The following is a 56,840-nucleotide window of genomic DNA, read 5'->3' on the forward strand; positions in this document are numbered from 1 at the left end:
GGTTGGGTTGAAAGCTGGCCTTGTCGCCCCTACCTCCATCCCTATAATGGCCCGTTTATCGTCGCGGGGGCTCCTTGAGCCCCCGCGTCCTGTTAACTGACAGAGCATAACTATGTTAAACAAGTACCCGCTGTGGAAGTACCTGATCGTGGTCTTCGTACTCGCGATCGGGCTGTTCTACGCAGCGCCCAACCTCTACGCGCCGGACCCGGCGCTCCAGATTACCGGTGAGAGCAGCGCCCAGGTCATCGACGACGCGATTCTCAAGCGCGCCACCGATGCCCTGGAGGAAGCCGGCATCGCTCACTTTGGCGAAACCATCGACCCGGACGGCCGCAACGCCCTGGTGCGCCTGCGCGACAGCGAGCAGCAGCTCACCGCCCAGGCCCGGGTCCATCGCGCCCTCGGCGACGGCTTCATTGTCGCCCTGAACCTGGCCGAGACCACCCCGGACTGGCTGTCCGGCCTGGGTGGCCAGCCCATGAAGCTGGGCCTGGACCTGTCCGGCGGGGTGCACTTCAAGCTGGAAGTGGATATCGATGCCGCCACCGAGCGCCGCCAGGAGTACTACCTCAACGCCGTCAAGCGCGCCCTGCGGGAAGACCGGGTGCGCGGCTTTGTCAGCCTGGATGAGCAGGGCAACGTGGTCAGCCAGTTCCGCACCGAGCAACTGCGCGAGCAGGCCCGGGCCATCATCGCCGAAAATCACCCCGAGCTTTACCTTGACCGGGTCGAGGAAGCTGACACCTTCCGCATCGTCGCCAGCATGACCGAGCAGACCCTGCGGGAAATTGCCGAGTACGCGGTAAGCCAGAACCTCACCACCATTCGCAACCGGGTCAACGAACTGGGTGTGTCCGAGCCGCTGGTCCAGCGCCAGGGCAAAAACCGCATCGTGGTGGAGCTGCCGGGTATTCAGGACACCGCCGAGGCCAAGCGGATTCTCGGCAAGGTGGCCAACCTGGAGTTTCGCCTGGTGGCCAACATGGACGCCCCGGCCGCCGACAAGCAACAGTTTGACTACCGCAGCGCCGACCGTGCCGGCATGAGCGAGTGGCTGGAGCGCGACGTGATCATCACCGGTGAGCACGTGTCCAACGCCGCTGCCAGCTTCGACCAGAACGGCCGCCCCAATGTGCAGATCAGCCTCGACAGCGAGGGCGGCAGCCTGATGTCCCGGGCCACCCGCCACAACGTCAAGCGCCGCATGGGCGTGCTGTTTATCGAGCGCAAGTACCGCACCCGCTACGAAATGAACGAGGCGGGCGAGGAAGTCGCCATTCAGATTCCCTACGACGAGAAAAAACTGCTGACCGCCCCGGTCATCCAGTCGGCGCTGGGCGCCCAGTTCCAGATCACCGGCCTGGACAGCCCGCTGGAGTCCTCCGAGCTGGCATTGATGCTGCGCGCCGGCGCCCTGGCGGCGCCCATCAGCTTCGTCGAGGAGCGCACCATCGGCCCGTCCCTCGGGGCGGAGAATATCCGCCTGGGGGTCAAGTCCGTGCAGTACGGCCTCGCCCTGGTGGTGCTGTTCATGGTGGTCTACTACCGGGTGTTTGGTGTGTTCGCGGTGGTTGCCCTGAGCTTCAACCTGGTGATGCTGGTGGCCATGATGTCCATTCTGGGAGCCACCCTGACCCTGCCGGGTATCGCCGGTATCGTGTTGACGGTGGGTATGGCGGTGGACGCCAACGTGCTGATCTTCTCGCGAATACGGGAGGAGCTGAACGGCGGGCGATCGCCGCAGATGGCCATCCACGCCGGTTATGACGCGGCCCTCTCCACCATTCTCGACGCCAACATCACCACCCTGATTGTGGCCGTGATCCTGTACGCGGTGGGCACCGGGCCGGTGAAAGGCTTCGCCGTGACCCTGAGCGTGGGTATCCTCACCTCCATGTTCACCGCCATCATCGTCACCCGTGCCATGGTCAACCTGACCTATGGCGGCCGCAAGTTGAAATCCCTGCCGATCGGGGGAGTGAATAAAGCATGAAGATCATCAATTTCATGGGCCAGCGCAAGCTGGCCGTCGTGTTCTCCACCGTCCTGCTGATTGCGGCCATCGCCTCGCTGGCTACCCGCCAGCTCAACTGGGGCCTGGACTTTACCGGCGGTACCCTGGTGGAGGTCTACTACAGCGACAGCGCCAACTTGAACACCATCCGCGACACCCTGGGCCAGGGTGGTTACGAAGGCGCTGCGGTGATGAGTTTCGGCACCGAGCAGGACGTGCTGATCCGCCTGCCCCAGGGCCATTCCGACAAGGAGGGCTCGGCGCTGGTGAGCCTGTTACAGGACAATTACGACGGTAATGTGGAGTTGCGCCGTATCGAGTTTGTCGGGCCCCAGGTGGGTGATGAACTGCGCGAGCAGGGCGGCCTGGCCATGCTGCTGGCACTGGGCCTTGTGATGCTCTACATCGCCTTCCGTTTCCAGTTCAAGTTTGCGGTGGGTGCGGTAGTGGCCCTGATCCACGACGTGATCATCACCCTGGGCTTCTTCTCGATCACCGGGATGGAGTTCGACCTGACGGTGCTGGCGGCACTGCTGGCGGTGATCGGTTACTCCCTGAACGACACCATCGTGGTGTCGGACCGGATTCGGGAGAATTTCCGCAAGCTGCGCCGTTCTGACCCGATCGAGGTGATCAATATCTCCCTGACGGAGACGCTGGGGCGTACGTTGGTAACCTCGTTGACGACCTTGCTGGTGCTGCTGGCGCTGGCCCTGTTCGGCGGTGAGATGATCAACGCCTTTGCGATCGCGCTGATTGTGGGTGTGGGTATTGGTACTTACTCTTCTATCTATGTGGCGGCGAATACACTGATCATGATGGGGGTGAGCAAGGAAGACCTGATTATTCCGGTGAAGGAAGGGGCGGATCAGGAGGATCTGACGCCCTGAGGCTCTTACACCTGAGACCAAGAAAGCGCCTTCGTGGCGCTTTTTTTGTGTTTGGCTTATCCCGGACTGCGGCACCTCGAATCCGCGAGCACGGTACCCGGAGCCTTTCCGGGACACGCTGTGAATACGTCCCTGTACGCTTCTATTCGGCATCCATGCCTCATAGAGTCCCGGAAAGGCTCCGGGTACCGTGCTCGCTCCCTCACAGATTCCCCTTACTCATTACTTCTGATCAGGCTGACCGGAATCTCGCTCGGAACGAGGGTGTGAACTGGGGGTGTGCTTCCCCGGACCTTCAGCGGCCATGGATGGCCGCTGAGGAGCGCGACATGGACGTCATGCTTTTAGCGTGTCCGGGGAAGCACACCCCCAGGTCGCACCCGGCCTACGGAGTCCTTACTCTGACGGTGTTTGGGCTCCGGCTACCGTGCACGGGGTCAAGGTGCCACAGATCAGACGCCCGGTTCCGTCCACGCACAAAAAAAGCGCCAGAAGGCGCTTTTCGTTAGCGATTGAGCGTCAGGTCAACCCAGCAGCGGCTTGGTCACCTGCAGCACCGCCTTGAAGCACTTCGGATTACCGCAGACCACATCGCCATTCTCCAGGTGCTTGTCCGCACCGTTGAAGTCAGAGATCAGGCCGCCCGCCTCACGCACCAGTAGCGCGCCGGCGGCGATATCCCAGATCGCCAGGCCCTTCTCCCAGAACGCATCCAGGCGGCCGGCCGCCACATAGGCCAGGTCCAGAGAGGCCGCGCCCGCACGGCGGATGCCCGCGCACTGGCCCGCCAGTACCTCGATCGACTTGCTGTAGGGGCCCAGAACATCGTCGCAGTGATTGCGGAAGGGAATACCCGTGCCCAGCAGAGCGCCTTCCAGCGAGGGGCGTGAGCTGACCCGGATGCGACGGCCGTTGAGGGCGGCGCCGCGGCCGCGGGAGGCGGTGAATTCTTCCCGGCGCACCGGGTCCACGATCACCGCGTGCTCCACCTTGCCCTTGTACAGGCAGGCGATGGACACCGCGTAGTGGGGGATGCCGCGGAGGAAATTGGTGGTGCCGTCCAGCGGGTCGATGACCCAGCGGTAGTCGGCGTCTTCGTCGCCCTGCAGGCCACCTTCCTCGCCGAGGATGGCGTGGTCGGGGTAGGCCTTCTTGAGCTGGTAGGCAATCTCGTTCTCGGCGGCGCGGTCCACCTCGGAAACGAAGTCATTACGGCCCTTGGTCGTAACTTCGATGCGATCGAGATCGTCAGAGGCGCGCACGATCTGTTCGCCGGCCTTGCGGGCGGCACGCAGCGCGATGTTGACCATCGGTTCCATAATCTGTCTTTCCGGGTGAGTTTTGTGGGCGGCGGATTATAGCAGCGAACCGGTCCCTGATTACAGGGTAAATCTGCTACACTGGCGCGCCTTTGAATCGCGCCTCCGGGCCCCCGAAATCGGCATGAATCTCGAGAATATCCGCATCGTACTGGTCAACACATCCCACCCGGGCAATATCGGCGGGGTGGCCCGCGCCATGAAGAACATGGGTCTGACGCGCCTGTACCTGGTGGAGCCGCGCCAGTACCCGGACGAGCGAGCCACCTGGCGCGCTACCTCAGCCACCGATGTGCTGGACAACGCGGTGATCACCTCGACCCTCGAGGAGGCCATTGGCGACTGCCAGTTCGTGGTGGGCACCAGTGCCCGTAGCCGCCGTATTCCCTGGCCCCTGCTGGATCCGAGGGCCTGTGCCGGGCGCATGGCGGAAGTGTCCGACCGGGAGCAGGTAGCGGTGTTGTTCGGGCGTGAGGACCGGGGCCTGACCAACGACGAGCTCAAGGTCTGCAACCTGCACCTGAATATTCCCACCTCCGAGGAATACAGCTCCCTCAACCTCGCCATGGCGGTGCAGATTGTGTGCTACGAGCTGCGCATGCTGCTGGACGCGGAGAAACTGCCCGCCACTGAAGACGATCAGTGGGATACGCCTTTCGCCACCCGCGAGAATATGGAGCGCTTCTATACCCACCTGGAGGAGACCCTGGTGGACATCGGCTTTCTCGACCCCGCCGCGCCGCGCCAGCTGATGGCCCGCCTGCGCCGGCTCTACAGCCGGGTGCGGCTGGACGAGATGGAGCTGAATATTCTCCGCGGCATGCTCACTGAAACCCAGAAATTCCTGCCGCGGGACGAGGCCGGCAAGGTCATCGACCCGCAGGCGAAGTAGGGGCCCGGCGCCCCGGAGACCGGCTATGCAAACTCCCATCTACCTCGACTACCTCGCCACGACCCCGGTGGACCCGCGGGTGGCGGAGAAGATGTGCCAGTGCCTGACCATGGAAGGCAATTACGGTAACCCGGCCTCCCGCTCGCACATGATCGGCTGGCGCGCCGAGGCCGCTGTCGAAGAAGCCCGCAGGGAGGTGGCCGACCTGCTGGGGGCGGACCCGCGGGAGATCGTGTGGACCTCGGGTGCCACCGAGTCCGACAACCTGGCGCTGAAGGGGGTGGCCCACTTCCACCGCGATCGCGGCAAGCACATCATTACGTCCAGTATCGAGCATAAAGCGGTGCTGGATACCTGCGAGTTCCTCGAGTCCGAGGGCTTCGAGGTGACCCGGCTGGCGCCCACCGCCCAGGGGCGGGTCACCCCGGAATCGGTGCGGGAAGCCCTGCGCGAGGACACCATCCTGGTGAGTATCATGCACGCCAACAACGAAGTCGGCTCGGTGAACGATATCGCGGCCATCGGCGCCCTGTGCCGGGAGGCGGGAGTCCTGTTCCACGTCGACGCGGCCCAGAGCGCCGGCAAGATACCCATCGATGTGCAGGCCATGCAGGTGGACCTGATGTCCCTGTCGGCCCACAAACTGTACGGCCCCAAGGGCATGGGAGCCCTCTACGTACGGCGCCAGCCCCCGGTGCGCCTGGAAGCCCAGATTCACGGCGGCGGCCATGAGCGGGGGATGCGCTCCGGCACTCTGGCCACCCACCAGATTGTCGGCATGGGTGAGGCGGCGCGCATTGCCCGGGAAGAAATGGCATCCGATGCCCAGCGAATCGCCGCCCTGCGAGACCGCTTCCTGGCCGCTGTCAGCGATCTACCCGGTGTGCAGGTCAACGGCGACCCGGCCACCGGCTTGCCCGGCGCCCTCAACCTGGCCTTTGCCGGCATCGATGGCGAAATCCTGCTGATGGCCCTGAAAGACCTGGCTATCTCCAGCGGTAGCGCCTGCACCTCGGCCAGTGTGGAGCCCTCCTACGTGCTCAAGGCCCTGGGCCTGGGGGATGAGCTGGCCCACGCCTCCCTGCGTTTCAGCTTTGGCCGTTTCACCACGGAAGAGGAGGTCGATGCAGCAGCGCAGCGGGTTTGCGAGGCCGTTCAGCGCCTGCAGTGACCCCGGTTTTGGTGCTGTTTTGGCGCTCGCTGGCGCCCTGTTCATGCGTGAAAACTGCGCTTTTCCCCAGGGTGGCGCTAAGCTACTGATTTACAACAAAAAGAAACTTCCTCCTGCGGTTTGTTTCGGGTGAAAAACCCGGCCAAAGTCCGTATAATTGCGCGCGCTTAAATCGCGTCCCCGAGGGAACCCCTCTGTTACTCCCTGGCCCTGCAAGGTATTGCCTGTGCAGGCGGGGCGCCCGCAAATACAATCTGGAGACAGTTTCATGGCAGTAGAACGCACCCTTTCCATCGTCAAGCCCGACGCCGTAGGCAAGAACGTCATCGGCAAGATCTATTCCCGCTTCGAAGAGGCCGGCCTGCAGATCGTCGCCTCCAAAATGCTGCGCCTGAGCGAGGAAGTCGCCGGTGGTTTCTACGCGGAACACCGCGAGCGCCCCTTCTTCCCGGCCCTGATCGAATTCATGACCTCCGGCCCGGTGGTTGTACAGGTACTGGAAGGCGAAGACGCCATTGCCCTGAACCGCCAGCTGATGGGCGCTACCAACCCGCAGGAAGCCGAAGCCGGCACCATCCGCGCTGATTTCGCCGAGTCTATCGACGCCAACGCGGTCCACGGTTCCGACTCCCCGGCCTCTGCCGCGCGCGAAATCGCCTACTTCTTCGCCGCCAGCGAGATCTGCGAGCGCGCCTGAGGCGTGTGAGCTGACCGAGGCAGATACCGGCATGACGGCCACCACTGTTGCTACCACCATCGCCACCAGCGCGACGCCTGACAGGGTCAACCTGCTCGGGCTCACCAAGGCGCAACTGGAGCAATTCTTCGTCGATCACGGGGAGAAGAAGTTCCGCGCCCAGCAGGTGCTGAAGTGGATCCACCATGCCGGTGTTACCGACTTTGCCGAGATGTCCAATCTCGGCAAAGCCCTGCGGGAAAAGCTCGAGCACATCGCCGAGGTACGCCCGCCGGAGATCGTCAGCCAGCACGATTCGGCTGATGGCACCCGCAAATGGGCCATCCGCGTGGACGGCGGCGGCCTGGTGGAAGCGGTTTTGATACCGGACCGCGACCGGGCCACTCTCTGTGTTTCCTCCCAGGTGGGTTGCAGCCTCGACTGTTCCTTCTGTTCCACCGGCAAGCAGGGTTTCATGCGCGACCTGAGCGCCGCGGAAATCATTGGCCAGGTATGGCTGGCCATCAAGTCTTTCGATGCCTTCCAGTCCGGCAAGGGTCGGGTCGTCACCAACGTGGTGATGATGGGTATGGGCGAGCCCCTGCTCAACTTCGACAACGTGGTGTCGGCCATGAATCTGATGATGGAAGACCTGGCCTACGGGATATCCAAGCGCCGGGTGACCCTGAGCACCTCCGGAGTGGTGCCGGCGCTGGACAAGCTGGCGGAAGTCAGTGAGGCCTCGCTGGCGATCTCACTGCACGCCCCCAACGATGCCCTGCGCAACGAACTGGTGCCGATCAATCGCAAGTACCCGATTGCGCGCCTGCTCGAGAGCAGCCGCAACTACATCGCCGCCCAGAGCGACAACAAGCGCGTGGTGACGGTGGAGTACACCCTGATTGCCGGGGTCAACGACCAGCCGGATCAGGCCCGCGAGCTGGCCGAATTGCTGCGGGATTTCCCCTGCAAGATCAATCTCATTCCCTTCAATCCCTTCCCCCAGTCGGACTATCAACGCCCAAGTGGCAATGCCGTGTCACGGTTCTGGCAAGTACTGGTGGATGCGGGATATATTGTCACCGTCAGGACCACCCGTGGCGACGACATCGACGCGGCCTGTGGCCAGTTGGTGGGCCAGGTGGTTGATCGCACCCGCCGCAGCGAGCGTTATCGCAACGCGGGGCAGAACCAGGTGACAGAAGCGGGGTAACAGGTTTGGCATTGTCCAGTTTTTTCCGGTACGGCACTCGTTGGCGCAGCGCCGCGCTGCTGCTTGCGTTGGCCCTTGGCGGCTGTGTCACCCAGACCGAGACGGTGTTCACCGACCCGCCGGAGCCGGAGAAGGCCCTCCAGCAGCGCGTCGAACTGGCGCGCAAGTACATTGGCGAGGGCGACTGGGAAAACGCCAAGCGCAACCTGAAACAGGCCGCCAAAATTGACCCTGATAATGCCGAAGTGCACGAGGCCTTTGCCCTGGTGTACCAGAGCACCGGGGAGACCGAGCTGGCGGAGGAAAACTTCAAAAAGGCGATCCGCATCGATCGCAGTTTCTCCCGCGCCCGCAACAACTACGCCGCGTTTCTCTACTCCCAGGGGGAGTACAAAGCCGCCGAGGAGCAGCTGCAGGAAGTGGTCAAGGACTCCCTGTACAACGCTCGCCCCCAGGCCTTTGTGAACCTGGGCCTGTGTCGGCTGCAGCTGGAGGATACTGCCGGGGCCCAGCAGGCCTTCGAGCGCGCCCTGACCATGGATCGCACCAACCGGGTGGCGCTGCTGGAAGTGGCGGAACTGCGCTTCCAGGCGGGTGACGTGGACGGCGCGGAAAGATACTACGGAGTGTACCGCACCGCGGTGCGCCAGCAATCGGCCCGGGGTTTGTGGCTGGGTGTGCGCCTGGCCCAGGCGCGCGGTGACCTGAACGCGGAGGGCAGCTATTCCATGGCCCTGCGCAACCTGTACCCCGAGTCGGCGGAATACAAGGCCTACGAGCAGGCCCAGCGAGGTAGCTGAGGCGTCCGCCGGGCAGGTTGACGCCCGGGAATCGAATCACACGGTGAAGGTATGAATACAGCATCTCCCATCAAGCGCCGCGTCAGCCGACAGATTTATGTCGGCAATGTCGCTGTGGGTGGCGACGCGCCGATCAGCGTCCAGAGCATGACCAACACCGAGACCTGTGACGTGGATGCCACCGTGGCCCAGGTGCAGGCGATTGCCGACGCCGGCGCCGATATCGTGCGGGTCTCGGTTCCCAGCATGGAGGCGGCGGAGGCCTTCAAGGCGATCCGCGCCAGGGTCGAGGTGCCGCTGGTCGCCGATATCCACTTCGACCACAAGATTGCCCTCAAGGTGGCCGAGTACGGCGTGGACTGCCTGCGCATCAACCCCGGCAATATCGGCCGTGACGACAAAGTGCGCGAGGTGATCAACTCCGCCCGCGACAAGGGCATTCCGATTCGCATCGGGGTCAACGCCGGCTCTCTCGGCAAGGACTTGCAGCGCAAATACGGCGAGCCCACCGCCGAGGCGCTGGTGGAGTCCGCCATGCGTCACGTGGACATCCTCGACAAGCACAACTACTACGACTTCAAGGTCAGCGTGAAGGCCTCCGAGGTCTTCATGGCCGTAGAGGCCTACCGCCTGCTGGCGAAAGAAATCGACCAGCCCCTGCACCTGGGCATTACCGAGGCAGGCGGCCTGCGCGGCGGCACCGTGAAATCTGCCGTGGGTCTCGGCATGCTGCTGATGGATGGGATCGGCGATACCATTCGTATTTCCCTGGCGGCGGACCCGGTGGAAGAGGTCAAAGTCGGCTTCGAGATTCTCAAGAGCCTGAAGTTGCGCACCAATGGCATCAACTTCATCGCCTGCCCATCCTGCTCGCGGCAGAACTTCGACGTGATCGGCACCATGAATACCCTGGAGCAGCGCCTCGAGGACATCCGCACGCCGATGGATGTGGCGGTGATCGGCTGTATCGTCAATGGCCCCGGTGAAGCCCGGGAAGCCGACGTCGGCCTCACCGGCGCCACCCCGAGCAACCTGATCTACGTGAACGGCGAGCCGGATCACAAGGTCAGCAACCAGTCCTTCATCGATCACCTGGAACAGGTGATCCGCCAGCGCGCCGCCGATCTCGAGGCAGAGCGCGCCCGCGAGGACGCCAATCTCATACTGAAAACCAGCGCCTGAAACGGCCATCGATCTGGAGTTACGGTGACGAAACTACGCGCCATCCGGGGCATGAATGACATACTCCCGGAGGAGACCCCTTATTGGCAGTCCCTGGAAAGGACTGTGCGCGCCCTGCTACACAGTTACGGCTACGGCGAGATTCGCCTGCCCATCGTCGAACATACCGAGTTGTTCAAGCGCTCCATTGGCGAGGTGACCGACATCGTCGAGAAGGAGATGTACACCTTCGACGACCGCAACGGCGAGAGCATGACCCTGCGTCCGGAAGGGACGGCGAGCTGCGTGCGCGCCGCCATCCAGAACGGGCTGCTGGCGGTGCCCCAGCGCCTCTGGTATGCCGGCCCCATGTTCCGCTACGAACGACCCCAGAAAGGCCGCCAGCGCCAGTTTCACCAGGTGGGCGTGGAAGTATTCGGTATTGCCACCCCGGATATCGACGCAGAACTGATCCTGCTGTCGGCACGCCTGTGGCGCCAACTCGGCATTGCCGACGATGTGACCCTGGAGCTCAATTCCATTGGCAGCAATGAAGCGCGCAAGGCCTACCGCGCGGCACTGGTGGAGTACCTGTCGGCTCGTCGCGAGCAGCTGGATGAAGACAGCCAGCGCCGTCTGGAGAGCAATCCCCTGCGGATTCTCGATTCCAAGAACCCGGACACCCAGGCGCTGCTGAACGACGCCCCGGCGCTGGCGGACTACCTGGATGACGAGGCGAAGGCGGACTTCGCCCGCCTGCAGGCCCTGCTGGATGCCGCCGGGCAGCCCTACCGGGTCAACCCGCGCCTGGTGCGGGGGCTGGATTACTACAACAAGACCGTGTTTGAGTGGGTCACCGACCGTCTCGGTGCCCAGGGCACCGTTTGCGCCGGTGGCCGCTACGACGGCCTGGTGGAACAACTTGGCGGCAAGGCGACCCCGGGCATCGGTTTTGCCATGGGCATGGAACGTCTGGTGCTGCTGTTGTCTGAAACCGGGCAGGCGCTGCCCGTCGAGCAGGCGGCAGACCTCTACCTGGTGTCGATGGGCGAGGCGGCGGAGACCGAGGCCATGGCTCGCGCTGAAGCGCTGCGCGACGTGTTTCCGGAGCACCGGATCGTCCTGCACACGGGCGGGGGCAGCTTCAAGAGCCAGATGAAAAAGGCCGACAGGAGCGGTGCCAGGCTGGCACTGATCTGGGGCGAGGACGAGGTGAACGCCGGTACCTGCGCGGTCAAGGACCTGCGTGAAGACGGCGGCCAGGAAACGGTAGCGGCGGCGGAATTGCCGCAATACCTGCGCGCCGCACTGGCGTAATCGAACAAAGTAATAAGGAAAGAAAGTGGAAGAATATCGCAGCGAAGAAGAACAGGTAGAAGCCCTCAAAAAGTGGTGGGACGAGAATGGTCGCTCCACGCTCACGGGTATTGCCCTGGCGCTGGTCGCGGCCTTTGGCTGGCAGGGCTGGCAGGAGTATCGCGAGGGGCAGCGGGAAGCCGCCTCGGACCTCTACCAGCAGTTGCTGGAGGCGGTTGCCGGCGCCGAACAGGCCCCCGCCCAGCAGGGCGTGGCCGAGCGCCTGGCTGCGCAGCTGAAAACCGATTTCAGTGGCACCACCTACGCCCAGTTTGCGAGCCTGCAGGTGGCCCGCATGGCCGTGGCCGACGATGACCTGGACGCTGCCGAGCAGGAATTGCGCTGGGTACTTGCCCAGGCTGACAGCGGCAGTGATACCGCGCTGGTTACCCAGCAGCGTCTGGCTCGCGTGGTGGCAGCCAAGGGCGATACCGAGGGGGCATTGGCCCTGCTGGACTCCTCCGGCGTCAACCCCTACCAGGCGACCTACGCCCTGGCGCGTGGCGACATCCTGCTGGCAGCAGGTCGCAGTGAGGAGGCCCTGACGGCCTACCAACTGGCCCGCCAGACTGCTGCCGATGACGCCGGTCAGGTGTCGCTGGCTGCGCTGGAGCAGAAGATTGCCAGCCTGCAACCCGCCGAGCCGCGCGCCATCGAGGCGGCGCCGCTGGCGCTGGACGCTGTCGGCGACGCCGCGCAGCCCGATGAGGCAGAAGCGGCCTCAGTGGATGGGGAGGAAGAACAATGATGCGCCCGGCACTGCGTACCCTGGCTGTCCTGTCACTGTCCCTGTCGGTCGGTGCCTGCTCGACGGTCAAGGGCTGGTTCGAAATCGATGACGACGAGGACCCCACCCAGCCCTTCGAACTCCAGGACATCACCGAGACCGTTAAAATCAAGCGGCTGTGGTCCGAGGGCGTTGGCGATGGCCAGGGCGATGGCCTTTACCACATCCAGCCAGTGCTGTCGGGTGATCGCATCTACGCCGCCTCCGCCGATGGCGAGGTGGTGGCCTTGGACCGCATGAAGGGTAAAACCCTGTGGGACGTAGAGCTCGATACCCAGTTGTCCGGCGGCGTGGGCGCCTACGAAGACAGCCTGTTTGTCGGTGGCAGCGACGGTTCCGTGATGCGTCTCGATGCTGGCGACGGCAGTGTGCTGTGGAAGTCCAAAGTGACCGGTGAAGTACTGGCGCCGCCCCAGGGCGATGGCCGCCACGTGGTGGCCCAGACCTACGACGGCAAGCTGTTTGGCCTGGACTACGCCAGCGGTGAAAAGAAGTGGACCTACGACAGCAACGTGCCGGTACTGACCCTGCGTGGCACCAGCACCCCGATTCTCCGGGATGGCCGGGTCTATGCCGCCTTCGCCAACGGACGTGTAATGGCTCTGGAAGCCGATAGTGGCGATATCGCCTGGGAAGTCCGGGTGGCCATCTCCCAGGGGCGCTCCGAGATCGAGCGTATTGTCGATATCGATGGCAGCATGGCCCTGGCGGGTAACGAGCTTTACGCCGCGAGCTACCAGGGACGTATCGCCGCGATCGAAGTGACCAGCGGTCGCAAGCTGTGGCAGCAGAACGTGTCGTCCTTCTCCGGTGTCTCCACCGGCTTTGGTAACGTCTACGTGGCTGACGCCGACGGGACCCTGACGGCCTACCTTCGCGGCGGGCAGGGTGTGCGCTGGACCCAGAGTGACCTGGGCTATCGCGAACTGTCGCGGCCCACTCCGGTCAACAGCTATGTCGCCGTGGCAGACTTTGAGGGCGTAGTGCACCTGATTTCCCAGGTGGATGGCAGCTTTGCTGGCCGGGTCGAGGTGGACAGTGACGGCGCCCGCGCCGACATGGTCGCCGACGGCAATATACTCTACGTTTACGATAATGGCGGCACCTTGTCCGCTTTTGAAATTACCCCGCTCGACAAATAGCGTCGGCGCAGGAGACTGACTTGATTCCGGTTATCGCCCTTGTGGGCCGCCCCAATGTGGGCAAGTCCACGCTGTTCAACCAGCTCACCCGCTCACGGGACGCGCTGGTGGCAGACTTTGCCGGGCTGACCCGGGATCGCAAGTACGGGGAGGCTCGCCTCGGCTCCCGGCCTTACGTGGTCATCGATACCGGTGGTATCAGTGGCGACGAGGAGGGCATCGATACGCAGATGGCCGGCCAGTCCCTGCAGGCCATCGAGGAAGCCGACGCGGTGATGTTCCTGGTGGATGCCCGTGAGGGGCTGAACGCGGCCGACGAAGCTTTGGCCCGTCACCTGCGCCAGCGCAACAAGTCCTTCTATCTGGTAGTCAACAAGATCGACGGCGTGGACGCCGAGGTCGCCACCAGCGACTTCTACTCCCTGGGGGTGGAAAACATGTTCGCCATCGCCGCCAGCCACGGCCGCGGTGTGACCAGCATGATCGAAGAGGTGTTGGCGCAGTTCCCGGAACCCGAGGCGCCGGCCGAGGAAGAGGACCCCTACGCCAGCATCCGGGTGGCGGTGGTGGGGCGCCCCAATGTGGGCAAGTCCACCCTGGTCAACCGCCTGCTGGGTGAGGAGCGGGTGGTGGTCTACGATCAGCCCGGCACCACCCGCGACAGTATCTATATCGACTACGAGCGCGACGACCAGCTTTATACGTTGATCGATACGGCCGGGGTGCGGCGGCGCAAGAATGTGAAAATGGTGGTGGAGAAGTTCTCCATCGTCAAAACCCTGAAAGCCATCGACGACGCCCACGTGGTGCTGCTGGTCATGGATGCCCACGAGGGCCTGGTGGAGCAGGACATGCACCTGCTGGGCCACTGTATCGAGGCCGGCCGCGGCCTGGTGCTGGTGGTCAACAAGTGGGACGGCATCGAAAGCCACCAGCGCGAGTGGATGAAGACCGAACTACAGCGCCGCCTGCAGTTCGCAGAGTACGCCGACACCCACTTCATCTCCGCCCTGCACGGGACCGGGGTGGGGCACCTGTACAAGTCGATCAACGCCGCCCATCGCAGCGCGACGAAGAAACTCAGCACCAACGCCCTGACCCGTATCCTGGAAGGCGCGGTGTTCGATCACCCGCCGCCGCTGGTCAACGGCCGCCGCATCAAACTGCGTTACGCCCACGCCGGTGGCCAGAATCCGCCGCTGATCGTGATCCACGGCAACCAGACCGGCAAGGTGCCGGCGAGCTACCAGCGCTACCTGGAAAAGCTCTACCGCCGCAAGCTGGACCTGACCGGTACACCGGTACGCATCGAATTCCGCACGGGTGAAAACCCCTATGCCGACAAGCGCAACAAGCTGACCCAGCGCCAGGTGCAGCGCAAGCGGCGCATGATGGCCCACGTCAAGAAGAGCAAAAGCAAGAAAAAGCGCTGACCATGTCCCCCGTCGAGTGGAATCCCGCGGCGGAGAGTGCCAACACCGCCAAACCCGATCTCGACAGCCGCGAGCACATCGAGGAGTTTGTCCGCCTGTTCTACGCGCGGATGTTGAAGGACGAGATACTGGCGCCGATCTTTGTCGATGTGGCCCGAATAGACCTCGACGTCCACCTGCCACATATCATCGACTACTGGTGCAAGCTGCTACTGGGTGAGCAGGACTATCAGCGTCACACCATGAATATCCACCGGCGTCTGCATGCGCGGCGAGAACTGGAGCCGGGGGATTTCGCCCGTTGGCTGGAGTTCTTTACCACGACCGCCGACTACCACTTCGCGGGTGAGCGCACCGAGCGCGCCAAGCGGGTGGCGGCTTCCATAGCCGGGAATATGGAACGCAGCCTGCTCTAGGCGCGTGTCTGCCCTGCCGTAGTCCCCCGTTGGCGTGAACCTGCCACGGTTTTTTTCACCGACGCCTTGCGTGCGCGGGGTTTGCGTTGCACTTTTTGACGGCCACGAAAAGCTTCGGTCTTTGGCGCGGTCGCCAGCCAGTGGGCTTCATTCAGGTCAAACTGGTGCAGAATCGAGTCGAGTGTCCTGCCAATCCGGGTGGTGGTGCGAATGGCCGGGATCACCGGCCAGGTGCCGCGCTCGCCACTGAGTACGATGTCGCGCATTTCCTCCTCGGACAACACCTTCAACAGCTGGCTCAGGCGGCCCAGGCCGTAGTTCGGGAATATGTTGATGTCGCCACTGAACTGCTGGTCAATCAGGCCGTTGAAGAGATTCAACATACTGCCGGTACGCGGACCCACCCTGGTGTAGCGCTGTGCCGCGTCGAGACTGCCGCGCACAAACACTTTTGTCGCCGCACTGACTGCGTCGGACAGGATGTGGTACAGCTCCGGGCGGCGGGCGTCCCGGCGCCCGACCACAGGCATCACCTGGCTGACCAGGAAGTGATTGACGCCGTAGAGCCGCGCCAGTCGCTTCGCCGGCAGGTCCTGGGAAAAGGAGCCGTCGATCCAGCGCAGGTTGGGTAAATAGGGACAAATCTCACCGCTATCGTCGCGGGCTTCCAGCATCACTGGTGGGAATACACCGGGAAGGGCAGCGCTGGCGAGGACCGCGGAACGGATGGTCACGTTGGGTGAGGCAATGTGATTGAGCAAACGTGATTCCTGCTTCGGCTCCGACGGCGAAATGGTGATATTGATACAGCGCCCGGTTTTTTCGTAAGCCTCCTGGAATGTCATGTCGGGAATCATGCGGGCCATTTCCCTGCGTACAGCGGGAACGTCGACCTCTTTATCCATACGCAGGCCGAGCTTCAGGTTGTCCCGGTTCTCGGTCATGGTCCTTACCAGGAAGTCATCCTTGAACAGGGCCAGGTACTCGCTGTCGGTACGGGTACCCACCACAGCGGCGACAAAAGATCCCGCGCTGGCGCCGGAAATCACCACAGGGCAGAGGGATTGTTCAATCAGCGCTTTCAGCACGCCGAAGTGGAAGTAACCGAGGGTGCCGCCGCCGCTGAGCATGAGGGCAGAGCGGCCATAGCAGTGACTGGCGCGGCGGAAGAATTCCAGGCGTTGCTGCAGGGTGAGGCCAGTGTGGTCGCCCGCCAGGTGCAGCAGCGAATCATTGATCGCTTCAACATAGTCCTCGATGAGGTGTTTGGTACCGCAGAGCGCACGAGTGTAGAGATTGGCGTTGCCCATCCCGGCCATGTTGCCATGGATACCTTCGTTCAGCGCGAACAGCAAGCCCGCGTCATGGCCCTCGGTGCGCAGTTTAAGCAAGCGGTCGAGACGTCGGCGGATACTGGCATGATTATAGCGCCGAGAAGCTTCGCGCCGGCGCCAGAGGTCAGCGCCGGTAAGCGCATCCAGCTTTTCAGCTGCGGCATGCCACTCTTCGAAACTGGTGGCTTTCTCCAACTCGGCTTCCAGGGACTGTTCCCGCCCCCATCTCAGGGGATTGTAGTGCTTAAACAGACTGCTCATGGTGTGCTTCCGTTAGCTTGGGGCCGGTGGGCCCGGGTGTTGCGGCGGGGGGCTTTGGCCTTGTTTGTCAGCAGGGCCTCCGCAATCTCGTCGTGGGCCTCCTGCAGGCAGCGGGCATAGCGCTCAGGGTCGGGTAGCATCTGCCGGCAGGCCGTGAAGGACAGGGTGATGGTGCCGCGCTTGTTTTGCACGGTGGAGTAAATGACGTGGAACAGGCCGATGTTAGGCAGCAGAGGACCGAGACTGAAGTTACTCAGCATTTCCGCGCCGCAGAAGTACTGTGCCCAGGGGGGGCCTGGTACATTGGTGACAACGGTATTCATGAACACGCTGGATTCTGTGAGGCCGGTCAGGGCAGCGGTGTGAATCGCCAGCGCCAGGATGTTGCCGGGAATCAGGTCGGTGATTTCCACCGCGAGCCGGGGCCCGAGGGCCTGGGCGTAAGCTTTGGCTTCACTGGACTTCTGATGAATCGCCTGCAAGCGCTCCCTGGGGTTGGCAATATCGGTGCACAGGGCCAGCGCCATGAACCCGACCATGTTGCCGGCATTGCCCTCGCCGCCGCTGCGCACGTCGATCGGGCAGCCGGTGACCAGGGAGTGATCGGGCAATTCGTCCAGCGGCTCCAGATAGCGACGTAGCCCGCCTGCCACGATGTTGAGCATGGCGTCATTGATGGTGGCCCCGGGCACCGCCTGTTTCATGGCGCGGATGGTGGCGAAATCAAATACCCGGGCATCGACCACCCGGTGGGGGGAGATTCTGCCCTGGAAGCGGGTGCGCGGAATCTCGCCCAGGTGCTCGAATTTGTGTTCTGCGTAGCCGTGTCGGAGGCGCCGATAGGTGGGCAGGGCGTCCCACAGCATGCCCATGGCCTTGAAAGGCACGCGCCAGGCATCCATGTACGCGCGCGCCAGCATGAGCGGGTAGGACACCGGCGTGGGTTGTGGTGCCGGCGCCTGCTCGGGGATCTCCACCTCCGGGCTGCGGTCGTGCATCAGGGTAATGAAATGGGCGCCGGTAGCCCCGTCCATGGCGCAGTGGTGGACCTTGAGCAGCATGGCAAAACAGCCGGCGGGCAGCCCCTCGACATTGTCCAGCCCCTCGATGATGTAGATTTCCCACAGGGGTTTTTCCCGGTCCAGCGGGATGGCGTGGATTCGTGCCGCCTGGATGCAAAGCTGGCGCCAGTCCCCGGGGGCAGGCAGGGCGATGTGGCGTACGTGATACTCCAGCTCGAAATTGGGATCTTCCACCCAGTAGGGCTGTCCCAGGCCGAGTGGAACGGTCGCCAGTTTGCGGCGAAAGATGGGGGAGAGGTGCAGGCGGGAACGCAGCATTGCCAGGATATCCTTGAAGCGCACCCGCCCGCCTTTCGCAGTGGCGGGATTGTAGATGGCTATGCCGCCGATATGCTGGGGTAGTCCCTTCATCTCGGTGTGCAGGAACATGGCGTCCTGGCCGGTGAGTTGTTGCATGCGCACGCCTCCCCTGAGGGTAGTGACCACCACCATACTCCCGGCACGGGGATGGTGGTAGTCACATATCAGGTCGGGGTGCGAGGGGAGAGCCTATTCTTGCGAACTGATCGACAAACTCTGACTTCCGCCCTCTGGTTCAGCCGAGTAACAGGGTCCCGTTATCCACGGTGAAGCTTTGCCCGGCGTCCACATCCACCGTGTACTCGGCGCTCTTGATGGTATCGACATAGACCCACTCTGCGGTCACCGACTCGGCCTCGAAGCGGGCGACCACGTAGCCGCGCTGACTGAAGTTGGCGTAGCGCAGGTCGTCGATCAGGGTAACCGCTGCTCCGGAGAACAGGGCGGCATTGTCGGCTCCACCCAGCAGGCCTTCAAATCCGGGTGAGGACACCGAGGCGCAGGCGAATTCCACGCCGGCCAGCGAGCCGTCGGCAGTGGTGAGTTGGGAAGCCCAGCCGTTGTGGGTGTCGCCGGCAAGCACTACCAGCCTCGACTGCAACTGGCGCGCGTGTTCCAGCAGGTCATCCCGTTCGAAGCCGTAGCCGTCCCAGGCATCCAGGTTGAAGGGAATGGCGGAATCCAGCAGGGCCTGCTGTTCCGGCGTACGCTGGTCCTCAGGCGTGGACTTGGCCTGTAAAGCGGCAATGACGGCGGGGGTCAGGGAGTCCAGGTCGGGATTGCCGGTCGCCGTGGCCGCGGCAATGCTGCGCATCACGGGCTCTGGCAATGTCTGCCGGGCCATCAGCACCTGCTGACCCAATACCTGCCAGCGGGCCTCGCTGTTGGTGAGGGCGCCTTTCAGCCAATCCAGTTGCTCTGCGCCCAGCAGGGTGCGAGTGCTGTCACCGGTGGCCGCACGGATGGCAGCGACATCGATCATCTCGCCACTGATGAAGTCCGCGTAGTCCAGTTGCTGGTCGCGCCCCACCTGGCGGGTATCCAGCATGAACAGGTCCACCAGGTCGCCGTAGGACAGCTGCCGGTAGATGACGTCGCTGACGTCCGACGGCGGCCGTACCGGCAGCCACTCGAACCAGGCCTGGATAGCGGCGGCGCGGCGCTCACTGAATTCGCCCTCGGTGTCCGGTTGATGGTTCTGGGCACCGTTGCGATAGGTGTCGTTGGCGACCTCGTGGTCATCCCACACGATGATAAAGGGATGGCGGGCGTGGCAGTCCTGCAGGTCTCTGTCGCCGTGATATTGGGCGTAGCGAACCCGATAATCATCCAGCGAGATTAGCTCGTCGGCGGGTACCGATACCCGTCCCAGGGCCTCGGCGTCCTCACTGGCGTAACCATTGGCGCCGTACTCGTAGATATAGTCGCCGAGGTGCAGCACGGCATCCACGTCGCGGTCGGCAATTTCCCGGTACACGTGGAAGAAACCGGCGGGGTAGTTGGAGCAGGAGACCACCGCAAAACTGGCGGTAGCCAGGCTGCCCGTGGGAGCGGTGCGGGTACGGCCGACTGGTGAGGTGTTGTCGCCGGTAGTGAAGCGGTAGTAGTAATCGCTGCCGGCATTCAGGCCGGTAACATCCACCTTCACCGTGTAATCCACGTCTGCCGTCGTCGAGCCGTCGCCACTGGCCACGATATCGGAGAAGGCCTCGTCGCTGGCGATCTCCCATGCCACCACCACGTTGCCTTCGCGTTCGGGACTCACCCGGGTCCACAGAATGACCCGGTCTTCCAGCGGGTCACCCGAGGCTACGCCGTGCTCGAAGGTGGCGGGCACGCTCTCGATGGGCGGTTCGGGAATCGACGGCTCCGGGGGCGGAGGCGAGTCCGAACTGTCGGAACAGCCGATCAGGTTGGCAGACAGCAGGGGCAGCAGGGCGCTGGCGCCCATGCCCTTGAGCAGGGTGCGCCGGCGGAAGCGGTTCGGGGGTTGGTTCATCGTGCAGGTCCTCTACGCGTAACGCTCAAGTATAGGCTGCCTTTGTTGCCGGGGTGTGAAAATCTGGACTTAATCGGCCGGGTGTACCGGCGGGTTTTCCCCGGCGAAGAAACGCCGCGGATTGTCCACCAGCATGGTGTCGATCTGCGCCTGGCTGACGCCCGCCTCCAGCAGGCGCGGAACGATCCGGCGGTGGAAGTGGGTCGGGTCCATCAGCACCTCCGGGTCCATCATGTCGAGCATGACCTGGGGGAAGGGCTCCCCCCGGGTGCACCAGACACCGTCGTGGGAGACCACGATTTGCGACTCTCGCTGTTTTTTCAGCAGCTTGACCAGGGCTTCCACGCGCTGGGTATCAGGCACCAGGATGTCGAGGCCAAAGCGGTCGAAACCGAGATAGGAGCCCTGGTCGAGGATGCCGGTGTGGTAGTCGTGGTCGGCACTGCCGCAGCTGTGGCCGATGATGATGCGGTGAGCCGGTACGCCCTTGTCGACCAGAAACTGTTGCTGGACGTCACCCATCGTACCCTGGTCGGTATGGGTGGTGATGGGGGCGCCGGTTTCCAGGGCGGCCATGGCAGCTGCCTCGAGCACGCTGTATTCGTAGTCAGTGATCTGGCCGACGCCGGTAGCCACCTTGATAATGCCGGCCTTGACCCCGGTATCGCCGATGCCCCGGGTCAACTCGTGGACGAACAGTTCCGCCATCTGCTCGATGGCGGTGCCGACCTGCCTCCTGAAGTGCCAGTGGGCATAGCCGCCCTCGTCTTCCTTGTACAGGCCGGTGGCGCAGATGATGTTGAATCCGGTGCGCTCGGCTACCTCCTTCGCCAGGCTGACATCGCGCCCCAGGTCGTTGGGGCAGGGGTCCAGCATGCTGCGCACACCGATGGCCTGCAGGGCCTCGATTTTTCCGACACAGGTGGCGACCATCTCGTCCCGGGAGGGCCCCGGGCGCAGGGTGTCGGCCTCCCAGCCGGGGTAGCCGATGAGCAGGTGTTCGTGCATCAGGGTAGGGCCGAGTTGATCGACATCGATGGGGCCGGTGACGGTATTCACTGTCCGGGGCATGGGACCTCGCAGGGATGTTGTTATTTCGGGTCACGGTAGCATAGTACGGCACACCGGTGCCGTCCCCTGACAGTTCTGACTGGTGCCCCCGGTGTTTGTGACGCGTTCTCGACAAGGCGAGCCCAGGCCGGGACGAACTGCGGCAGGGCGCATTGTACGGGCGTTTGAGGGTGATATAGTTACCTATAACACCATGATGATGAGGTGGCGCCCATGCCCCGTTATTCTGATAACCCGAGGCCGCGCTGGAAAGGCGGTCCCATGCTGACCGGCGGCCTGGCCTTCCTGGCCGCGGCCCTGGCCAGCGTTTTGTTCAGCCTTCCTGCCCACGCTGAAACCTGGCAGGTAGAGGGGCTGAAATTCGACGCAGTGATCGTGCTTGGCGATGTCGACGTGGAGATTTCCCAGGGGGACGACGCCGAACTGCTGCTGCGCGGCGACCAGCGCGACATCGACCTCCATCCCTTTATCCTGGACGGTGACACCCTGGTGCTGGGCAGCAGCCGGGAGGCACGCAGCAGGGACTTCAGCGGTGTGAAATTCCGCCTGATCACCCCAAAGCTCGAGCACCTGGAACTGAAGGGCAGCGGTGACGTATACGTCAAACCCTTCGAGAGCGAGAGCCTGTTTGTTTCCGCAGCGGGCTCCGGCACCGTGCGTCTGTTCGAGATCAAGTCGGATGACACCACCTTGCAACTCAGTGGTTCCGGCACCATCCAGCTCGCCAAGCTGCTCACCCGGGAGCTGGCCGTGTCCCTGTCCGGATCGGGCGATATCCAGCTGGGTGATGTCGACGCTGACATCGCCGAGGTTGCCGTGCGTGGCTCCGGCGATATCACCCTGGAGTCCGGTTACCGCGTCGACGAGGTCGAGATCAGTATCGTCGGCTCCGGCGACGTGGATTTTCGTCACATGGATGCCGGCCACGCCGAGATCAATATCGTCGGCTCCGGGGATGTCCGCATCGGCGAGATCGAGGTGCTGGAAGTGAATATCCTCGGCAGCGGTGACGTGGTGTACCGGGGCGATCCTGAAATTGACCAGGACGTACTGATCGGCTCTGGCGACCTGCGTCGCGAGCGCTAGGGCCTGGCTCGGACGGAGTGCCGGACGATGGAATGGAACGATAAACAGCCGATCTACCGGCAACTGAGGGACCAGGTGGTGGAACGCATTATGGACGGAAGCTTTGCCGAAGGAGAGGCCATTCCCTCGGTGAGACAGGTGGCGGCAGATTACCAGATCAATCATCTCACCGTGGGCAAGGCCTACCAGGAACTGGTGGACCTGGGTCTGCTGGAGAAACGCCGCGGCCTCGGCATGTACGTGACCAGCGGCGCTCGCCGCATGCTGACCAGCGATGAGCAGGCGCGGTTCCTGAGTGAGGAACTGCCTGCCTTCGCCGAGCGGGTGCAGTTGTTGGGATTGGAAATGGATGATGTGATTCACCGCCTGCGGGCGGCAGGGGGGCACGCATGAGCCGGGTCATAGAGGCGCGGGGACTGAGTCGCCGCTTCAAACAGGTACAGGCTGTGGACGGGGTCGACCTCGCCCTGGACGCCGGTACCGTCATGGGGCTGATCGGCCCTAACGGGGCGGGCAAGACCACCCTGCTGCGCTCACTGCTGGGCCTGACCCACTGTGACGGGGACGTGTCCGTGCTGGGGCTGGACCCGCGCCGGGAGCATGCCCGCCTGATGGAGCAGGTCTGTTTTATCGCCGATACCGCGGTGTTACCGCGCTGGATGACGGTGTTGCAACTGCTGGACTATGTGTCCGGCATTCACCCGCGCTTCGATCGCGGGCAGGCCGAGCGCTTTCTCGCCAGCACCGAGGTCAGCGAGCGGCGCAAGGTCAGCGAACTGTCCAAGGGCATGACCGTACAGTTGCACCTGGCCCTGGTCATGGCCATCGACGCCCGGGTACTGATTCTCGACGAGCCTACCCTGGGCCTGGATATCCTGTTCCGCAAGCGCTTCTACGAGCAGTTGCTGAACGACTACTTCGACGACGAGCGCACCATCATCATCTCCACCCACCAGGTGGAGGAAGTGCAGAACATTCTGACGGAAGTGGTCTTCATGAACCGCGGGCGGACCATCTTGCAGAAGAACATGGGTAGCTTCGAGACCGAGTTCAGCGAATTGCACGTGGTAGGAGAGGCCACCGCCAGGGCGGAGGCGATTCCCCACATTGGATCGCGGCCGATCCTCGGTGGCCGCGCCATTATCTACGAAGGGGTCGAACGCTCCCTGCTGGAGCCGCTGGGGGAGGTGCGAACACCCTCGGTATCCGATCTCTTCGTCGCCAAGATCGCGGGGGAGACACAACATGTCCAACGGTAAGTCGTCACGCTGGTTCACGCTCATCCAGCGCGAACTGCAGGAATACCGGGTGTCCCTGGTGTGGACGCCGGTATGTGCTGCGCTGCTGCTGTGTGCGCTGGTCCTCACCAGCGTGCTGGTGGCCAATCGCATTTCGGTGGTGGGCCAGGCCTTTATGGAGGTGGTCACCCAGGACGAAAACATCTCCAGCATGAACATCACCATTCACATCGATGACGACGCAGAGGGCGATGTGAATTACAAAGTGGAGCGCACCGAAACCCCGGCGGATGAGGAGGACTGGAACTTCTCCCGCAAGTGGAGCTTCAAGCCCAAGGTGGGCGACTCTCCCGCGCCCCCCAGTGAACTGGTGGCCGCGGGAGAGGACTACGCCTTCAACGCGGTGCTGGGGGTGATCAACGTGCTGATGGTGGTGATCCTGATGATCGTTACGGTGAACTACCTGCTGGGTAGTCTCTACGACGACCGGCGCGATCGCTCGATCCTGTTCTGGAAATCCATGCCGGTATCCGAGTGGGAGGTGGTGCTGAGCAAGCTGGCGGTGGCCCTGCTGGTGGCGCCGGCGATCTATCTCGCCGTCGCCCTGCTGACCCAGCTGGTGTGCACGGGGCTGTCCATGCTGATGGTGTGGCGTATGGACATGGATCCCTTCGAACAGATTCTCGGCAACGTGAACTTCCCCCACCTGGTGTTCATGCAGGTAGCCGGCTGGGTGCTCACCGCCCTGTGGATCGCCCCGGTCTACGCCTGGATGCTCATGGCCAGCGCCGCAGCGCGGCGCTCGCCCTTCCTGACCGCGGCGGTACCGGTGGTGGTGCTGATCCTGGCGGAAGAACTGTTCTTCGGCAGCGAATACCTGCGGCGTGCCATCGGGCGCCATATCCCGGAACAGGTGGTGGGCGCCGGCCTGCCGGTGCCCGCCGAGATGTCCAGCCTGCTGCTGGGCCTGGTCTGCGCGGCCCTGTTCCTGGCGGCCACGGTGTGGCTGCGGCGGCATCGCTGGGAGATATGAAGAATCGGGCGCCTGCGGGCGCCCGACTATAGTTACAGTACTCTTCGGCTGTCTGGTGCCCGACTGCCACCGCAAGACCACGTGAATATATAATTCACGAGCTGAATAGCAGCAATCCTTTCTATTTATTTCAATTATGTAGAGCCCCTGACTAAGATACCCGTCACTTGAGCAGTGAACGCGGTGTTCCAGTTCCCACCGCCGTTTGCTTACAACCACAAGAGCAAGAGGTACGCCCCATGGCCACTTACCAGCAGACCACCGAATCCTTTGCTGCACTGCGCGATGCGCAGGGCGGTACCTGGGACCACATCAACCCCGAATACGCTGCGCGTATGGCCCTGCAGAACCGCTTCCGCACCGGCCTGGATATCGCTCGCTACACCGCGGGAATCATGCGCAAGGACATGGCCGAGTACGACGCCGACTCCGGCTCCTACACCCAGTCCCTGGGTTGCTGGCACGGCTTCATTGGCCAGCAGAAGCTGATTGCCATCAAGAAGCACCACGGCACCACCAACAAGCGCTACCTCTACCTGTCTGGCTGGATGATCGCCGCCCTGCGCAGCAAGTTCGGCCCGCTGCCCGACCAGTCCATGCACGAGAAAACCTCCGTGCCCGAGCTGATCGCCGAGCTGTACACCTTCCTGCGCCAGGCCGATGCCCGTGAGCTGAACCACCTGTACCGCGACCTCGACGACGCCCGCAAAGCCGGTGACCAGGTCAAGGAAAAAGCGGCCCTGAACGCCATCGACAACTTCGAGACCCACGTGGTGCCAATCATCGCCGACATCGATGCCGGCTTCGGTAACGAAGAGGCCACCTACCTGCTGGCCAAGCAGATGATCGAGGCGGGCGCCTGCGCCATCCAGATCGAGAACCAGGTCTCCGACGCCAAGCAGTGCGGCCACCAGGACGGTAAAGTGACCGTTCCCCACGAGGACTTCCTGGCCAAGATCAACGCGGTTCGCTACGCCTTCCTGGAGCTGGGCGTTGAAGACGGTGTGATCGTTGCCCGTACCGACTCCCTCGGCGCCGGCCTGACCCAGAAGATCCCGGTATCCCGTGACGCCGGCGACCTGGCCCACAAATACAACGCCTTCCTGGAAACTGAGGAAGTGCACGACGCCTCCGACGTTCGTGAAGGCGACGTGGTCATCAAGCAGGACGGCAAGCTGGTACGCCCGGTGCGCCTGCCCAACGGCCTGTACCGCTTCAAGTCCGGCACTGGCGAAGAGCGCTGCATCCTGGACTGTGTGACCAGCCTGCAGAACGGCGCCGACCTGCTGTGGATCGAGACCGAGAAGCCACACGTTGGCCAGATCGGCGCGATGGTAGACGAGATTCGCAAGCAGGTACCCAACGCCAAGCTGGTGTACAACAACTCGCCGTCCTTCAACTGGACCCTGAACTTCCGCCAGCAGGTTTTCGATGCCTGGAGCGAAGCGGGCAAGGATGTTACCGGCTATGCGCGGGACCAGCTGATGAGCGCAGAGTACGACGACAGCGAACTGGCGGCCGAGGCCGATGCGAAGATCCAGTCCTTCCAGGCGGATGCTTCACGCGAGGCGGGCATTTTCCACCACCTTATTACCCTGCCGACTTACCACACCGCGGCCCTGTCCACCGACAACCTGGCCAAGGGCTACTTCGGCGAAGAAGGCATGCTGGCCTACGTGGCTGGTGTCCAGCGCAAGGAAATCCGCCAGGGTATTGCCTGCGTCAAGCACCAGGACATGGCGGGCTCCAACATCGGCGACGATCACAAGGAGTACTTTGCCGGTGAAGGCGCGCTGAAGGCGGGTGGCAAAGACAACACCATGAATCAGTTCGGCTAAGCAGCCGACACGTCCCCCGGGCCCGTTTTGGCGGGCCCACTTTCCCAGCCGGGGAGGCAGCAGCGCTGCCTCCCCGGTTTTTTTGCCCGGGTTTGGACGTAAGTCGGCTGTTTTAGACCTAAGTCGACTAGTCGTTCTGGCGCCGTGACGCTATTCTGATAGTTTTCAAGCGGTTGGAGTAGTCGGGTATGGGGTCGAAAATCAAGGTCAAGCAGCCACTGGTGGTGTTGCACGGGGACGAAATGGCCCAGGTGGCTTTTGAGCGTATCCTGGAAATGTTCGTCACCGACCCCCTGGATATCCAACTGGTTGAGGTGGACCTGTCCGCTGAAAACCGGCTGGCGACCAATGGCCAGGTGGTTCGCGACGCTATCGAGGCCCTGAAAATCCACGGCGTGGGCATCAAGAATGCCGGCATGACGGTGAACCGGGCCCAGCTCGACGAATTGCTCGTCACCTATTCCCGGCTGAAGGAGCACGAGCTCGACAAGCTCGCTACCAAGTCGCCCAACGGCGCCATTCGCAAGGGGATTGGCGGCAATATCACCCGCGAGGATATTCCCTTCCGCAACCTGCAGGTGCGCCACCCCGACTGGGTGGGGCGCGACATTGAAGTCTCCACCATGGAAGACGGTGGCATCAAGCACAGCGCCAATGCGTTGACCCACACTACGGGCGTTGCCAAGGTGATCTTCATCGGCTCCAGTGGTGACCCGGTCGAACTGCACCGCCGGGTGCTGCGCAAGGGTGACCCCTGGCTGCTGGCCACGGTGTGCCTGGAAGATGTCAAAGCCTGGTCCCATGCCTTTTTCCAGCGCGCGCTGGACGAGAAGCGCGATGTCTACCTCGGCCTGAAGGACACGGTAATCGCCGGTTACGACGGCGTCATGCGCGCCGCCATCGAGGAAATCTACCGCAACGACTACCGCGACAAGCTGGCCGAGGCCGGCCTCGCCTATCACTACGAACTGATCGACGCCCAGGCCGCCCGCATTGTCTCCAATCCGCCCCAGCGAGCTTTGTGGGGCGTGCCCGACAACACCACCGGCCGCAAACTGTACAAGCTGGTGGAGGAACTGAAACAGTACGGCATCCCCGCCCGCAAATCCCATGTCTCCCTGTCGCGCATGAGTGCCGGCGGTGGCGACCAGTACGGCAGCTTCAATATGCCGCTGCCGGAGGACGGAATCCTCAAGGTGATTATCGACGGTGAGGAAATGCATGCCCGTGACGTGCAGCAGGGCGACCCGCTGCTGTTCATGTCCAATGACCGCCAGGCCATCAAGGACTGGGTCGCGCAGGTGTTCCGCGATGCCTCCCACAATGACAAGGAGGTCTACTTCGGCCTCAAGCGCGAGTACATGGAATACGACGAGGTCTTCAGTAAAGTGCTGCTGGAGGTGCGTCATGAACTGGCCGCAACGGGCACTCGGCCACCGTCCTTCATGATCATGCGCCCGTCCAGCCAGCTCAAGAAGATGATCTGTGACCCGCCGCGCAACGCCCTGTACCCGGCCCAGAACCTCGACGGCGATATCTTCTCGGATATCTCCGCCGCACTCGGGGGCAGCCTCGCCACCGCCAGCTCCATTATCGAGAGTACCGACGGCACCATGCTGTTCGAGGCGCCTCACGGTACCGCCCACGACCTGTACCTGCGCTTTGCCGAGACCAATGGCAGGGAGGCTAATTTCAACTCATCCGCCCTGATCTACGCGGTGGCCAATGCCCTGGAAGTGATGGCCAATCGGGAAGACAACGAGGCTCTGGGCACCTACGCCAACAGCCTCAAGCAGGCCCTCATCGATACCGTCGACCAGGGCACCATTACCGGTGATCTCAAGGGCAAGACGATGGACCCCGAGGCGGAGACCATCGTTGATATGCAGGGCTTCCTCAACGCCGTTGCCGGCAACCTGGCCGCCTGAGCGAGCGTCGCTCGGCGGCAGTCGGTAGCGGGTCAATCGCCCCCGGCGTCAGCCGAAGGGGCGGTCGATAGAAGGTGAGGGCTCGGTAAACCAGCGCGGCCCGTCTTCGCTCATGTAGAAGTGGTCTTCCAGGCGGACACCAAACTCGCCGGGTACGCAGATCATGGGCTCGTTGGAAAAGCACATGCCGGTGGCCAGTGGGGTCCCGGTGCCGCGCACCAGGTAGGGCCACTCGTGGATATCGAGACCGATGCCGTGGCCGGTGCGGTGGGGGGTGCCGGGCAGCTGGTAGTCGGGCCCGAGACCGTGGGCCACCAGCACTTCGCGGGCGGCGTCGTCCACCTGGCCACAGGGCACACCGATTTGTGCCGCAGCGAAGGCTGCCGCCTGGGCGGCCTTCTCGATGTCCCAGATCTCCCGCTGGCGCGGGGTCGGTTCGCCGAACACGTAGCTGCGGGTAATGTCGGAAATGTAGCTCTGGATCTCGCAGCCGGTATCGATGAGCACCATGTCGCCCTGTTCCAGGGTTTTGGGTTTGGCCACCCCGTGGGGGAAGGCGGTGTCCTCACCAAACAGCACGATGCAGAAGTAGTTGCCCTTGGCGGCGCCGACCGCCCGGTGGGCGCGATCGATGAACTCGGTGACCTCGGCGGTGGAGATGCCCTCCCGCAGGATACTGGCGGCGGCCTTGTGCACCTCCAGCGTCATATCCTTGGCCCGCTGCATCAGCGCCAGCTCGGCGGGGGATTTCTGCATGCGGCAGCCGGCGGTCACGGCCGTCGCGCTGACATAGTCGTGCTCGGGGGCCGCCTGGCGCAGGCCGTCGAAAATGAAGAAGGGGGCCGATTCGTCAATACCGATGCGGCCTTCGCGAATGCCCAGTTGCTGGAGCAGGTCGCCGCAGAGGGTGTAGGGGCTCTCGTGCTCCTCCCAGCAGTGGACCTCGCCAGGGATGCGGATGAAGCCCTGCAGGGTGCCCAGCTCGAAGGCCGGGGCGATGTAGTGGGGGGCGCCGTCCGCCGTCAGCAGGGCCCCGACCATACGTTCAGTGGAGCCAAACGGCGTGCCGGTGAAGTAGTACAGATTGGTGCCGGCGTTGAGGTAGATCGCATCGAGCCCCTCCCTGCGCATCAGTTCCCTGGCCCGGGCCAGGCGGGCCTCGAATTCGGCATCGGCGATGGGTGCGATGCCGGCGGTCATGTCGCTGAGGCGGCCGAGGGCCTGTTCAGCGGTGCTGCCGCCTATACCGTTGTTCATGGGTTCACCTTGAATAGAAGAGAATTTTTCCAAGGGGTGGATTTTACCGTATCAGAGGCAATAATTGGCGGTTGTTATCAGGCCGTGGGAGACAAGGATGCGTTGGACGGAAATTGACCGGCAGACCTGCTCGGTGGCGCGGGCGCTGTCCGTGGTGGGGGAGCGCTGGACGCTGCTGATTCTGAGGGACGCCTTTCTCGGAACCCGGCGCTTCGACCAGTTCCAGCACAACCTGGGCATCACCCGGCACCGGCTGTCAGAGCGCCTGGGCAAGCTGGTAGAGCAGGGGGTGCTGGTCAAGGTGCCTTACCAGGACCGGCCGGTGCGTCATGAATATCGCCTGACCCGCAAGGGCCTGGCGCTCTACCCGGTGTTGATGAGCCTGGCTCGCTGGGGTGACGAGTGGATGGATGCCGATAACGGGCCGCCCCTCGAGTACACCCACCGCGGCTGCGGCAAGAAGACCCAGCCGGTGCTGGCCTGCAGCGAATGCGGCGAGCCCCTGCGGCCGGAGTCCGTCACCACCGAAATCGGCCCCGGCCTCAGCGCCCTGGCGATCCAGATCGAAAACGAGGAGTCCAGCCTGCCACCGATTCCGGAAATCATCCGCCGCTCGGTAGATGACACCCCTTAACATTTGTTAAGGCGTTGCGCCCCGCTTGTTCCCCATACTTACTCCTGATCCCGCAATTTACGTTTGAGGCGGGACAGGGATACGGCATCGACTCCCAGGTAGGAAGCGATGTGGTGCTGGGGCACGCGGTCCTGTAATTCCGGCTCGTGCTGCAACAGCCAGCGATAGCGCTGCTCGGCGTTACAGGTCAGCAGCATTGCCTCCCGCTGTTCATTGCGCACGAAGGCAAGTGACAGCAGGCGAATGTTGAGCTGGGCCACCTCCGGGTGGGCTGCACTGGCCTCGGTGAAGGTGGGGTAGGGCAGCAGCAGGACCTCGGCAGGTTCCAGCGCCTGGATACTGAAGGGGGCCGGACCGTCGCTGAGGGCGGCGCTGACCGGACCCACCAGGTGCCCAGCAGTGTAAAAGGCCTTGTTGCGTTCCTTGCCTTCGGGCGACACGTAGAACAGGCGCAGCAGCCCACTGTCGATAAAGCACAGGAAGTGGTGTTGCTCGCCGGCCTGGAGCAGGTACTCGTCGCGCGCCAGCTGGCGAGGGCGGGCCTGATCCAGCCAGTGGTCCAACAGCGCCGGGTTCGACAATCCCTGTTCCAGCAGCCACTGCTGCAGGTGTTCAGTGCGGGGCGAGACAGTACTCATGGCCGTTTCATACAGATAAAAGACAGGAGTTTTCCCATGGCAGAAGCAGCTAACACTATCATAATGAACCAGGATGCCGGCACCGCGATGCCCCCCCGGGACCAGTCGGTGGAAGAACTGCGTGCTGAACGCAAGCTCAAGCTGGCGGCAGCCCTGCGGGTGTTTGGCAAATTCGGTTTCGACGAGGGCGTGGCGGGGCATATCACCGTGCGCGACCCGGAGCACCTGGACCATTTCTGGGTGAATCCGATGGGCCGCTCCTTCAAGCAGATGCGGGTCTCCGACCTGCTGTGCGTCGATCATGAAGGCAAGGTCGTGGAAGGCAAGGGCCTGCTCAACGGTGCCGCGTACACAATTCATTCACAGATCCACATGGCCCTGCCGCATGTGGTCTCCGCGGCCCACTCCCACTCGCTGTATGGCAAGGCTTTCTCGTCACTCGGCCGCCTGCTGGACCCGCTGACCCAGGATGCCTGCGCCTTTTACGACGACCATGTGCTGTTCGATGATTTCAACGGTCCGGTGCTGGATATGAGCGAGGGCGAGCGCATCGCCGCCGCCCTGGGCCACAAGAAGGCTGCCATCCTCCAGAATCACGGCCTGCTGACCGTGGGTGAGACCGTGGATGAAGCTGCCTGGTGGTTTATCACCATGGAGCGCAGCTGTCAGGCCCAGTTGCTGGCCGAGGCGGCCGGTACACCGCGGGTCATTCCCCGAGAGCACGCCCTGGGTACCCGTGAGATCGTCGGTAGTCACCAGGCCGGCTGGTTCCAGTTCCAGCCCATCTTTGACGTGATCATGGCGGAGCAGCCTGATCTGAAGGGCTGATACTATCCTCCACCGGCCGTTTTCACGGCCGGTTTATCCTGTTTCGGCAGCGATTATTGCCGGTACAACTATCAGTATAAGTAATAGCTTGTGCTGCTGGGCGGCGCTGGGTACGGTCGAGCATCTCGAAAAGCCGGCCGATCCCGGCGCAACTGTCGATGATAAAGGAAGACGTTTGTATGAAGACGCGTATTACCGAAATGCTGGACATTGAATACCCCATCGTGCAGGGCGGCATGATGTGGGTCGGGCGGGCCGAGCTGGCCTCTGCCGTGTCCAACGCTGGCGGCCTGGGTATCCTCACCGCGCTCACCCAGCCGAGCCCCGAGGATCTGGTCAAGGAGATCGCCCGCTGCCGCGAGATGACTGACAAGCCCTTCGGCGTCAACCTCACTATCCTGCCCAGCATCAATCCCCCGCCCTATGAAGAGTTTCTGCGGGCCGCGGTGGAAAGCGGTATCAAGGTGATCGAGACCGCCGGCAGCAACCCGGAACCCTTCCTGCCCTACCTCAAGGAAAACGGGGTGAAGGTCATCCACAAGTGCACCAGTGTTCGCCACTCCCTGAAGGCGGAGAGGGTCGGCGTGGACGCCGTGAGTGTGGACGGTTTCGAGTGTGCGGGTCACCCGGGGGAGGATGACGTTCCCAATCTGATCCTGCTGGCCGCAGCCAGTGAAAAGCTGTCGATTCCCATGCTGGCCTCGGGTGGCATTGGCAACGGTTACCAGATGGCGGCCGCCATGGCCCTGGGTGCTGATGGCATCAACATGGGTACCCGCTTCGTGGCGACCAAAGAGGCGCCGGTGCACGAGAACATGAAGCAGGCCATGGTGGAGGCCGACGAGCGCGCCACTACGCTGATTTTCCGCACCCTGCGTAATACTGCCCGGGTATTCAGGAACCAGGTGGCGCAGGAGGTGGTAGCCATCGAAGCGAAGCCCGGCCATACCGATTTCGCCGACCTGCGCGACCTGGTGGCCGGTGCCCGCGGGCGCGAGCGCTGTGTGGAAGCGGGTGACCTTGAAGACGGCATCTGGACTGCCGGTATGGTGGTCGGCCTGATCCACGATATTCCCAGCTGTGAGGAACTGATCCAGCGCATTGTGGCCGAGGCCCGCGAGTCCTACGCCAGCCGCCTGGCCTGCCTGGCAGGCTGACCTCCCGTTAGCCCAGGTCGGCCAGTAACTGCTCCAGCAAGTGGCGCCGCCCCCCCAGCCACTGGTGGCGGGCGGCATAGGCCGACTCTATAGCGGCGCGCTCGGCCTCGCTGAGATCGGGGTGGTGGGTTTCAAAAATCAGCACCACCCGGTCACTGTCCGAGCGATTCCATGCTTCGTGCTCGAAGCTGTCATCAAAGGCGATAATCACACCTTGCTGCCAATGGTGGGTTTCGCTGCCCACGCGTATCGCGCAGTTGTCCGGCACTACCAGGGGCAGGTGCGTGGTCAGCCGGGTATTGGTCAGGCCGAAGTGGGGCGGGATGTGGGCCCCCGGTGTCAGGCGCGAAAAGAAAATCTCCATGGGTGCGCCATTGACCCGCACCAGGTCGGCCTGTTCCAGCGCCGCGAGGGTGCGAGGGAAGGCGTCGGCGTGTGCTGTGCGCTGACCTTCCCGGTACAGGTGGATTGCCGACCAGTCGAGGGTGCCCCGCAGCGTCTGCCAGCGCGGATCCCGGGTGGCTTCCGGCACGTAGGGGGCGAGGTTGATCTGTGCCGACATCGCCCTCTGGTATTCCTCCAGGATTTCCCCCCACGCGGCTGCCACCGGCTGTGCCCAATGCAATTGTGCGTTGGGGGTGACCGGCAGCGCCGGCAGGTCGGGCAGATAGAAAATCACCGGTTGCTGCAGTTCGGTCTGCCACTCGAAAGGCGCGTCATGGGTCATGGGCCAGATGGCGTCACCGACACGCTGGACGGCAGCGTGACTATCTCCCTGAAATTCGTCGACAGCCTGCCGGTGCAGCGCAGTGAAAAACTCCCGGCAGGCCCGGTCGGCCCGGTCGGAAACCTCCCGTGCCTGTTCCGGCGCGTTGGCGACCTGCGACAGGCGGCGAACTCGCGGGTCGGCATCGTCCGCCAGTGACCACAGGGCGACCGCCGCCTCGGAATGGCCGTCACGGTACAGGGCCTCCCCGGCGAACAGCCCGAGGCGGGGATCCTGCGGCTGGGCGAGAAAGGCTTGCAACAGTTGTCGGGTGGAGGGTGCCTGGTTCAAATCCTGTTTTCCGTGCGTTGTATGGTGGGCCCAGCGGGGTGCCGCCCAGGCGGATGCGCCCCAGCGGAATGCCGCCCAGGCGGATGCGCCCCAGCGGAATGCCGCCCAGGCGGATGCGCCCCAGCGGAATGCCGCCCAGTATAAACAAGCGGGGGGCGTATTTCCCGCGCTCTACGGCGCCGCCAGCGACTGCAGCCAGTCGCTGAACAGCGCCACGGTCGGTGAGTGACGGGCCTGGGGCAGCAACAGGTTGTAGTGTTGCTCACTGGTCAGGCGCAGGTCGCTGATCTCGACCAGCGAGCCGTTTCCGAGTGCCTCGGTCACAAAATAGGTGGGCAGGAAGGCAATGCCCAGCCCCTGTTGGGCGCACTGCTGCACCAGGCTGAAGGTTTCCATGCGCGGGCCCGGCAACTGGCGGATCTCCCGCTCATTGAGCCCCGCCCGGGTCAGCCAGGATGCGCTGGTGGAGTAGGGGCCGGTGTGATGGATGATCGGGTACTGCAGGACATCGGCAAAGTCCCGAACCGCGGGGCCGCTCTTCAGCAATTCCGGGCTGGCAACGGCCACCAGGTGTTCCCGCATCAGCGGCAGGCAGGCCTGCCCGCCCTCATCCGGCTCTCCATACACAATGGCCAGGTCCCACTGAGTGCTGGCGGCGTGCAGCTTTTCCATGTCAGTCATCAGTTCTACGCTGATATGGGGGTGTGCGCGACTGAAGCCCCTGAGTTGCGGTATCAGCCAGGCGCTGGCCAGGGCGGGCTCGATCCCCACACACAGGTGACCACTGGCCGCACGGCGAGCCCGTTGGGTGGCGTTGCGCAGCTGGTCCAGGGCCGGTGTCACGCTGTCCAGGTAGGCGGCGCCGTTGGCATTCAGGCGCAGGCGCTGGCGCGAGCGCTCGAACAGGTGGACGCCCAGCAGGTCCTCCAGGCTGCGCAGCTGCCGGCTTACCGCGCTCTGGGTCATGTTGAGCTGTTCGCTGGCACGGGTCACGCTGCCACAACGGGCGACCGCCTCAAAACATTGCAGGGCCTGGGTAGAGGGTAGATGTCGGCTCATTCGCGGTGTTCGTCGTGTAAGTTAATGAGTTTTCCGCATGAAGTATGCCGGAATACTCGATATGTCGACACTGCGGCCTTGGCTAGTATTAGTCGATGATGACGACAGCGAGGACAGCCAGTGAATTGCGGTGAACTATTGATGAGGATGCTGGAGGCCCATGGGATCGACACGGCCTTCGGGATTCCCGGTACCCATACCATCGAGCTCTATCGCGGTCTCCCTGCAACGCGTATTCGCCACGTGACCCCGCGTCACGAACAGGGCGCCGGCTTCATGGCGGACGGTTACGCCCGGGTAACCGGCAAGCCCGCGGTGTGCCTGACGGTCTCCGGCCCCGGTGCCCTGAATATCGCCACTGCCATGGGCCAGGCCCTGCAGGACTCGGTCCCCATGCTGGTGATCTCCGCCGACAACCGCACCCATGAACGGGGCCTGGGGGAGGGCCGCTTGCATGAAACCCGCAACCTGCAGGCGGCCATGGCCGAGAGCAGTGTGTGGAGTCATACCCTGATGCGGGCCGACGAACTGCCCCGGGTGCTGGCCCGGGCCTTTGCCATCTTCGCCGGTGAGCGTCCCGGGCCGGTGCACCTGAGCCTGCCCCTCGATGTGATTCTGTCCACGGCAGACCACGTTGCGGCAACGCCCTGGCCCGTGCCGGGGCGCAGTGCCGCCGACCCCGCGCTATTGGCCGAGGCTGCCCGCCGGCTGAACCGGGCCCGGCGGCCGGTTATCGCCCTGGGCGGCGGCGCGGCCGATGCCGCCGGGCTCTGTGCAGCCCTGGCTGAAACCCTCGATGCGCCGGTCACGGTGACCCACAACGCCCGCGGCATACTGCCTTCCGACCATCCTTTGCTGGTGGCCAGCAGTCCGTCATTTGCGGGCGTGCGCGAGTTGTACCGGGAGGCCGACCTGGTGCTGGCGGTGGGCACGGAACTCAGCGAAACAGATTACGACTTCTTCTTCGATGGCGGCTTTCGCATCGGCGGGGAGTTGCTTCGCATCGATATCGATGCCGCCCAGCTCTGTCGCAACGCCCGCCCTGACCTGGCCATCAAGGCCGACAGCGCTTTGGCCCTGGCTGAACTGCTGCCGCAGTTGCAACCGCAATCGAGGGAGGGTGCCGCCCGGGTGCGACAGGTCATGGCCGCGGTAGCGGCGGATCACCACCCCTGCTACCAGCGTTTTCTCGACGTGATTGGCGCAGCCCTTCCCGGCCTTGCCCTGCTGGCCGATTCAACCCAGCCGGCCTATTTTGCGGCGGGCCAGTTTCACCCGGACCGCCCCCGCAGCTTTGCCAGTGCCGCCACTGGCTACGGCACCCTGGGCTACGCCCTGCCCGCGGCTATTGGCGCGCGGCTGGCACAGCCGCAGCGGCCGGTGGTGGCGCTGGTCGGTGACGGCGGCCTGCAGTTCAGCATCAGCGAACTGGCCAGTGCCGTCGAAGCCGGCGTGGGCATTGCTGTACTGGTCTGGAACAACGCCCGCTACGACATGATCGCGCGCAACTTCGAGGACGCCGGCATGGCGCCGATCGCCTGTGACATCTACACGCCGGATCTGCTGGCGATTGCCCGTGGCTATGGCTGTGAAGCGGCCCGGGCGACCGATTACGACACCCTGCACGCCCTGCTGGCAGCGGCGCCGGCCCGTGCGGTGCCCACGGTTATCGAGGTGCGGGAGCAGGACTTTCTTCAATCCGAACTGCCCGGTTGAGGCCGGCGAAGGGCGACTCTATGAATGCACAATCCAGTTTGTTCGACGGTGATTTCAGCGCGCTGACGCGGCGCCTGCAGGACGATGCCGCAGGCGTCTGGGCGGTCCACGACCGGGCCTGTGAACGTTTCGAGGCCGGCGAGGAAGTATACCTGCTGTCGGTGGGGGACCCGGACCTGGCGACCCCACCCCGGGTCGTCCAGGCCGGGATCGATGCCCTGCACAAGGGGCGCACCCACTACGCCCCCGGCCGCGGCGAACGCCACCTGCGCGAGACCATCGCGGGCATCGAAACCCGCGCCTCTGGCAAGCCCTGTGACCCGGACGAGGTGGTGGTGTTTCCCGGCGCCACCAATGCCATCTACTCGGTGCTCGCCTGCCTGGTGGATCCGGGTGATGAAGTGGTCGTGGCTGAGCCCATGTACATCGGCTACGAGGGTATCTTTCGGGCCCTCAACATCAGCAAGGCGGGCTTTGCGCTGGATGCCGACGCCGGCTTTGCCTTCCGTCTGGAGGCGGTCAAGGCGGCGATTACGGAGCGCACCCGCGTGGTGTTTATCAATACCCCGGGAAACCCTGCCGGCAACATGATCGGCGAGAGTGAACTGCGCGAGCTCGCCGCCTTCTGCCGCGAGCGCAACATCTGGCTGGTGTGCGACGAGGTGTACTCCATGATCACCTTCGATGGACCTCACGTGTCCCTGCGCCGGGCGGCGGCGCAACTGGACAACGTCGTGGTGATCGACGGGTTGTCCAAGTCCCATGCCATGACTGGCTGGCGCCTGGGTTGGACGGTCAGCAGCCGGCTGCTGGCCGATCGCCTGCTGGATTTCACGTCCTCGACCATTTTCGGCTGCTGCCAGTTCGTTCAGGATGCCGCCGCCTTCGCCCTGACCAACGACGAGGAATATATCCAGGGTGTGCGCGAAGAGTACCGGGTGAGGCGTGACTACGTGTGCCAGCGAGTGACGGCCATCGCCGGACTCAGCTGCGACGTTCCGCCGGCCGGGATGTTCGTCATGATCGACGTGGGGGAACTGGGGGTGGACGGTGAGCAGTTTGCCGATCAGTTGCTGGCGGCGGAAGGCGTATCGGTACTGCCCGGTATCGGCTTCGGGGAGAACTGCCGCTGGCACGTGCGAGTTTCCCTGGCCCAGCCGATCAGCGTACTGCGGCCGGCCTTCGACCGTATCGCCCGCTTCGTAGCGCCCTAGAGCACCATGTAGCCGCCGTCGCTCACCAGCGTATGGCCCGTGGTAAAGCTGGACAGATCACTGGCCAGGTAGAGGATGGGACCGATGATTTCATCGGTTTCCGCCACGCGTTTCTGCAGGGAGGCGGCGATCGCGCCCTCCACAAAACCGGGGATACTCGCCGTGCTGTCGAACAGGTCCGAGTGGTGGCTTCCGGGCGCCAGCGCGTTGACCCGGATCCCCTTGTCTGCCCACTCCGCTGCCATCACCTTGGTCAGCGCACCCAGGGCGGCCTTGGTGCTGGCATAGAAGCCCTGCAGGGCGGAAGGTTTCAGGCCGCCGACGGAGAGAATGTTGATGATCGAGCCGCCTCCGTGCGCCGCCATACGCGGTGCGAGCCGCGAAGCCAGGTACCAGGGGCCCTTGGTGTTGACGTCGAACAGCTTCTGGAACAGCTCCGGCGGCTGTTGCGAGAGCTCGCCGATGGCGGGGTTGATGCCGGCATTATTGATGAGGATGTCCACCCGTCCCAGCTCGCTGTAGGCCTGCTCTATAAGGCGGTCCAGGTCGGCCAGGTTGCCGGTGTGCGCCGCAAGCGGGAGCGCTCTGCGTCCCAGTTCGCGCACTTCCTCGGCCACCGCCTCGCAGTTTTCCAGCTTGCGGCTGGCAATCACGACATCGGCACCGGCCCGCACCAGGCCGATGACCATCGCTTTTCCCAGGCCGCGGCTGCCACCCGTCACCAGCGCGACTTTGCCGCTGAGGTCTATCTGGTGCATTGCATAACTCCCTTTCCCAAGCGCGTATTTTTGTTGTGTCATCTGACAGCATATTCCGCTCACTGGAGGTATGCCCGCGCGGCCCGCAGGACGGTGGCGATGGGTTTAGCTCTCCAGTCCATCCCGGTGAGAGCCATCATGGAAAACGGTTGCGCGGCGGAGTGTGCGCTGCGTCACATTTTTTCCTAAAAGTGATTCATTACAGCTGGCAAAGCGTATATGAGTAAGCAGACCCATTAGGGATGGTGAAATGTACGACAGTGTTGCCGCACCGGTACCCCCGGAGCGTGATAAAGAAGACGCCTTCAAGGCGCGCATGACAGACCAGTGCAGGGAGATTCGGAACTACCGGAACAGTGTGCTTCTCACCGAAGGACGCTGGCTTTCCCTGGATGAAGCTGCTGCTGAGTGGATCGCCAGATTCGCAGCCAGCTATGCGAGGCGTCACGATTCAGTAGCCTGAGGCGGCCCGGCCGCCTGGGCTTGCCGCCCACTCTCCATTTTCCGGAGAGGGTTCTTTTTGCCGCTGTAAAAACACGCTTACCCTTTCAGTACTTCTCAGCACTTCCCCGCAAAAACCCTGTAAATACTGTGGTTTTGCTGGCCTCAGGCACCCTACATCAAAGGGTTACTGGCGAATTCGCATCGGGCTGTTAAGCTGTCCGTCCTCACAGGCAGGGAGACCCGGTAATGAAGCTGACGGTAAACGGCCGTTCCTATGACGTGGACGCCGAGCCCGACACCCCTCTCTTATGGGTGTTGCGTGATGAACTGAAACTCAAGGGCACCCGCTACGGCTGCGGCGATGCGATCTGCGGCGCCTGCACTGTCCACTTCAACGGCACGCCCACCCGTGCCTGCCGGCTCCCTGTTTCCGCTGCAGCCGCAGGCGAGATCGTCACCATTGAAGGCCTCTCTGCAGACGGCTCCCACCCGGTCCAGGAAGCCTGGCGCCGGCACAATGTGCCCCAGTGTGGTTACTGCCAGGCGGGGCAGATCATGTCGGCCAGCGCGCTGCTGGCGCGCAATGCGAGTCCCTCGGACGACGAGATCGACGGCGCCATGAGCGGCAATATCTGCCGTTGCGGCACCTATCCACGCATTCGGGCCGCCATTCGCGACCTCGCCGGGAGTGAAGAGGAGGGCGCGTCATGACTGGGGTCGTTCAACTCAGCCGGCGTCGTTTCCTGGCACTGACCGGGGTATCCGCTTCGGGCCTGTTGCTGGGCGGCGTGGTCCCGGGCGACGCTCTGGCGGCCGTGCCGGCGGCCGGGGCTGAAGGCCTGCGCCTGAATCTGTTTGTCAGCCTGGAAGAAGACGGTGCGGTCGAGATCATTGCCCACCGCTCCGAGATGGGTACCGGCATTCGCACCAGCCTGCCCCAGGTGGTTGCCGACGAGATGGAAGCCGACTGGGCCCGGGTAAAGGTGGTGCAGGCCATTGGCGATGCGGCCTATGGCAGCCAGAACACCGACGGTTCCCGCTCTATCCGTAATTTCTACGCCACGATGCGCGAGATGGGGGCGGCGGCCCGGCACATGCTGGAGGCTGCGGCTGCCGAGCGCTGGGGGGCAGCCGCCGCGGAGTGCCGGGCCGAAATGCACCGGGTAGTGCACAGCGATGGGCGCAGTCTCGGTTTTGGTGAACTGGCCGCTGCCGCAGCACAACAGGCCCTGCCCGCAGCAGGGGAGCTCACGCTGAAGAGCCGCGACCAGTTCCGCTACATCGGCCGCGATGTGCCGATGGTGGACCTGCACGACATCACCACCGGTGCCGCGACCTACGGCGCTGACGTGGAGCTGCCGGATATGGTTTACGCCAGCATCGAACGCACGCCGCACCTGGGCGGGCGTATAGCCTCCTACGACGCGGCCGAAGCCCGCAAGGTCAAGGGCGTGCTGGATGTGGTGGAACTCAAGGCACCGGACGGGCCTCCCGGCTTCAACAACGTCGAGGGCGTCGCGGTGCTGGCCCGTAATACCTGGAGCGCCATGAAAGCGCGCCAGGCCCTGGTTGTGAAATGGGCCCCCAATGAGCACAGCTCCCACGACTCCGAGCGCTACCTGGATGCGCTTCAGGCCCGGGTGCAGGATGGGCCCGGCCAGGTGGCGCGGGAGCGGGGGGATGTCGACGCGGCGCTGGACGCAGCCGACAAGGTGATTGAAGCCAGCTATCGCACGCCCTACCTGGCCCACGCGCCCATGGAAACACCGGTGACGGTGGCCCGGGTTTCCGGGGGGCGCTGCGAGCTGTGGGCCTGCACCCAGAATCCCCAGGCCACCCAGGCGGCAGTCGCCGCGGCACTGGGTATCGACAAGTCGGCTGTGACAGTGCACGTAACCCTGCTGGGAGGCGGTTTCGGGCGCAAGTCCAAACCCGATTTCTCGGTAGAGGCGGCGCGTCTGGCGGCCCATGTCGGCAAGCCCGTCCAGGTGAACTGGACCCGCACGGACGACCTCCGGCACGACTACTTCCACTCCTGCAGCGCCATGTACCTGCGTGGCGGAATGGACGACAAGGGCAATGTCAGCGCCTGGCTGGCGCGCCAGGCCACACCGCCCATTGGCTCTACCTTTGACCCCTCCGTCACCTTTATGGATGACGGCGACCTCAGCCAGACTTTTGGCAGCGTGCCTTTTGCCACGCCCAACCTGCGGGTCGAGAGTCACGAGGCGCCGGCGCACGTCCGTATCGGCTGGTTGCGCTCGGTGTACAACATTCCCTTTGCCTTCGGGGTCTGCAGTTTTGTCGACGAGCTGGCCCACGCGGCAGGCCGCGACCCGGCGGAATTCTGGGAGACGATGGTCGGCGAAGACCGTCACCTGGACTTTGCACCGGAGGGCTTCGAGTTCGGTAATTACGGGCGTTCGATCGAGGAATACCCCTACGACACCGCCCGCTTCAAGAACGTATTGCGGACCCTGGCGGCCTCGATTCCCTGGGGCGAAAAACTCCCTGAAGGGCAGGGCTGGGGGCTGGCGGTCACCCGCAGCTTCCTGGCCTACGTGGCGGTGGCCAGCAAGGTCGAGGTGGTGGATGGCCAGCTCCGTGTGCTGGAAATGCACGGGGTGATCGACGCCGGTACCGTGGTCAACCCGGACCGGGTACACGCCCAGCTCGAGGGTGGGATGATCTTTGGCCTGAGCGTGGCCCTGTCGGGTGAAATTACCTTCAGGGACGGTGCGGTCCAGCAGTCGAACTATCACGACTACCAGGTCGCCCGGATCAACCAGGCGCCAGAGGTGATTCGCACCCATATCGTTCCCAGCGATGCCCTGCCCGCGGGTGTCGGGGAGCCGGGGGTTCCACCCACGGCACCGAGCATTGCCAATGCCGTGTTCGCCGCCACCGGCCAGCGCGTCAGGGAGTTGCCGCTGTCCAAGCGCTTCAGGGTCTGACTTGCTACAATCGCCCCCGGAATAAGAACACCTTCAACAAACGCTCCCGGGGGCATCAATGAATTTCCTGAAACTGGGCCTGGTGCCACAGATCCTTATCGGTGTGGTGGCGGGAGCCCTGTTGGGCGTCCTGGCCCCCGCCATTGCGGAACCACTGGGTCTGCTGGGACAGCTCTTTGTCGGCATGCTCAAGGCAGTTGCACCACTGCTGGTGATGTTGCTGGTGATGTCCGCCATCGCCAATCGCCATGAAAGCGGGGCCGATGGTCGCAAGTCATTGCTGACCCTCGTGCTCTACCTCGTGGGAACGGTAAGCGCGGCCCTGGTAGCACTGTTGATGAGCCAGTGGTTCCCACAGCAGATTGCCCTGACCGACGTCGCCGAGGGCAGCCCCCCGGTGGCCGTGTCGGCGGTGCTGGCCGACGTGTTGTTCAAGCTGATCGACAACCCGGTCAATGCGCTGCTTACCGGCAATTTCCTCGGCTGCCTGACCTGGGCCATCCTGCTCGGTATCAGCTTTCGTCGCGCCTCGGTCGCCTTCAAGGACAATCTGCAGACCCTCGCCGAAGGCGTCAGCGACATTGTGCGCTATGTGATCAGGCTGGCACCGCTGGGTATCTTCGGCCTGGTCTGCGTGACCGTGGCCACCACCGGTATCGAGGCGCTGGCAGGCTACGCCAGCCTGGCCCTGCTGCTGGTCAGCTGCATGCTGATCGTGGCGCTGCTGGTCAATCCGCTCATCGTGTTCCTGCTGATTCGCCGCAATCCGTATCCGGTAGTGTTTCGCTGCCTCGAGGAGTCGGGCATTACTGCCTTCTTTACCCGCAGCTCTGCTGCCAACATTCCGGTGAATCTCAGCCTGGCGAAAAAGCTGGGTATCAGTGAAGAGCTGTACACGGTGACCATCCCGGTGGGGGCCACGGTCAACATGGCCGGTGCCGCGATCACCATTACCGTACTCACCCTGGCCGCGGCCAATACCCTCGGCATCGAGGTGTCCTTTACCACGGCACTGCTGTTGTGCGTGATCGCCGCACTGTCTGCCTGTGGTGCCAGTGGCGTCCCCTCCGGCAGCCTGTTGCTGGTGCCCCTGGCCTGTTCCCTGTTCGGGATTTCCGTCGACGTGGCGATGCAGGTAGTTGCCGTTGGCTTCATTATCAGCGTGATCCAGGACTCCGCGGAAACGGCGCTGAACTCCAGCACTGATGTTGTGTACACCTACGCGGTGGACCAACACGGGCGGTAGTGGTGAACGGCGCCAGGCTGTCCCGCAAGGTTCACAAGTGGCTGTCGCTGGCGGTGGGCCTGCAGTTGCTGATCTGGGCCGCGAGTGGTTTTTACATGGTCGCGGTACGCATCGACATCATCCACGGCGACATGCTGGTCAGCAATATGGCGACGCCTGTCGCTGTCGCGGATGCCGATGGTGCCACGGTGGCAGGCCTGTTACAGCGCTACCCTGACGCTACCGGCATCACCCTGGACAGCCTGGCGGGTGAAGCGGTTTACCGTCTGGATACACCGGCCGGCCAGCGCCTGGTGAACGCAGGCAACGGCGAATCGCTGCCGCCCCTCGATGAAGCTTCGGCGCTGAGTGTCGCCCGCTACCACTACGCCGACAGCGGTGAGGTCACTTCGGTGGAGTACATCAACAGGAACCCTCCGAGTGAGATTGGTGCGTTGCCGCTGCCGGTCTGGCGGGTGAACTTTGACGACCGTTGGGGAACCAGCTTTTACATCCTGCCCGACAGCGGTCGCTTTGCCACGCGCCGGCACACCCTGTGGCGTATTTTCGACTTCCTCTGGATGTTGCACATCATGGACTACGAGGAACGCGAGAACGTCAACAACCGGCTGCTACAGGGGGTGTCTGTCGCGGCCCTGATGTTTGCCGCCAGCGGCACCTGGCTGTTGTTGTACAGCTTTCGCCGGCCGCGCAGGGAACGCCCTGCATGAGTGTGTTGATGCGCAGGTTGCACCGTTGGCTTGGTCTGCTGTTGGCAATCCAGGTACTGGTCTGGATTGCCAGCGGCGCCCTGATCAGCCTGTTGGACAGCAAGATCGCCAGCGGCGCCGTATTCCGGGCCGGCAAAGCCGGGGCAGTGCCCCTGTCCTCATGGGGGCCGGTGGTGGAGCCGTCGCAACTGGACATACCGGTATCGCTGCTATTGAAACTGCGGCTGGATTCGCTGCAGGGCAGGCCGGTGTACCGGGTTACCACATCGGCGGGCACCCGGCTGTTCGACGCGCGTTCGGGCCGGGTGCTGGAGATCGACCGGCCCCTGGCAGAACGCATCGCCAGGGCCAGCTATGCGGGTGCCGGGCCGCTGGCGGGGGTGAGCTATCTGGCGGAGGGCGAACCCGGAGTGGGCGGTGGCGCCGGGCCAGTGTGGCGTGTGGATTTTGCTGACCAACTGGAAACCCGGGTCTATCTGTCGGGCTCGGATGGCGAAGTCCTGGGTCATAAGAACCGGCGCAGCCGCCTGGTGGACCTGTTACTCATGTTGCACTTCATGGACTATGGCCAGGCGGGCAATTTCAATAACCCGCAGATCATCGTCCTGGCCTTTGGTGCCCTGTGGCTTGCCCTCTCGGGAGTGGTGCTGGTGTTTACGTCGTTTTCCCGCGCCGATTTTGCCGCTTTACCGGGCGCCGGCAGGGGAGTACGCCCGGCCGCGGTGAGGGTGGGTTCACCCGCCCATCCGCCCGCGACCCTGCAACTCGACAATCGGCTCTCGCTGTACGCCAGCCTGGCACCGCAGGGCATCCGGCTGCCCTCCAATTGCGAGGGCTCGGGCAGTTGCGGGTTGTGCAGAATCCGCTACGAACAGGACCCGCCTGTACCCACTGGTGCGGACCGGGAGTGGATTGATCGGGTGGCCCTGGCAGTGGGCGAGCGCCTGGCCTGCCAGCACCGGCCGCGGCAGGGTGATCGCCTGGCGCTGCCCGATATTGCTTACCAGACCGATCTCCAGGGTGGGGTGGTGACTGCCAGCCGCTGGCTTACGCCGCTGCTCAAGGAGATCAGGATTCGCCCCGATGAGCCGGTGGCATTCCGCCCGGGTGACTATTTCCAGTTCTGTATTCCTCCCTGCCAGATTCAGTCGTCCGACCTGGGGCTACCCGTGGAGTTCCAGGGTAGCTGGCACGAGATCGACCTGCCGGATCGGTGGGCATCCACCAGCACACGGTTTCGGGCCTACTCGGTGGCCACGGCACCCGGTCTGGAGCAGGACCTGGTCTTCACCGTGCGTTTCGCGCCACCACCCGATGGTAGTCACGGTGTCCCTCCGGGAATCGGTTCCAGCTACCTGTGCAGTCTGGTAGCGGGGGAGCGTGTGGCGTATCGCGGCCCGTCGGGTGATTTTCATCTCGCCGATAGCCCGCGCGAGAAAATCCTCATCGGTGGCGGTGCCGGAATGGCTCCCCTGAAAGCCATGACCCAGCACTTGCTGGAGACCCGGCAATGGCAGGGCAGGCTGCGTTTCTGGTATGGCGCCCGCAATCAGGACGAGATTCTGTATCGCGACACCTTTGAAGCGCTGGCCGCCCGGTTTGAGAATTTCGAATGGGGTGTGGCGCTCTCGGATGCCGCAGACGATCAGCAGTGGCCGGGTGACAGGGGCTTCGTTCACCGGGTGGTGATGGAGCGTGTATTGCAGCAGCACCCGGCACTGGATAACTGTGAGTTCTATCTGTGTGGCCCGCCCCTGATGCTGGAGGCTACCCGCCACATGCTCGGGCACCTGGGCGTGGCGGAGACCGCAATCCGGTTCGATGACTTCGGCAGCTGATCACCCGGTTGTTTGCAGGACCCGGTTATTCCCCGGCGAGCTGCCGCTTGATGGGGTCGAGAGACTGGAGGGAGCCCCCGGCGACCCGCTCGGCGATGGCGATAAAATTCGCCACTGTCACCTTGCCCCCCTCGTTGGCCAGCGCCGTGGCTACCTGGTCCAGGTTGGCTTTACCACCCGTCGAACGGCTGATTTCCCGATCCACCGCGCGCATCACCCCGACTGCTCTCGCCGTGGTCGGCCCGGAGGAATCGCCGGTAAACAGCCCGGGTGATTCTTCGCCCCATTCCGCCAGCTCATCCAGTGTTTCCTCAAACCGCCGTTCACTGATGCCCCCTGAGCGGCGCAGAATTTCCACCGCGTAGTACTCGGCGATACCCTCGACAATCCAGTCGCTGCGTTCGGTGCCGTGAATGGAGGTCCCGATGTGGACCATTTCGTGGATCAGGCTACTGGTGCGGTTGCCACTGACCAGGGGGCGGTCGGCGTGCATGAACTGCGAGTTGGGTGCCGACAGCCCCCCGCGCCACATCGGGTCTCCGGCGCTCACCACCAGCATGCGTGGAGGGAAGCCCGGGAAGATCTCTTTCAGGTAGGGCAGGGTCCAGTTGATGAAAGCCAGTGCATCCTGAAGGCGCACATCCTGGTCCCGGGGCGCCGCCACCCGTACCTCGACGTCGGCAATCTCATCCTGGCGGCTGGCGATGGCGCCCAGGATCAGCCAGCCCTTGGGGCGTATGAAACGGCGCCCGGGGTCACTCAGGCGGTAGCGATTGGCGGCGGGGTCGAGGCTCTCGTAGGGCATCGCCGAGGACCAGCCATCCGGCAGGTCGAAGTCCAGCGTTGCCCTGGATCGCAGCCCTTTCCCGGCTTTTACTGCGATCGGGGGAATCAGGTGATCACTGCGCAGTACCGCCCAGTCCCCGGTCATCAGGGCGTCGTAGCTGTCGGTGTCCTTCAGGTGACTCACGGTGAATCGATAGTGCAGCGTGTCTTTTGCGCCCTGGGGATGCCAGGTCGCTGTATCTCCTTCCACTGACAGTCCCTCGCTGCCGCTGAAATCGCTGTGCCGCTCGGGGTCGAAATGAATGGACAGGCGGCTGGGAAGCTCTTCACCGGCGAGGGTGATACTCACGTCAGCTTTACCCTGCTGGGGGTCAATGCTGACCTGGTAGCTCAGCTCGTAGGTCTTCGCACCGGCACCGCAGGCGGTGAGTAACAGGCTGAACAGTATCCAACGGCAGGCTCGAGGCACGGCGGGCTCCTTCTGCAGGCGATTGTCGGTACCGGTGTCGACCGGGGCACCAAGGGTAACAGGGTGACCCTTGTCACGCCTACCGTGCGTCGCGCTTGAACGGTGGCCCCACAGTGCTACTTTTAGAAGTCCAGAGGGATGGTTTCAGGGGAACCGGCATGAGTGAGCGAGAGCAAGAACAAGAGCAAGAGCAGCCCCCGGTAGCACCGGGGTCAACAACCACCTTTGATATCCACCAGGTGATCGAGCAGGCCAAACAGGTGCTCACCAACCCGGCAGGGTTCTATCAGGGGATGGCCCGCAGCGGGGGGTTCCTGGAACCCGTCATCTTTGCGGCGGTGATGGCCGCCGCCGCAGGGGTGATCGCCGCGATCCTGTCATTGTTTGCCTCCAATGTCGGCATGCTCGCGGCGGGTTTCGCCGGCATCGTGATCTACCCCATTTTTACGGTCATCGGCGGGTTTATCGGTTCCGCCATCCTGTTTGTCATCTGGAAACTGATGGGCTCCGAGCAGGATTATGAAGCCGCATTTCGCTGCTGGTCCGCGGCGACCTCGCTGTACCCGGTGGCTGCCCTGCTGGCGATACTTCCCTACCTGGGCATCATCGTGACCGTGGCCTGGGGCACCTACCTGATGATCGAGGCCAGCGTGGCCGTCCACAGTCGGGAACGGCGCAGTGCGATGATCGTATTCGGCGTGCTGGGCGGATTAATGCTGATTTCCAATGTCAGCAGCGAATACGCTGCCCGGCAGATGCAGGATCGGATGGAGAATTTCAGCCGGCAGTTCGAGAACGGGGATATTACCCCTGAGGAAGCCGGCCGCAAGATGGGCGAGTTCCTGAAGGGGCTGGAGGATGGCGCCGGCCGGAATGCCGACACCAGTTCAGATACCAGCGAATAATCAGTTCCTGCCCAGGGCGCAGTCACCATCGGCCAGCTGGCGCAGCTGGTCCAGGCTGCCGGCCTCCAGTAACTGGCGGAATTGCTGGTGCCCCGCCTGGTATTCGCCATCGGGCTCGGTCGCCGGGGGGATGCCCTCGCGGTTGATGGTGTTCCAGGCGAGCCACAGTTGGGTGCGCGACAGTTTTTCCACCGGCAGGCTACCCAGGCCCGCCACCACAAAGCCCTTGCAGTAGCTGTATCGGGCTTCGCTCTTTTCCGCCCAGGGCCAGTCGAAAGCCTGGGCAGGCAGGGCCGTTCCCAGGGTGATGGCGGCTGCCGCGGCAAGGTGGGTGAACTGCCTGTACTGAAAGAACTTGGTTACCATGGTCTGTCTCCTGGAGTCGTTTACCTAAGCTAGCGGGAAGTGCTGCATTTGCCAAGACTTGCGCTGGCCTCACGACGGAATTGTGGTGAGTTGAGTTACTGATCATTGTGCCTGCGGTGGCGTGGAGCGGTGCGCGTCAAGCTTGCGGCACAATTGCTCGGCACCTTGTAACAGGCGCATGGTGGGCCGCTGGAGCAGGTCGGGGTCGATAAAAACCATTGCCCCGGCGCGGACCGCACGCAGGTTGGGATACGCCAGCCACTCATCCAGCCATTCCGGTCGTGCAGCTGCCATACCACTGGCAACGATCACGTCGGGGTCCTGTGCCAGAACCGACTCCACACTGATCCGGGGAGCGATGTGGGGTGAGTCCGCGAACAGGTTGCGACCTCCACAGAGGTCAATCACGTCGCTCACAAAGTGCTCTCCGTTGAGGGTTTGCAGGGGTTGGTTCCAGACCTCGTAGAACACGCCGAGGCGCTTGCGGCCGCCGTACTGGCGGCGCAACGCTGCAAGCTTCTCCTCGAATGCCTGCGCCTGGGCCTCGGCGACCTTTGAGGTGCCCGCCATGATCCCGATTGCACGCAGGGTGGTGGGAATATCCTCCAGCCGCCGGGGCTCGCTGATGTAAACCGGAATGCCCAGTTTTTCCAGCGCGGGGAGACCGTCGAGGCTGTTGCCGGTTCCCCACATGATCACCAGGTCCGGCCGCTGGGCGACGATACTTTCCAGGCTCCAGGCGTGGTGGCTGCCCACCCGGGGAATGTCCCGGGCGGCTTCCGGGTAATCGCTGTAGCTTACGGCCCCCACAAGGCGGTCACCGGCGCCAGCGCTAAAGGCGTTTTCTACTGTGTGAGGCGCCAGGGCGATGATGCGTTCGGCCTCTCCGGGCAGGGTCACGGTGCGCCCGGCGGAGTCCACCACCTGCAGGGCTTGCAGTGGCAGGCTGCACAGGGCCAGCAGGAGTAGCGCGAGCCGCAAGTAGTTTACGGCGTGCTGACGCCTTCCTGTACGCGCAGCGCCTGGTGCCGAGTGCTTCACGACGGCAGTACCAGAGGCGTTCCATTCTGCGGATGGCTGGTTATCTCCACCTGCACCCGGAAAATATCGTGGAACATGGTCTTGGTCAGTACCTCCGCCGGTGTGCCGAGGCGTGCCTGCCGCCCCTCGTCGAGTACCAGCAACCGGGATGCGCGATTGGCAGCAAGATTGAAATCGTGTAGTACCATCACCACCGCACAGCCGCCCCTCGCGAGGCGGTCGACGGAATCCATGATCAGTCGCTGGTGCTCCAGGTCCAGGCCGCCGGTAGGCTCATCCAGCAACAGCAGACGCACCTCGCTGTCAGCGGCGCGCCACAGCTGGGCCAGTACCCGGGCGAGCTGCACGCGCTGGCGCTCACCCCCGGACAGCCGCGTGTAAAGGCGCTGTCGCAGGCGTGCAGTATCGGTCGCTGCCATGACGTCCTCGAGAATCTGCCGGTCCTCACTGGCACCGCTGGCGTGGGGAGTGCGGCCCAGCTGGATAACCTCTTCCACGCTGAAGGGGAAACTCAGGGGCGACTGCTGCGGCAGCAGGGCCAGGGCCCGGGCCCGCTGCAGGCGCGGCCACTGTGACAGGCTGCGCCCCCCCAGGGCGATAGTGCCCTGGGAGAGGTCGATGCCGCCGGCGAGGGTGTGCAGCAGGGTCGACTTGCCGGCGCCGTTGGGGCCGAGTATGGCGAGTGTGTCTCCGGCGTGCAGGGAAAAATGGATGTCCGCCAGCAGGGGCGTTCCCCAGGGCGCGGCGCCGGCGTGCGCTACCGTCAGAAGCTCCATCACTGCATTCCGTAGTGCGAGCGCTGTCGCAGGAGCGAAATGAAGAACGGCACACCGACGATGGCGGTCACAATGCCCACCGGCAGTTCGGTGGGAGCCATGACCACCCGGGCGAGGTTGTCGGCTACCACCAGCAGTGCAGCACCGGCCAGGGCGGAGGCGGGAAGCAGGCCGCGGTGATCGGGCCCGACCAGCATGCGCATGATGTGGGGTACCACCAGGCCGACAAAAGCGATGGTGCCGGCGAGGGCCACGCAGGCGCCGACACCGATGGCGACAATCACGATGAGGGTGCGCTTGGTGAACTCGACATCGATTCCCAGGTAGCGGGCCTCGGACTCACCGAGCAACAGAGCATTCAGGCGCCTGGCGAAGACCGGCAGGGCGCCGAGCACCAGTAGGCAGATTGCCGTGGCAAAGAGAAGCCGCTGGCTGTTGGCGCCGTCGAGGCCGCCCATACGCCACAGGCTGATGCGGCGCAGGGATTCGCTGTCGGCATGGAATTCCAGCAGGTTGCCCAGGGCGCCGGCCAGGGCAGTGATGGCAATGCCCGCCAGCAGCATGGTGGCCACCGAGGTGCCCGCTTCCGAGGCCGCCAGGCGGTAGACCAACAGCACCGCCAGCAAGCCGCCGACGAAGGCACCGAGGGAAACCGCGGTGACCGCGGTGATGCCCTGGAGGCTTGCTCCCACCAGTACGATGACCACACTGGCGCCCAGGGAGGCACCGGCGGTGACGCCAATCAGGGACGGGTCGGCGAGCGGATTGCGGAACAGGCCCTGCATGGCAGCGCCGGAGGTCGCCAGAATGGCCCCCACCAGGGCCGCCAGCAGCACCCGGGGCAGGCGAATTTGCCCGACGATCACACCGGCCTGGCTGTACTCACCGCGCCACCACTGTGCCAGTCCGCCCAGGGCTTCACCGGTGGACAGGGTCACCGCGCCGCTGGCCAGGGCGATGACCATGCACAGCGGCAACAATACGGCCAGGCCGAGCAGTACCGCGCGCGTGCCGGCCGGGGTATGAGTGCTCACCCGGCGCACCACTGGGGAAACAGGGCGGAGAGGTCCAGGTGTTGTTCCAGGCTGTCGGCAAGGCGATCGATTTCCCGTTCCCGCAGGGCGTCGCGGTCCTCGGCCCTGGCATCACCCAGACCGGCCCAGATCAGGAGCTCACGGCAGGCGTCGGGGTGATCAAACAGGCCGTGCAGGTAGGTGCCGGCGACCTGGCCGTCGCTGCTGCGGCAGCCGTCCTCGCGCCCGTCGTCGAGCAGCGCAAACGCTTCGTGGTCGGGAGCGCGCTGGCTCTGCCCACAGTGGATTTCGTAGCCGGTAACCGGTGTTCCTCCCGGCAGCGTGCCGCTCACCTGCAGCAGGGCCTTGTTGGCTTCCAGTACGGTGTGCACGGGCAGTAAGCCGAGGCCTGTGCTGCTACCGGCGCTGTCCTCGACACCCTGTGGGTCGGCGATCATGTCTCCCAGCATCTGGTAACCGCCACAAATGCCCAGTACCCGGCCGCCGTAGCGCAGGTGGCGCTGCAGGTGGGCATCCCAGCCACCGTCTTGCAACCACTGCAGGTCGGCGCGGACGTTTTTGCTGCCGGGCAGGATAACGAGATCGGCTGGTGGTGGTTGTTGGCCGGGTGGAACGTAAACCAGCTCTACCTGGGGGTGGTGGCGCAGGGCGTCGAAATCCGTGTGGTTGGAGATCCGGGGGAACACCGGCACCACCACCTTCAGGCAGTTGGCTTCCTTCGCGCCCTGGGCGCTGTCGATGGCGTCTTCCGCGTCCAGTTGCAGGTGCTGCAGGTAGGGCAGGACCCCGAGCACCGGTTTGCCCGTACGCTCCTCGAGCCAGTCGAGGCCCGGTTGCAGCAGGGCCAGGTCGCCGCGGAAGCGGTTGATCACAAAACCCTGCACCCGGGCCTGCTCGCTGGGGGACAGCAGTGCCAGGGTGCCCACCAGATGCGCAAACACCCCGCCCCGGTCGATGTCGGCAATGAGGATAACCGGGCAGTCGACCGTCTCGGCAAAGCCCATGTTGGCGATGTCGTTTTCCCTGAGATTGATTTCCGCAGGGCTGCCCGCGCCCTCGACCACCAGTGCCTCGTACTGCTGGCCCAGGGCCTCCCAGGCAGCGAGCACCGTGTCCATCGCGACCCGTTTGTAGTCGTGGTATTCGCTGGCGCGGAGATCACTGATGGCGCGACCGCGGAGGATGACCTGGGCGCGGGTGTCGCTGGCCGGTTTGAGCAAGACCGGGTTCATGTCGCTGTGAGCGGCGACGCCCGCCGCCTGGGCCTGAAGCGCCTGGGCGCGGCCGATTTCCCCGCCATCGGCGGTGACTGCGCTGTTCAGTGACATGTTCTGCGGTTTGAAGGGCGCCACCTGCACACCCCGGCGCCGCAGCACGCGGCACAGGCCAGTGACCAGGATACTCTTGCCGGCATCGGAGGTGGTGCCCTGTACCATCAGGGCGACGGGATTGGTCAAGTTGGCAGTCTCACGGGAAGCTGGGCTGTCGAGCGCTAGAAATCGACACCGCGACGGGCCTTGATACCCGCGCGGAAGGCGTGTTTGACATCCTTGACCTCGGACACCGTATCCACCACTTCCTGCAGGGCGGAGCCGCCGCCGCGGCCGGTGATCACCACACTCTGTTCCACCGGGCGATTGGCAATGGCGTCGATGATGTCCTGCTCGGGCAGGTAGTCGTAGGCAATCATGTAGGTGAGTTCGTCCAGCACCACGAGGTCGTAGCTGGGGTCCTGCAGCATCGGCAGGGCTTTCTCCCAGGTGGCGCGCGCGGCGGCAATGTCACCGCTGCGGTCCTGGGTATTCCAGGTAAAGCCGGTGCCCATCTGGTAGAAGTCCACCTGGGGCAGGTGGTCGCGCAGGAAGATCTCCTCACCGGAGAGTTGCTCGCCCTTGATGAACTGTACTACACCGACTTTTTGCCCGTAGCCCAGGGCGCGCAACACCATGCCGAAGGCGGAGCTGGACTTGCCCTTGCCGTTGCCGGTGACCAGCACGGCGACGCCGCGCTCGGTACTGGCTTCCTCGATGCGGGCATCGACCTTGGCTTTTTGCTTTTGCATGGAAGCCTTGTGTTTGGCTTCGCGGCGCTGTTCCTTGTCTTCGCTCATGGCGCTTCTCCTGCGGATGTTCAGGTGCAAAGCGGAAGACGGGAAACGGGGAAGGCGGCACCGGCTGGCGGTGGCGGGCAACCTCGCAAAGAGCCCTCCGCTCCTTTTGTTGCATGACGCGTTGCAGGAACCTGGCAGGTGTCGGGCTTACAGCTGGGCTGATTACCGTTGCGGGGGCAGCGGTGGAATCGGGCGCCGGGCCCTGACCACACTTCCCATTTAACCTGCCCAGCTCGCTCCCTGCGGAACCAGCGGCAGGCACCGGGTTCGGGCGGCCACTCTAGTGCCAGCCCCGGGGCTTGTCAAACCAGGAAGACCCTGTTGCCCTTGCGGTTCATGGTCATCCCCACACGGGTGGCGTAAAATCGGCCGCCCACCATACAAGAGAGTGCCTTTGACGTGAACCCGGATGCCGACCAGATCGCCGCCATCACCCGCCTGCTGGGGCGCGAGCCGCGCGGACTGGAGGAAGTTGCCGTGAGCGGTGACGACGGCAGCCCACGGGTGATCCGGGTTGCCTCGCTGGTGGATGGCAAGCCCTTTCCCACCCTGTTTTGGCTGGTGGACCCGGAGCTGGGCTATCGCATCGACCAGGTCGAGGCCGAGGGTCTCATCGCTCGCCTGCAGGAGCGGGTGGATGCCGATCCCGAACTGCAGGCGGCCATGGCGGCGGATCACCGGGCCCATATCGCCCTACGCCGGCAGCACATGAGCCCCGCAGTGCAGGCGGAAATCGAACGCCTGGGATTTGCCGGTGTTTTTGAAGAGCGCGGCATTGGCGGCATCGAGGACTTTACCCGTATCCGCTGCCTGCACACCTGGTACGCCGCCCACCTGGTGCAGGCCAATACCATTGGCACGCTGCTGGATGAGTGGTTTGCCGGCCAATCGGCATGAATTACGCCGTCGTCACTCGCACAACCGAGTGTGAACTGATCGAAAAGAAAAGCCGCTTCATTGCCCGCATCGTGCCGGTGGCCAGCCGGGAAGAGGTCAATGAGGCGGTAGCCGCGGCGCGCGATGATTACCCGGATGCCCGCCACCATTGCTGGGCCTACCTGCTGGGCCAGCCCAGGGACGCGCGCAGCGCGGGCATGAGTGATGACGGCGAGCCGGCGGGCACCGCAGGCAAGCCGATCCTCAACGTCTTGCAGCACGGCCACCTCGGGGACGTGCTGATTGTGGTCATCCGCTACTTCGGTGGTATCAAGCTCGGTGCGGGTGGCCTGGTGCGCGCCTACAGTGCAGCGGCACAGCAGGCGCTGGAGGCGGCGCCGTATCAGGAAGCGCAGCCGGTGAGTCACTGGCGGGCCCGGGGCGACTTTGCCTGCGAGCAGTTGCTGCGCCACTGGCTGTCGACCTGTGGCGGCGAGGTAGCCGAGGTGACCTACGGTGAGGGTGTTTCCCTGGCTCTGAAAATACCGGCGGAAGACGAAAGCGAACTGCGCGCTCTGTGCGCGGGGAATCGCATTGACCTCGAGGAACTGCTTTAATTGCGACACACAGGGCGGTGAGAGGGTAGGGCGATGCGAGCATTGGATTGGGAGGTACTGGACGCGGCCCGGGACTGGATACAGGCGGGTGCACGGACCTGGCTGTGCACCATCGTCTCGGCGGTAGGTTCCTCTCCCCGTCCCATCGGCACGCTACTGGCCTGTAATGACCGCGGTGAGCAACACGGCTCGCTATCTGGCGGCTGTATCGAAGACGACCTGCTGGCCCGTATCACCTCCGGCGAGATGCCTGACGCGCCTGCCAGCCTGATGCCCTACGGTGTGACCGCGGAGCAGAATGAACGCCTTGGCCTGCCCTGTGGGGGGCGCTTGCAGGTGCTGGTGCAGCAACTCTCGGAACAGGACATCGACTGGCTGGACCAGACCCTGCTGCTATTGGCGCAACGGCGCTGCCTGCGCCGCGAGGTCAACCTTCACAGCGGGGTGAGCTCGATCCGCCCCAGCAAGAGTTTCGCGCCGCTGGTGCTCACCGTCGAACGCCTGATCCAGACCCTCGGTCCCCGCCAGCGCCTGTTGCTGGTGGGCGCCGGCCAGCTCAGCCAGTCGCTGGCAGAGCTGGCCCTGGCCATGGATTACGAGGTGCTGGTCACCGATCCGAGGGAAAGCCAGCGTAGCCAGTGGAACGGCCCCGCCGTATCGCTGATTGCCGGGATGCCTGACGACGCCGTTCGCGAACACATCACCGATCCCCACAGTATCGTGATTACTCTTACCCATGACCCGCGCATCGACGACATGGCCCTGATGGAGGCGCTGGCCAGTCCGGCGTGGTACGTCGGTGCGCTCGGCTCGAAACGCACCACCGAAAAGCGCGTCGAACGCCTGCACCAGCTGGGACTCAGCGCCGCGCAGATTGGCGCCCTGCACGCACCGGTGGGCCTGGATATCGGCAGCAAGACGCCGCTGGAAATTGCCGTGTCGATCATGGCGCAGCTCACCCGCTTGCAGCGTAAACAGCCTTCGGCATGAGTGCGGGAGTTCTGCTGCTGGCGGCGGGCAAGGGCCACCGGTTCGGCTCCGACAAGCGTCTCGCCCTGTGCGGCGGGCGACCGATGCTGCAGGTAGTGACCGAACAGATACGTCGGGCGCAGCTGCCTTTGCTGGTCTGCCTGAAACCGGACGACAACCTGTGCGAACAACTGCTGAACGGGTTGGGAGTGGAGTACTGCTACTGCCCGGAGGCGCGCCACGGCATTGGCCATACCCTGGCCCAGGGCATCGGCCGTACGCCGGGCTGGGAGGCCACCCTCATCGCCCTGGCGGACATGCCCTGGATCAGCAGCGATACCTGGCGCGAGATTGCCGATGCGTCGGGGGCGGAGCGGATCGTGGCCCCGGTGCACGCCGGCCAGCGCGGTCACCCGGTGGCCTTTGGCAAACATTTTTATCCACAGCTGGAGGGGCTTTCCGGCGACGAGGGTGCCCGCGAGGTACTCAGGCGCAACCAGGCCGCATTGCACCTGGTTTCCTCGGATGACCCGGGGGTGTTGCGGGACGTCGACCGTCCCAAGGATCTCGCCTAGCCCTGCAGGGCTAACCCTGGCAGGGCAGGTCCTGGGTCCACACCACGTCCAGGTCGCGGGAGGCGTAGCGGTAGGTGCCGCTGTTGTCCTCGATCACATCCTGGTAGCGAATCCCCATATCCAGTTTGCGGGTGACACCGTCCTTGTCGTAGATGTGGGATGCCACGCACCAGGTCTCCCCGGTGTAGATGGCGTTGTGCCACTCGCCCAACTGGTTGCCCAGCATGTGCAGGGTGGCGGAGTAGGTGCGCAGGAACTCCAGGTTACCGATAAACTCCTCCAGGCTATTGGCACTGAAACCGGGTCCCTTCTGGGTGAACTCCGGGACCATGATCTCTCGCATGCGGCTGAAGCTGCGGTCAT

The 56,840-nt window shown here is 63.9% G+C and carries 54 protein-coding genes and 1 riboswitch (2 of these 55 cut by a window edge); of the genes, 36 read left to right on the forward strand and 18 right to left on the reverse strand.

Features of this window, described 5'->3' with window-relative positions; translation table 11 throughout:
- From purL to secF, 3 genes are all read left to right on the forward strand, one after another.
- Positions 1 to 11, forward strand: partial view of a phosphoribosylformylglycinamidine synthase gene (purL, locus tag FV139_RS04725; RefSeq protein ID WP_148067120.1) — the end only. 3,883 nt of this gene lie to the left of the window's left edge; 11 of the gene's 3,894 nt are visible here — the last part of the coding sequence; its start codon lies beyond the left edge, outside the window; its stop codon occupies positions 9 to 11.
- A gap of 101 nt (positions 12 to 112) precedes the next feature.
- Positions 113 to 1,996 carry a protein translocase subunit SecD gene (secD, locus tag FV139_RS04730; RefSeq protein ID WP_148067121.1) on the forward strand — a complete coding sequence of 628 codons (1,884 nt, stop codon included), beginning with the start codon at positions 113 to 115 and terminating at the stop codon, positions 1,994 to 1,996.
- Entirely contained in the window at positions 1,993 to 2,907 is a 915-nt protein-coding gene (gene secF, locus FV139_RS04735) for a protein translocase subunit SecF (RefSeq protein ID WP_148067122.1), read from the forward strand. The genes secD and secF overlap by 4 nt, the downstream gene beginning before the upstream one ends.
- A 524-nt stretch (positions 2,908 to 3,431) precedes the next feature.
- On the opposite strand, the gene FV139_RS04740 is transcribed toward secF, so the two are convergent.
- Positions 3,432 to 4,226 (reverse strand): inositol monophosphatase family protein, encoded by a 795-nt coding sequence (locus tag FV139_RS04740; RefSeq protein ID WP_148067123.1) that lies wholly within the window; start codon positions 4,224 to 4,226, stop codon positions 3,432 to 3,434.
- Positions 4,227 to 4,350: 124 nt separating this feature from the next.
- Between FV139_RS04740 and trmJ the strand changes: the two genes are divergently transcribed.
- The 11 genes from trmJ (at position 4,351) to FV139_RS04795 (ending at position 15,273) form a co-directional block, all read left to right on the forward strand.
- Positions 4,351 to 5,118 carry a tRNA (cytosine(32)/uridine(32)-2'-O)-methyltransferase TrmJ gene (gene trmJ / locus FV139_RS04745; protein WP_148067124.1) on the forward strand — a complete coding sequence of 256 codons (768 nt, stop codon included), beginning with the start codon at positions 4,351 to 4,353 and terminating at the stop codon, positions 5,116 to 5,118.
- Positions 5,119 to 5,143: 25 nt separating this feature from the next.
- Entirely contained in the window at positions 5,144 to 6,289 is a 1,146-nt protein-coding gene (locus tag FV139_RS04750) for an IscS subfamily cysteine desulfurase (protein ID WP_148067125.1), read from the forward strand.
- A 268-nt stretch (positions 6,290 to 6,557) separates the two neighbouring features.
- The gene (gene ndk / locus FV139_RS04755; protein ID WP_148067126.1) at positions 6,558 to 6,986 is read left to right on the forward strand and encodes a nucleoside-diphosphate kinase; all 429 of its coding nucleotides are present in this window, start codon (positions 6,558 to 6,560) and stop codon (positions 6,984 to 6,986) included.
- Positions 6,987 to 7,017: 31 nt separating this feature from the next.
- Positions 7,018 to 8,178 carry a 23S rRNA (adenine(2503)-C(2))-methyltransferase RlmN gene (rlmN, locus tag FV139_RS04760; protein ID WP_148067127.1) on the forward strand — a complete coding sequence of 387 codons (1,161 nt, stop codon included), beginning with the start codon at positions 7,018 to 7,020 and terminating at the stop codon, positions 8,176 to 8,178.
- An 11-nt stretch (positions 8,179 to 8,189) separates the two neighbouring features.
- Entirely contained in the window at positions 8,190 to 8,978 is a 789-nt protein-coding gene (gene pilW, locus FV139_RS04765) for a type IV pilus biogenesis/stability protein PilW (protein ID WP_235898551.1), read from the forward strand.
- 51 nt (positions 8,979 to 9,029) lie between these two features.
- Positions 9,030 to 10,160: a flavodoxin-dependent (E)-4-hydroxy-3-methylbut-2-enyl-diphosphate synthase gene (ispG, locus tag FV139_RS04770; RefSeq protein ID WP_148067128.1), complete on the forward strand. Its 1,131-nt coding sequence runs from the start codon at positions 9,030 to 9,032 to the stop codon at positions 10,158 to 10,160.
- A 24-nt stretch (positions 10,161 to 10,184) separates the two neighbouring features.
- Positions 10,185 to 11,456 carry a histidine--tRNA ligase gene (gene hisS, locus FV139_RS04775; RefSeq protein ID WP_148067129.1) on the forward strand — a complete coding sequence of 424 codons (1,272 nt, stop codon included), beginning with the start codon at positions 10,185 to 10,187 and terminating at the stop codon, positions 11,454 to 11,456.
- Positions 11,457 to 11,481: 25 nt separating this feature from the next.
- A complete protein-coding gene (locus tag FV139_RS04780; protein ID WP_148067130.1) occupies positions 11,482 to 12,243 on the forward strand; it encodes a YfgM family protein in 762 nt (253 codons plus the stop codon).
- Positions 12,240 to 13,424, forward strand: coding sequence for an outer membrane protein assembly factor BamB (bamB, locus tag FV139_RS04785; RefSeq protein WP_235898552.1), 1,185 nt, complete (start codon positions 12,240 to 12,242; stop codon positions 13,422 to 13,424). The genes FV139_RS04780 and bamB overlap by 4 nt, the downstream gene beginning before the upstream one ends.
- 20 nt (positions 13,425 to 13,444) lie before the next feature.
- Entirely contained in the window at positions 13,445 to 14,857 is a 1,413-nt protein-coding gene (der, locus tag FV139_RS04790) for a ribosome biogenesis GTPase Der (RefSeq protein ID WP_148067131.1), read from the forward strand.
- A gap of 2 nt (positions 14,858 to 14,859) precedes the next feature.
- Entirely contained in the window at positions 14,860 to 15,273 is a 414-nt protein-coding gene (locus tag FV139_RS04795; protein ID WP_148067132.1) for a group III truncated hemoglobin, read from the forward strand.
- Here FV139_RS04795 and FV139_RS04800 read toward each other — a convergent pair.
- The 4 genes from FV139_RS04800 to FV139_RS04815 form a co-directional block, all read right to left on the reverse strand.
- Positions 15,270 to 16,868 carry a DUF3336 domain-containing protein gene (locus FV139_RS04800; RefSeq protein WP_148067133.1) on the reverse strand — a complete coding sequence of 533 codons (1,599 nt, stop codon included), beginning with the start codon at positions 16,866 to 16,868 and terminating at the stop codon, positions 15,270 to 15,272. The genes FV139_RS04795 and FV139_RS04800 overlap by 4 nt on opposite strands.
- Positions 16,865 to 18,346, reverse strand: a complete 1,482-nt coding sequence (locus tag FV139_RS04805) for a WS/DGAT/MGAT family O-acyltransferase (RefSeq protein ID WP_148067134.1) — start codon at positions 18,344 to 18,346, stop codon at positions 16,865 to 16,867. Before FV139_RS04805 ends, FV139_RS04800 begins: the two co-directional genes overlap by 4 nt.
- 139 nt (positions 18,347 to 18,485) lie before the next feature.
- On the reverse strand, positions 18,486 to 20,249 hold the full coding sequence (locus tag FV139_RS04810; RefSeq protein ID WP_148067135.1) for an alkaline phosphatase D family protein: 1,764 nt from the start codon (positions 20,247 to 20,249) through the stop codon (positions 18,486 to 18,488).
- A gap of 69 nt (positions 20,250 to 20,318) precedes the next feature.
- The gene (locus FV139_RS04815; RefSeq protein WP_148067136.1) at positions 20,319 to 21,320 is read right to left on the reverse strand and encodes a phosphotriesterase family protein; all 1,002 of its coding nucleotides are present in this window, start codon (positions 21,318 to 21,320) and stop codon (positions 20,319 to 20,321) included.
- Between the two features lie 213 nt (positions 21,321 to 21,533).
- On the opposite strand from FV139_RS04815, the gene FV139_RS04820 reads away from it, so the two are divergent.
- The 6 genes from FV139_RS04820 (at position 21,534) to FV139_RS04845 (ending at position 28,443) form a co-directional block, all read left to right on the forward strand.
- A complete protein-coding gene (locus tag FV139_RS04820) occupies positions 21,534 to 22,406 on the forward strand; it encodes a GIN domain-containing protein (RefSeq protein ID WP_148067137.1) in 873 nt (290 codons plus the stop codon).
- A 27-nt stretch (positions 22,407 to 22,433) separates the two neighbouring features.
- Positions 22,434 to 22,799: a GntR family transcriptional regulator gene (locus FV139_RS04825; RefSeq protein WP_148067138.1), complete on the forward strand. Its 366-nt coding sequence runs from the start codon at positions 22,434 to 22,436 to the stop codon at positions 22,797 to 22,799.
- Positions 22,796 to 23,665 carry an ABC transporter ATP-binding protein gene (locus tag FV139_RS04830; protein ID WP_148067139.1) on the forward strand — a complete coding sequence of 290 codons (870 nt, stop codon included), beginning with the start codon at positions 22,796 to 22,798 and terminating at the stop codon, positions 23,663 to 23,665. The genes FV139_RS04825 and FV139_RS04830 overlap by 4 nt, the downstream gene beginning before the upstream one ends.
- Complete coding sequence (locus tag FV139_RS04835; RefSeq protein ID WP_148067140.1) at positions 23,652 to 24,677, forward strand: ABC-2 transporter permease; 1,026 nt, start codon at positions 23,652 to 23,654, stop codon at positions 24,675 to 24,677. The genes FV139_RS04830 and FV139_RS04835 overlap by 14 nt, the downstream gene beginning before the upstream one ends.
- A gap of 239 nt (positions 24,678 to 24,916) precedes the next feature.
- A complete protein-coding gene (locus FV139_RS04840; RefSeq protein ID WP_148067141.1) occupies positions 24,917 to 26,515 on the forward strand; it encodes an isocitrate lyase in 1,599 nt (532 codons plus the stop codon).
- A 188-nt stretch (positions 26,516 to 26,703) separates the two neighbouring features.
- A complete protein-coding gene (locus tag FV139_RS04845; RefSeq protein ID WP_148067142.1) occupies positions 26,704 to 28,443 on the forward strand; it encodes an NADP-dependent isocitrate dehydrogenase in 1,740 nt (579 codons plus the stop codon).
- 48 nt (positions 28,444 to 28,491) lie between these two features.
- Here the strand turns inward: FV139_RS04845 and FV139_RS04850 are convergent, their stop codons facing one another.
- The gene (locus FV139_RS04850) at positions 28,492 to 29,700 is read right to left on the reverse strand and encodes a M24 family metallopeptidase (RefSeq protein ID WP_148067143.1); all 1,209 of its coding nucleotides are present in this window, start codon (positions 29,698 to 29,700) and stop codon (positions 28,492 to 28,494) included.
- Between the two features lie 97 nt (positions 29,701 to 29,797).
- Here FV139_RS04850 and FV139_RS04855 point away from each other — a divergent pair, with 97 nt between their 5' ends.
- Positions 29,798 to 30,334: a winged helix-turn-helix transcriptional regulator gene (locus FV139_RS04855; RefSeq protein ID WP_148067144.1), complete on the forward strand. Its 537-nt coding sequence runs from the start codon at positions 29,798 to 29,800 to the stop codon at positions 30,332 to 30,334.
- Positions 30,335 to 30,372: 38 nt separating this feature from the next.
- Here FV139_RS04855 and FV139_RS04860 read toward each other — a convergent pair whose 3' ends face one another.
- Positions 30,373 to 30,972, reverse strand: a complete 600-nt coding sequence (locus FV139_RS04860) for a Crp/Fnr family transcriptional regulator (RefSeq protein WP_148067145.1) — start codon at positions 30,970 to 30,972, stop codon at positions 30,373 to 30,375.
- A gap of 36 nt (positions 30,973 to 31,008) precedes the next feature.
- Here FV139_RS04860 and FV139_RS04865 point away from each other — a divergent pair, with 36 nt between their 5' ends.
- Both FV139_RS04865 and FV139_RS04870 read left to right on the forward strand, forming a co-directional pair.
- Positions 31,009 to 31,800, forward strand: a complete 792-nt coding sequence (locus FV139_RS04865) for a class II aldolase/adducin family protein (RefSeq protein WP_148067146.1) — start codon at positions 31,009 to 31,011, stop codon at positions 31,798 to 31,800.
- Positions 31,801 to 31,952: 152 nt separating this feature from the next.
- Entirely contained in the window at positions 31,953 to 32,957 is a 1,005-nt protein-coding gene (locus FV139_RS04870) for an NAD(P)H-dependent flavin oxidoreductase (protein WP_268939935.1), read from the forward strand.
- Positions 32,958 to 32,964: 7 nt separating this feature from the next.
- Here the strand turns inward: FV139_RS04870 and FV139_RS04875 are convergent, their stop codons facing one another.
- Both FV139_RS04875 and FV139_RS04880 read right to left on the reverse strand, forming a co-directional pair.
- The gene (locus tag FV139_RS04875) at positions 32,965 to 34,014 is read right to left on the reverse strand and encodes an aspartyl/asparaginyl beta-hydroxylase domain-containing protein (RefSeq protein ID WP_148067148.1); all 1,050 of its coding nucleotides are present in this window, start codon (positions 34,012 to 34,014) and stop codon (positions 32,965 to 32,967) included.
- Between the two features lie 171 nt (positions 34,015 to 34,185).
- The gene (locus FV139_RS04880) at positions 34,186 to 35,073 is read right to left on the reverse strand and encodes a LysR substrate-binding domain-containing protein (protein ID WP_148067149.1); all 888 of its coding nucleotides are present in this window, start codon (positions 35,071 to 35,073) and stop codon (positions 34,186 to 34,188) included.
- Positions 35,074 to 35,193: 120 nt separating this feature from the next.
- Between FV139_RS04880 and FV139_RS04885 the strand changes: the two genes are divergently transcribed.
- Both FV139_RS04885 and FV139_RS04890 read left to right on the forward strand, forming a co-directional pair.
- Complete coding sequence (locus FV139_RS04885) at positions 35,194 to 36,789, forward strand: 5-guanidino-2-oxopentanoate decarboxylase (protein WP_268939933.1); 1,596 nt, start codon at positions 35,194 to 35,196, stop codon at positions 36,787 to 36,789.
- A 20-nt stretch (positions 36,790 to 36,809) separates the two neighbouring features.
- Positions 36,810 to 38,003, forward strand: a complete 1,194-nt coding sequence (locus FV139_RS04890) for a pyridoxal phosphate-dependent aminotransferase (protein ID WP_148067151.1) — start codon at positions 36,810 to 36,812, stop codon at positions 38,001 to 38,003.
- Here FV139_RS04890 and FV139_RS04895 read toward each other — a convergent pair.
- Positions 38,000 to 38,761, reverse strand: coding sequence for an SDR family NAD(P)-dependent oxidoreductase (locus tag FV139_RS04895; RefSeq protein WP_148067152.1), 762 nt, complete (start codon positions 38,759 to 38,761; stop codon positions 38,000 to 38,002). The genes FV139_RS04890 and FV139_RS04895 overlap by 4 nt on opposite strands.
- A gap of 250 nt (positions 38,762 to 39,011) precedes the next feature.
- Here FV139_RS04895 and FV139_RS04900 point away from each other — a divergent pair, with 250 nt between their 5' ends.
- The 6 genes from FV139_RS04900 (at position 39,012) to FV139_RS04925 (ending at position 45,953) form a co-directional block, all read left to right on the forward strand.
- The gene (locus tag FV139_RS04900; RefSeq protein ID WP_148067153.1) at positions 39,012 to 39,224 is read left to right on the forward strand and encodes a hypothetical protein; all 213 of its coding nucleotides are present in this window, start codon (positions 39,012 to 39,014) and stop codon (positions 39,222 to 39,224) included.
- A 227-nt stretch (positions 39,225 to 39,451) separates the two neighbouring features.
- Positions 39,452 to 39,916, forward strand: coding sequence for a (2Fe-2S)-binding protein (locus FV139_RS04905; RefSeq protein WP_148067154.1), 465 nt, complete (start codon positions 39,452 to 39,454; stop codon positions 39,914 to 39,916).
- Positions 39,913 to 42,159 (forward strand): xanthine dehydrogenase family protein molybdopterin-binding subunit, encoded by a 2,247-nt coding sequence (locus FV139_RS04910; RefSeq protein ID WP_148067155.1) that lies wholly within the window; start codon positions 39,913 to 39,915, stop codon positions 42,157 to 42,159. The genes FV139_RS04905 and FV139_RS04910 overlap by 4 nt, the downstream gene beginning before the upstream one ends.
- A gap of 58 nt (positions 42,160 to 42,217) precedes the next feature.
- Complete coding sequence (gene sstT, locus FV139_RS04915) at positions 42,218 to 43,405, forward strand: serine/threonine transporter SstT (RefSeq protein WP_148067156.1); 1,188 nt, start codon at positions 42,218 to 42,220, stop codon at positions 43,403 to 43,405.
- A 2-nt stretch (positions 43,406 to 43,407) separates the two neighbouring features.
- Positions 43,408 to 44,115, forward strand: a complete 708-nt coding sequence (locus tag FV139_RS04920) for a hypothetical protein (RefSeq protein ID WP_148067157.1) — start codon at positions 43,408 to 43,410, stop codon at positions 44,113 to 44,115.
- Positions 44,112 to 45,953, forward strand: a complete 1,842-nt coding sequence (locus tag FV139_RS04925; RefSeq protein ID WP_148067158.1) for a PepSY domain-containing protein — start codon at positions 44,112 to 44,114, stop codon at positions 45,951 to 45,953. Before FV139_RS04920 ends, FV139_RS04925 begins: the two co-directional genes overlap by 4 nt.
- Positions 45,954 to 45,978: 25 nt before the next feature.
- Here FV139_RS04925 and FV139_RS04930 read toward each other — a convergent pair whose 3' ends face one another.
- Positions 45,979 to 47,208, reverse strand: coding sequence for a hypothetical protein (locus tag FV139_RS04930; RefSeq protein ID WP_148067159.1), 1,230 nt, complete (start codon positions 47,206 to 47,208; stop codon positions 45,979 to 45,981).
- 158 nt (positions 47,209 to 47,366) lie between these two features.
- On the opposite strand from FV139_RS04930, the gene FV139_RS04935 reads away from it, so the two are divergent.
- Positions 47,367 to 48,113: a Yip1 family protein gene (locus tag FV139_RS04935; protein WP_148067160.1), complete on the forward strand. Its 747-nt coding sequence runs from the start codon at positions 47,367 to 47,369 to the stop codon at positions 48,111 to 48,113.
- On the opposite strand, the gene FV139_RS04940 is transcribed toward FV139_RS04935, so the two are convergent.
- The 6 genes from FV139_RS04940 to cobO form a co-directional block, all read right to left on the reverse strand.
- Entirely contained in the window at positions 48,114 to 48,479 is a 366-nt protein-coding gene (locus FV139_RS04940) for a hypothetical protein (RefSeq protein WP_148067161.1), read from the reverse strand.
- Between the two features lie 102 nt (positions 48,480 to 48,581).
- Complete coding sequence (locus FV139_RS04945; RefSeq protein ID WP_213004025.1) at positions 48,582 to 49,460, reverse strand: cobalamin-binding protein; 879 nt, start codon at positions 49,458 to 49,460, stop codon at positions 48,582 to 48,584.
- Positions 49,461 to 49,516: 56 nt separating this feature from the next.
- Complete coding sequence (locus FV139_RS04950) at positions 49,517 to 50,296, reverse strand: heme ABC transporter ATP-binding protein (RefSeq protein WP_148067162.1); 780 nt, start codon at positions 50,294 to 50,296, stop codon at positions 49,517 to 49,519.
- A complete protein-coding gene (locus FV139_RS04955; RefSeq protein ID WP_148067937.1) occupies positions 50,296 to 51,261 on the reverse strand; it encodes a FecCD family ABC transporter permease in 966 nt (321 codons plus the stop codon). Before FV139_RS04955 ends, FV139_RS04950 begins: the two co-directional genes overlap by 1 nt.
- A gap of 65 nt (positions 51,262 to 51,326) precedes the next feature.
- Positions 51,327 to 52,766, reverse strand: a complete 1,440-nt coding sequence (locus FV139_RS04960; protein ID WP_148067938.1) for a cobyric acid synthase — start codon at positions 52,764 to 52,766, stop codon at positions 51,327 to 51,329.
- Between the two features lie 56 nt (positions 52,767 to 52,822).
- Positions 52,823 to 53,440, reverse strand: coding sequence for a cob(I)yrinic acid a,c-diamide adenosyltransferase (gene cobO, locus FV139_RS04965; protein ID WP_148067163.1), 618 nt, complete (start codon positions 53,438 to 53,440; stop codon positions 52,823 to 52,825).
- A 120-nt stretch (positions 53,441 to 53,560) separates the two neighbouring features.
- Positions 53,561 to 53,713: riboswitch (cobalamin riboswitch) on the reverse strand.
- Between the two features lie 126 nt (positions 53,714 to 53,839).
- Between cobO and FV139_RS04970 the strand changes: the two genes are divergently transcribed.
- From FV139_RS04970 to FV139_RS04985, 4 genes are read left to right on the forward strand one after another with little or no spacing between them, the layout of a single operon-like run.
- Positions 53,840 to 54,337, forward strand: coding sequence for a DUF501 domain-containing protein (locus tag FV139_RS04970; RefSeq protein ID WP_235898554.1), 498 nt, complete (start codon positions 53,840 to 53,842; stop codon positions 54,335 to 54,337).
- Positions 54,334 to 54,933, forward strand: a complete 600-nt coding sequence (locus FV139_RS04975) for a YigZ family protein (RefSeq protein WP_148067165.1) — start codon at positions 54,334 to 54,336, stop codon at positions 54,931 to 54,933. Before FV139_RS04970 ends, FV139_RS04975 begins: the two co-directional genes overlap by 4 nt.
- Positions 54,934 to 54,966: 33 nt before the next feature.
- Positions 54,967 to 55,923 (forward strand): XdhC family protein, encoded by a 957-nt coding sequence (locus FV139_RS04980; protein WP_148067166.1) that lies wholly within the window; start codon positions 54,967 to 54,969, stop codon positions 55,921 to 55,923.
- A complete protein-coding gene (locus tag FV139_RS04985; RefSeq protein WP_148067167.1) occupies positions 55,920 to 56,477 on the forward strand; it encodes a nucleotidyltransferase family protein in 558 nt (185 codons plus the stop codon). Before FV139_RS04980 ends, FV139_RS04985 begins: the two co-directional genes overlap by 4 nt.
- Positions 56,478 to 56,487: 10 nt before the next feature.
- Here FV139_RS04985 and FV139_RS04990 read toward each other — a convergent pair whose 3' ends face one another.
- Positions 56,488 to 56,840, reverse strand: partial view of a nuclear transport factor 2 family protein gene (locus tag FV139_RS04990; protein ID WP_148067168.1) — the 3' portion only. Its footprint extends 52 nt past the window's final position; the window shows 353 of its 405 coding nt (coding positions 53-405); its start codon lies off the right edge, out of view — the gene reads right to left on this strand; its stop codon occupies positions 56,488 to 56,490.

The organism is Parahaliea maris, assembly GCF_008064665.1.
Lineage (GTDB): Bacteria > Pseudomonadota > Gammaproteobacteria > Pseudomonadales > Halieaceae > Parahaliea > Parahaliea maris.

Coding starts and splice junctions, on each gene's coding strand:
- secD (WP_148067121.1), top strand. CDS start 113: ATGTTAAACAAGTACCCGCTGTGGAAGTACCTGATCGTGGTCTTCGTA.
- secF (WP_148067122.1), top strand. CDS start 1,993: ATGAAGATCATCAATTTCATGGGCCAGCGCAAGCTGGCCGTCGTGTTC.
- FV139_RS04740 (WP_148067123.1), bottom strand. CDS start 4,226: ATGGAACCGATGGTCAACATCGCGCTGCGTGCCGCCCGCAAGGCCGGC.
- trmJ (WP_148067124.1), top strand. CDS start 4,351: ATGAATCTCGAGAATATCCGCATCGTACTGGTCAACACATCCCACCCG.
- FV139_RS04750 (WP_148067125.1), top strand. CDS start 5,144: ATGCAAACTCCCATCTACCTCGACTACCTCGCCACGACCCCGGTGGAC.
- ndk (WP_148067126.1), top strand. CDS start 6,558: ATGGCAGTAGAACGCACCCTTTCCATCGTCAAGCCCGACGCCGTAGGC.
- rlmN (WP_148067127.1), top strand. CDS start 7,018: ATGACGGCCACCACTGTTGCTACCACCATCGCCACCAGCGCGACGCCT.
- ispG (WP_148067128.1), top strand. CDS start 9,030: ATGAATACAGCATCTCCCATCAAGCGCCGCGTCAGCCGACAGATTTAT.
- bamB (WP_235898552.1), top strand. CDS start 12,240: ATGATGCGCCCGGCACTGCGTACCCTGGCTGTCCTGTCACTGTCCCTG.
- FV139_RS04795 (WP_148067132.1), top strand. CDS start 14,860: ATGTCCCCCGTCGAGTGGAATCCCGCGGCGGAGAGTGCCAACACCGCC.
- FV139_RS04800 (WP_148067133.1), bottom strand. CDS start 16,868: ATGAGCAGTCTGTTTAAGCACTACAATCCCCTGAGATGGGGGCGGGAA.
- FV139_RS04805 (WP_148067134.1), bottom strand. CDS start 18,346: ATGCAACAACTCACCGGCCAGGACGCCATGTTCCTGCACACCGAGATG.
- FV139_RS04810 (WP_148067135.1), bottom strand. CDS start 20,249: ATGAACCAACCCCCGAACCGCTTCCGCCGGCGCACCCTGCTCAAGGGC.
- FV139_RS04815 (WP_148067136.1), bottom strand. CDS start 21,320: ATGCCCCGGACAGTGAATACCGTCACCGGCCCCATCGATGTCGATCAA.
- FV139_RS04820 (WP_148067137.1), top strand. CDS start 21,534: ATGCCCCGTTATTCTGATAACCCGAGGCCGCGCTGGAAAGGCGGTCCC.
- FV139_RS04825 (WP_148067138.1), top strand. CDS start 22,434: ATGGAATGGAACGATAAACAGCCGATCTACCGGCAACTGAGGGACCAG.
- FV139_RS04830 (WP_148067139.1), top strand. CDS start 22,796: ATGAGCCGGGTCATAGAGGCGCGGGGACTGAGTCGCCGCTTCAAACAG.
- FV139_RS04835 (WP_148067140.1), top strand. CDS start 23,652: ATGTCCAACGGTAAGTCGTCACGCTGGTTCACGCTCATCCAGCGCGAA.
- FV139_RS04840 (WP_148067141.1), top strand. CDS start 24,917: ATGGCCACTTACCAGCAGACCACCGAATCCTTTGCTGCACTGCGCGAT.
- FV139_RS04845 (WP_148067142.1), top strand. CDS start 26,704: ATGGGGTCGAAAATCAAGGTCAAGCAGCCACTGGTGGTGTTGCACGGG.
- FV139_RS04850 (WP_148067143.1), bottom strand. CDS start 29,700: ATGAACAACGGTATAGGCGGCAGCACCGCTGAACAGGCCCTCGGCCGC.
- FV139_RS04855 (WP_148067144.1), top strand. CDS start 29,798: ATGCGTTGGACGGAAATTGACCGGCAGACCTGCTCGGTGGCGCGGGCG.
- FV139_RS04860 (WP_148067145.1), bottom strand. CDS start 30,972: ATGAGTACTGTCTCGCCCCGCACTGAACACCTGCAGCAGTGGCTGCTG.
- FV139_RS04865 (WP_148067146.1), top strand. CDS start 31,009: ATGGCAGAAGCAGCTAACACTATCATAATGAACCAGGATGCCGGCACC.
- FV139_RS04880 (WP_148067149.1), bottom strand. CDS start 35,073: ATGAGCCGACATCTACCCTCTACCCAGGCCCTGCAATGTTTTGAGGCG.
- FV139_RS04890 (WP_148067151.1), top strand. CDS start 36,810: ATGAATGCACAATCCAGTTTGTTCGACGGTGATTTCAGCGCGCTGACG.
- FV139_RS04895 (WP_148067152.1), bottom strand. CDS start 38,761: ATGCACCAGATAGACCTCAGCGGCAAAGTCGCGCTGGTGACGGGTGGC.
- FV139_RS04900 (WP_148067153.1), top strand. CDS start 39,012: ATGTACGACAGTGTTGCCGCACCGGTACCCCCGGAGCGTGATAAAGAA.
- FV139_RS04905 (WP_148067154.1), top strand. CDS start 39,452: ATGAAGCTGACGGTAAACGGCCGTTCCTATGACGTGGACGCCGAGCCC.
- FV139_RS04910 (WP_148067155.1), top strand. CDS start 39,913: ATGACTGGGGTCGTTCAACTCAGCCGGCGTCGTTTCCTGGCACTGACC.
- sstT (WP_148067156.1), top strand. CDS start 42,218: ATGAATTTCCTGAAACTGGGCCTGGTGCCACAGATCCTTATCGGTGTG.
- FV139_RS04925 (WP_148067158.1), top strand. CDS start 44,112: ATGAGTGTGTTGATGCGCAGGTTGCACCGTTGGCTTGGTCTGCTGTTG.
- FV139_RS04935 (WP_148067160.1), top strand. CDS start 47,367: ATGAGTGAGCGAGAGCAAGAACAAGAGCAAGAGCAGCCCCCGGTAGCA.
- FV139_RS04940 (WP_148067161.1), bottom strand. CDS start 48,479: ATGGTAACCAAGTTCTTTCAGTACAGGCAGTTCACCCACCTTGCCGCG.
- FV139_RS04950 (WP_148067162.1), bottom strand. CDS start 50,296: ATGGAGCTTCTGACGGTAGCGCACGCCGGCGCCGCGCCCTGGGGAACG.
- FV139_RS04955 (WP_148067937.1), bottom strand. CDS start 51,261: ATGGTCATCGCCCTGGCCAGCGGCGCGGTGACCCTGTCCACCGGTGAA.
- FV139_RS04960 (WP_148067938.1), bottom strand. CDS start 52,766: ATGGTACAGGGCACCACCTCCGATGCCGGCAAGAGTATCCTGGTCACT.
- cobO (WP_148067163.1), bottom strand. CDS start 53,440: ATGAGCGAAGACAAGGAACAGCGCCGCGAAGCCAAACACAAGGCTTCC.
- FV139_RS04975 (WP_148067165.1), top strand. CDS start 54,334: ATGAATTACGCCGTCGTCACTCGCACAACCGAGTGTGAACTGATCGAA.
- FV139_RS04980 (WP_148067166.1), top strand. CDS start 54,967: ATGCGAGCATTGGATTGGGAGGTACTGGACGCGGCCCGGGACTGGATA.
- FV139_RS04985 (WP_148067167.1), top strand. CDS start 55,920: ATGAGTGCGGGAGTTCTGCTGCTGGCGGCGGGCAAGGGCCACCGGTTC.